The sequence below is a fragment of the Ruegeria sp. BHSB064 genome, from assembly GCF_059613205.1.
In genome coordinates, this window is the sequence record NZ_JBXWSB010000028.1 from 1 (window position 1) to 46,593 (window position 46,593).

The following is a 46,593-nucleotide window of genomic DNA, read 5'->3' on the forward strand; positions in this document are numbered from 1 at the left end:
CCCACAGTGCACTGGGCTATCGCGCGCCAGCACCCGAAACCATCATCCCGATGGATCAAAGGCCGATGATGCACTAACAATCAAATTGGACCAGTCAGATGAGGCCGTTCATTACGGTTACGTCCAATCTGCCCCGTTCCGAGTGGGACGCCCAGGTCGCAAAGATGCTCCCTGCCCTTCGTCATGAGGCGCAGGTCCTGCACCTGCTTGCGCTCGACGTGATTGATACGGTTTTCAACTTTCCTACGGATGCGCTGTCTAACCAAGAGATGGATGTGTTGAAGATGCTCGCCTCGGGGCTGGTCCCATCCGTTATTGCCCGCCAGACAGGGCTCTCCTCCAGAATGGTGCATACTTTGACATCGTCGATCGTCACCAAGCTCAAGTGCAGGACAACAGAACAGGCGGTGGCGCGAGCTGTCAGCACAGGTATTCTCAAATGGACCGACTTCTTTGCCGACCCGGTTGCCGAACTTGCGGATGCTGAAAGACAGACCCTTTGCGGCGGGATCGTGCGTTGGTCCGGAAAATCACACGAGTTGATCACCTTCGAAGAAGGTCGGACGGTGCGGAATCATGATAGCTTTCAGGCGGTTCAGGTGCAAGAATTTGCCAAGGACTTCAATTTGGATGCCGAAAGGATCCTCGAAGAACTTGGGCTCAACCGGGATCAAAGCGTGCGGATCAGATACCTTTGAACGACGTTGGCGTGCAATATTGACAACAGCTCACTTCACTTTTATACTACTCAGTAGTACATATGAGGCATGATATGAGTGTCAAAGCATCAATATCCCTGACTGAGTCACAAGACGCCTACGCGCGGAATCTGGTCGCCCAGGGTCACTACGCTAGCCTGTCCGCCGTGCTTCAACATGGGCTTGAACTAATGCGTGAACAATCGCAAAACACTGACGCACTGCGAGAGCTACTGGATCAGCGTCGTAACGGCACTTTCGTTACTCTCGAAGAAGGTAAAAAGCGCTCCGAAGACATGATCGCACGTAAGCGGGCCGCGCGTGGTTTATAAAGTCGTTCGCGCCGAAGAAGTCACCGCAGATCTTGATCTCATATTTGACTATCTTGTCGAAACCGGTGAGCACTTTGGCGAAGACCTGGAGACCGCATTTCTGCGCGCTGAGAAACGCGTTATCGAGGTTCAGGAGAGCCTCGAGAGCCTAGTTAAAGTTCCACACCAAGGCACGCTACGACCGCATCTCGGCAATGGCATTCGGAACGTAACCAAGAACAAAGCGATTATCTATTTTGAAGTCGACGATGACGAACAGGTCGTTCGGGTGCTCGCCGTCTTCTATAGTGGTCAAAACCACGATGCACACATTCTGCTGAGACTACTGTCCTAACCCCAACGCGCCCATTGGCGCGCAGCAGGATCACACGTTGGGCCGGTAGTCCTCATGAGTTGATTACCTTTGAAGAAGGTCGGATTGTCCGGAACTCGGGAGATTTCGAGTGGTTCAGGCATTTGACTTGGCAATTGAGTTCGACATGGACGGCAATGAGATCGTCGAGACATGCGGTGACAACTGCGATCAGCACGTGTGCATCAGATATCATCAAAGGATGAACTGTCTGCACCCGTCGCACTTGCGTTCCCCACCAATCCACTTATGAACGTGCTGTAAATTGACCTAAGGGAAAGCTTGCGATGCGCATGCGCGACACGTTCATCAAACCGATGCATCCCGAAGGCATTCGGTTTGTCGCGATCTTTGCTGCCATAACGGTCGGTCTGTTTCTACTGTCCGACATTCTGGGCTGGATTGGCATCGGCCTCACGATCTGGTGTTACTATTTCTTTCGCGACCCGGAACGCGTACCACCGACAGGAGAAGGCCTGATCGTCAGCCCGGCGGATGGGGTGGTTTCGCTGATCGAAGCAGCGGTACCTCCGAACGAGCTTGGGATGCCCGACACGCCTCTTACCCGTGTCAGTGTGTTCATGAGTGTCTTCAACTGTCATGTGAACCGAACGCCTATTGAAGGTGAGATTACCGCTGTTGCCTACCGCCCCGGCAAGTTTTTCAATGCTTCTCTGGACAAGGCCAGTGCCGATAACGAGCGCAACAGCCTGTGTATTCGGATGGGGAATGGTCAGGACCTGGCCGTTGTCCAAATTGCCGGCCTGGTGGCCAGACGGATCGTCTGCTTCGTGAAACCGGGCGACGCGCTGCAAACCGGAGAGCGATTTGGATTGATCCGTTTCGGGTCTCGGCTGGATTTATATCTTCCTGATGGCGTGGACCCGCAGGTGCGTGTCGGGCAAACGATGATTGCGGGCGAAACCGTCCTTGCCAGTTTGCACAGACCCGAAGAAAAGTAGGTGGCTGGATCAGTGGCAGAACCATCCGAACAGGAAGAGACCGGGTTTGCGCTAATCCATTTGCTGCCAAATGCGCTGACCATAACAGCCATTTGCGCGGGCCTGTCTGCAATCAGATTTGGCGTTCAGGGCAACTACGTGCTCGCGGTGCAGCTCATTATTGCCGCCTGTGTGCTGGATGGGCTGGATGGCCGCATTGCCCGCCTTCTCAGCAGTGACAGCAAACTGGGGGCGGAGCTGGACTCACTTGCAGATTTCCTGAACTTCGGGGTCGCGCCACCGCTCGTTCTCTATTTCTGGGCCTTGCAGGATATACGCAGCGCGGCGTGGATTGCCGTTCTGTTTTTTGCAGTGTGCTGTGTCATGCGCCTGGCGCGGTTTAACGTGGGTGGCAAATCCGAGACCTGCGATCAGGACAACGCCTATTTCGAAGGGGTTCCGGCTCCCGCAGGGGCACTGCTGGTCATGTTGCCAATGTATCTGTCCTTTGCTTTCGCGGATGCCCCATTGCTACCCAGCATATTGATATGCCTCTACATGGTGATCATTGGCCTTTTGCTCATCAGCCGCATTCCGACCTGGTCTTTCAAAACCACAAGGGTCTCCCGTGAGAACGTTAAGTATTTTCTCATCGGTGTCGCTGTTGTGGGGACCGCTCTGCTGACCTTTGCCTGGGTCACGCTGATCGCGCTTTGTGGCGGGTATGTGGGAATGGTCGCCTGGGCCTGGCTGGACAAGAAAGTACCTTCTAACCATTAAGGACTCGAAATGGATCTCAAAGCCGTTCAAACTTCTTATGCTCGCTGGGCGCCCATCTATGACAAGACGTTTGGGGCGGTTACCAATGTCGGGCGGCAGCACGCTGTTGATTATATCAATAGACACCCAGGTAAGTTGCTGGAGGTTGGCGTGGGAACCGGGTTGTCACTGGAACACTACGGGCCAGAGACGCAGGTAACAGGAATCGATTTCAGCGAAGAAATGCTGCAAAAGGCGCGCGACAAAGTGAAAGATCTATCGCTGGAACATGTTGCCGAGCTACGGCAAATGGATGCTCGCATGCTTGATTTTCCAGATAACCATTTCGATACGGTCGCAGCGATGCATGTGCTGTCGGTCGTTCCGGAACCGGAAAGGGTGATGGCGGAAATAGCGCGGGTTTGCAAGCCGGGTGGAAGGGTGGTGATTATCAACCATTTCCAACGAGAGCGGGGTTTGCTTGCATCTCTGGAAAGCGTTTTTGCCCCACTGGCAAATACAATCGGTTGGCATTCTGATTTCAAAATCGAAACGGTTCTGCAAGAGAAAGCCCTTGCTGTTGATGAGCAAAGACCTCTTCCGCCGATGGGTATGATGACTTTTCTGGTTTTGAGGAAATCAGCGGTCGCGCAATGGTCTTGTAAATGAGCTTGAAGCGCCCCCAGACGACGTGCTTAACAACGTCATTTCTAATTTAACATAGTTTCGCTTACAAGGGTTTGCGGTGTGTTTGGAATCGTAATCCTAGAAGTGCAACTACTGTTTGAAAAACTCACAAACGGATAACTCGCTTCTTTCTATTTCGATCAAGAATGGTAGAAAGCAGCGAGACGTCAGACAGTAAGTCTCTTTGGTTTTTTATGAGCCAAGCGATACCATCGTTAAAAGTAATTGCAAACTTCGCAATCGTAGTTTTGACGAGTTATCGGCAATAATGCTCGCTATCTCGCAAGATCATGAACATCACAGCAAACTTAAAGACGCAGTGGCTTGGAGGGATGTGGTCTAGTAGGCTTATCTGCTCCCGGTTAACAGCGCCCAACCAGGGTTAAACTAAGCGCTACTGTGTCTCGCGAATTGTGGATTGTTGAGGTGCCTTTTGGTCCGGGTTTACTCAAACTTGGCACGTGCAAGGAGATCGGTTTGAACCGCACGACTGAAAAGGAATTTGTAGAAAAGCCGACCGAGCTACAAGTATGGGAAATCATCTCAATCCCAACTGTAAACTCAAGTCGGATTGCGCGCGCAAGAAATTTGACCGATACAAAAAAACATAAGTCTTCCGGCTCTAGTTTTCCGCAGTTTCAATGGCCATCCTCAAATGTTTTTAACTTTACAGACAAACCGAAAAAAACCGCACCAGTAAGAAACACTTGGCGGTTCGAGACACGGAACAGTCCGATAAAGACTGGCATTTCAGCTTTGCGGACAGTAGCTAGTGCCACAGTTTTCGCTTCTGACGGAGCACGCGAAGTTGCTCATGAAATCTATACAGTTGCTCAAGCAACTTGTGCAGGTCCACCTCATAATTCTGAGCAATACCGAAAATGATCTTGATGCCGACTAACCAGTCTGGCTGCGCGTATCTCCCTTTCGCTCTGAACCGAGGTGACCGACCATGCTAACTCAGATTGACCGCCGCCAGCTCTTGGCGGGAACCGCTACCCTTGTTGCCGCACCTCTTTCTGCAGCCGCCCAGACTCAAACGGCCGATCTGGTTTTGGTTAACGGCAAAATCACTACGATGGCACCGGCCAGACCAGAAGCCTCGGCTCTGGCTTCAAAAGATGGTAAGTTCGTCGCCGTTGGCAGTGACGAAGAAATCCGCCCTCTGATCGGTCCGTTCACCCAAGTCATTAACGCTCGAGGTCAGCGGGTGATCCCCGGTTTAAATGACAGCCACACCCACGCGATCCGCGGGGCGGTGAACTACAATCTTGAGGTTCGCTGGGACGGTGTCGACAGCCTGGAAGAGGCACTACATCTGTTGCGGCTGCAGGCGGAACGTACGCCTGAAGGTCAGTTCATTCGTGTCGCTGGAGGATTCAGCGAGTTCCAGTTCAAGGAAAAACGCCTGCCCACAGTCGCCGAACTGGACGCGGTGGCACCCAATCATCCCGTTCTGATCCACTACCTATACAAGCTCACCCTGCTGAATACGAAAGCTGTGGAATGGTACGGGTATGACAAAACCGGCCACCCAGAATATCCCGGTGGTATCATCGAAAAGGACGTGGACGGGACCGCGACGGGTCGTTTGCTTGCGGCGCCCTCGGGTCTGGTCATGTATCGCACGCTGGCATCGGCGCCCAAACTGTCGATCCGCGATCAGATCAACAGCTCGCAGCAGTATTTCGACACACTAAACGGCCTCGGCATCACGTCGGTTTCGGATGCGGGCGGCGGCGGGATGGAGTTCCCGGATGCCGACCCTTATCGCGTCATTGGCTGGATGCATGATGCGGGTCTGCAAAGCGTCCGTATTGGCTACCACTCCTTCCCGCAGCACAAAGGGCAGGAGCTGTCGGACTATCAAAAATGGACCGCCAGCACACAGGCGGGAACCGGCAACGATCTGCTGAAGTTCGTCGGAGCCGGTGAGAACTTGGCCTGGGCGTCTTATGACTATGAGATATTCGCGGATGCGCGCCCGGACATCGATGCGGGTGCGGAAGATTATCAGCGCGAGATCATGACCGTATTGGGTGAAAACGGCTGGCCGTTCCGTCAGCACATCACCTATGAGGAAACAGGGGACCGTTTGCTGCCGGTCTATGAGGACGTCGCGAAAGGCGCGGGTCTGACCCCGGGGTGGTTCATCGAACATGTAGAGACCTTCAGCCAACGCAATCTGGAACGCATCGCGGCGCTTGGCGGCGGCATTACGCTGCAAAACCGCATTCAGTTCCAGGCCGAGGACTTTGTGGCGAACTACGGGGTGGAAAAGCTGAAAACCACGCCCAATTTCCGCGCCATCCTTGATCTCGGTGTACCTGTGGGCGGCGGCACGGATGCGACGCGTGTGACCTCGTTCAACCCGTGGTTCTCGATCCAGTGGATGACCACCGGCCTCTCGCGCGGGGGGATGCCGATGTACGACGATGCCAACCTGCTGAGCCGCGAAGAAGCCCTGCGCCTGTGGACCAACGGGTCCGCCTGGTTCACTGGCGACGCAGGCCGCAAGGGCGCGATCACGCCGGGTCAGTTGGCGGACTTCGCCGTGCTCGACCGGGATTACTTTACCGTGACGGATGCCGAGATTGCCAAGCTGAAATCCGACCTGACGGTGATGGGTGGCGAGGTCGTCTATGGCGCGGGTGCCTTTGCGCATCAGGATCTGCGGCATATCCCGCCGATCAGCCCGGACTGGTCGCCTGTGATCCTGCAACAGACGCAACCGCTGACGGTTTTCTGAAACGAGACGGGCACCGGCCCCGGGGCCCCACCCAACCCTTTGACGGAGACGCAGGATGGCTGATCTTTTTCTTTATAACGGGCGCATCACGACCTTCGATCCTGATCGACCAGAAGCGAGCGCCATCGCGATCACGGGCGACACGATCGAGGCAATTGGCAGCGACTCGGACATCATGGCGGATGCCGATGGAGTCGAAGCGATTGATCTTCAGGGTCGTCGCGTGATCCCTGGTCTGATCGACAGCCACACGCATATAATCCGGCAGGGCAACAACTTTGCCATGGAACTGCGCTGGGATCACGTGCCCTCGCTGGCGGACGGTCTGGCCATGCTCAAGGCGCAGGCGCAGCGCACGCCCGCCGGTCAGTGGATCCGCGTGGTGGGCGGCTGGTCGGCGGATCAGTTCGCCGAAAAACGGCTTCCAACAATCGACGAAATCAATGCTGTCGCGCCCGACGTGCCGGTTTACGTCCTGCACCTTTATGATCGGGCCTGGCTGAACAAGGCGGCGTTGCGCGCACTTGGGATTGACGGCCACTATTACGAACCTTTCGTTTCGGGCCGCCTAGAGCGTGACGATAACGGCAATCCGACCGGCTTGGCCCTGGCACGCCCCAATGCCCAGCCCCTCTATGCGCTGCTCGACATGGCCCCCAAGCTGGATTTTGAACAGCAGTTGCTGTCGACCAAACACTATTTCCGGGCGCTGAATGGGCTGGGCCTGACCTCGGCGCTGGATTGCGCGGGTGGGTTTCTGAATTACCCGGACGATTACGGTGTGATCAGTGAACTGAACCGCCGTGGCGAACAGACCGTTCGGATCGGGTATCAGCTGTTCGCGCAACGCCCGACGCTGGAGCTCGATGACTTCAAGCGCTGGAATGACATCGTAAAGCCGGATCAGGGCGACGATTTCCTGAAATGCGTCGGTGCGGGCGAGATGCTGGTCGCCTCGGCCTATGATTTCGAGGACTTCTCCTACCCCCGCCCCGAACTCCCGAAACGTATGGAAAGCGATCTGAAACCGGTGCTGGAGTTCCTGTTCGAAAACCGCTGGCCGATCCGCTTCCACTGCACCTACGAAGAAAGCGCCCATCGTCTTTTGTCACTGGTCGAGGAAGTAGGCCGCGACAAGGGCATTGAAGAGCTCAACTGGATTTTCGACCACGGCGAGACTGTGTCTGAGAAAACCATGGAATGGGTCGCGCGGCTTGGTGGCGGCATCTCCTACCAGAACCGTATCGCCTTTCAGACCACCGCCTACCGCGATCGGTACGGAGAGGCGGCGCTGCGTGAGGTTGCACCGGTGAAAAAGATGATGGCATCGGGCGTACCGCTGGCCGCCGGAACCGACGCCACGCGCGTGTCGTCTTATAACCCTTGGCTTGCGATCCACTGGGCGGTTTCGGGCAAAGGGCGTGGCGGCGATATGATCTGGTCCCCCGAAAACAGGATCAGCCGCGAGGATGCGTTGCGCCACTGGACCGCGGCGGGGGCCTGGTTTAGCCGTGAACAGGGCAAGAAAGGCCAGTTGAAATCGGGCCAGTTCGCCGACCTTGCCGTGTTGGACCGGGATTACTTTACCGTGGCCGAAGATGAAATCGCCGACATCTCGTCCGACCTTACCCTCACCGGCGGAAAGATTGTACATGCCAAAGATGCATTCGCGGCCTTTGGCCCCGAACCGCTTGCGGAACTTCCCGATTGGTCTCCAGTCATTGCCTACGGCGCGCCCGGTGTGCCAACGCCTTGAAGTTGGCGGTGCTGACTTTGAAAACGCCGGAACTGCCAGCTAGCGGTGTCTGGCCTTGGATTTCAAACTCCGTGCGCCGTATCGACCGGGAACCATCTATGTATTTTTTTTCGGATTCAACTCGGACATTGCCTTCAAGCGAATGACGAACCTTTCGCATATTTATAGCGGCGGTCTACAGCGCTTAACATTTTCAGTATCCTGCTTCTAGGGGACCAATAGGAGTTTTCCACGATGACTGGCCGCTTCCATTGCAGCATGAGCATTTCGTGCTTCGGACAGCGGTATTTTTCTATGCGTGACAACCTTTAGAGATCCGGAGGCAAATGCAGGCCAGATTTGTTTTTCAAGGTCGCGTGCAACGGCAGCTTTGAATGCGTTGGGTCTTGATCGCAGAGTTGAGCCGGTCATTGACAGGCGTTTCAACATCATCGGCATTAGGTCGATATGAACTTTAGATCCAGCATTAAAGGCAATCGACACAATACGCGCATCGTGTCGGCAAGCTTTTATATGTTTTGACACATAATCTCCGCCAATTATGTCCAATACGATGTCCGCGCCACCTGCGTCCCTGAGAATTGAAACGAAGTCTTCGCTTCGGAAATCGATTGCGCGATCCGCCCCAATGCTTTCGCAATACATGCAGTCATCTTGGCCATCAGCGGTTGCGAACACGGTCAGCCCCATGACCTTCCCAAGCTGCAAGGCTGTAGAACCGATGCCCCCTGCCCCGCCTTGAACAAGAAAGTTGGCGCCCTGAGCAAAGTGAGAGTTGAAGAAGATGTTGCTCCAGACTGTGAAGTATGTCTCTGGTAAACCTGCTGCGTCTTCCAGTGGCACCCCATTGGGAATGGGCAGGCAATGGTCATCGATGACGGCGACATACTCGGCATAGCCACCGCCATTTGTAAGTGCACAGACTTTATCCCCAACCGACCAACGGGTTACTTTGGAACCGCACTCCGCAATCTGGCCCGACACTTCCAGCCCTAGTAGGTCACTTGCGCCCTTGGGCGGCGGGTAATGCCCGCGGCGTTGTACCAAGTCAGGACCATTTACACCGGCCGCCGCAACCTGAATCAGAACTTCGTTTTCAAGTGGAACAGGAACCGTTCGTTCCTTTTGGACGAGAACATCCGGACCACCTGCCGTTTCCATTTCAACAACGCGCATTTTGGGTTTAGGCATTACATCTCCTATCGTAGTTGTTATTGCTACTACTATTTTTTAGAGATACAGTAAAGCTGCGCTGCATAGGAGAAGAGCATGGCCGTAGTGGACGTCCTTACAGAAATTACCGGGAACGTATGGAAGATCATCGTAGCAGTTGGTGACGAAATCGAAGAAGACGAGCCGATAATGATCCTTGAGTCGATGAAGATGGAAATACCTGTGGCAGCACCAGAAACAGGACGTGTTTTAGAGATACTAACCGAACCTGATGCGGTCGTTAAGCAGGGTGAAGTTGTGGCACGGATCGAGGTCTCTGATTGATGACCCAGAAAGTGCTTGTAGCCAACAGAGGCGAGATCGCGCGGCGCGTCATCCGTTCGTGTCGCAGATTGGGCCTTGCCTCGGTTGCTGTATATTCGGACGCCGACGCCGATCTGAGTTTTGTTAAGGAAGCTGACGAAGCGATCCGTATCGGTGAAGCATCACCCAAAGCCAGCTACCTAAATCACCCGGCTCTGCTTGCAGCATTGAAGCAAACACAGGCGACAGCAGTTCATCCAGGCTATGGCTTTTTGGCAGAGAACGCGGAGTTTGCCGAAGCGGTCGCCGACACCGGTGCAAGATGGGTCGGACCGGCACCTGACACGATCCGGGCGATGGGGGACAAACAACGCGCTCGCAACATCGCTATCGACGCCGGTGTTCCGGTCGTCCCCGGCAGCGATCGTTTCGCCGATGGCGAACTAGACGGCATCGTTCAAGCAGGTGACTCTGTCGGATACCCGTTGTTGGTTAAGGCGTCCGCCGGTGGCGGCGGCATTGGCATGCAGAAGGTAAGCGCGGCCAGCGATCTTGAGAAAACCGCTGCCGCCACCCAGTCAATGGCCGCAAATGCCTTTGGTGACGGTTCCATCTTTCTGGAACGTTTTATCCCAAAGGCACGTCATGTTGAAATTCAGATCTTCGGCTATGGAAACGGAACGGGTATCCATTTGTTCGAGCGCGATTGCTCGCTTCAGCGGAGATACCAGAAAGTCATTGAAGAAAGCCCGGCACCGAAACTCAGTGAAACGACGCGAAAGGCGATGACGGGTGCAGCCGTTTCCCTTGTGGAACATACAAAATACGCAGGCGCCGGTACTATTGAGTTCATTGTCGACGCGGAGACCGAAGAATTCTACTTCCTTGAAATGAACACTCGAATTCAGGTGGAACACCCGGTTACTGAGATGGTCACGGGCCTTGATCTGGTCGCGATGCAGCTGGAACTCGCGCTGGGTACGCATACAGCGCTTAAGCAAACCGATGTCGAAACGGCTGGTGCCGCGATCGAATGTCGACTGTACGCCGAAAGCCCACGCATGCGCTTCTTTCCGTCGCCCGGAGTTCTCGAGCAATTCTCGGTCCCCGAAGAACGCCAGAATTTGCGCATCGACGCAGCCTATGTGGAAGGGGATGATGTAACACCAAACTATGACCCGATGATCGCCAAGATAATTGCATCAGGTGCAACCCGGGATGAGGCCATAGCCAATTCAATCGACGCGCTGACGCAGGTGAACATCGCCGGAATTCAGACAAACCGAGACTTTTTGATTGAGGCGCTTTCACATCCGGCCTTCGCGGCGGGTGATGTGCATACAGGGTTCATCGAAGAGTATGCCTCAGACTTAATTCCATCGAAGAAAGGATAACAGGTCATGACACGCACCGTCACAGATCCCATTTTGTCGATCACCCGGCCAGACACGTTCACCAAGGGACTAATTCTGGCGTTCGTCGGCGCGGCGATGATCGCGTTGTCGGCCAGAGTGCAGGTTCCAATGTGGCCGGTGCCTATGACGCTGCAAACGCTTGCGGTGATGATCGTCGGCCTTGCTTATGGCGCGCGGTTGGCAACGGCGACCCTGCTGCTTTATCTGTTGCAAGGCGCGTTGGGGCTGCCGGTCTTCGCGTCAGGGGGTGGCCTTGCTTACTTTGCCGGTCCGACCACAGGGTATTTGATTGGCTTTGTGCTCGCGGCCGGGTTCCTTGGATACGCGGCGGACAGTGGGCACACCAAGACCACAGGTGGCATGCTCGGTGCGATTACACTCGCAACCGTTTTGGTGTTTTTGCCCGGATTTATTTGGCTCGCATGGTTTGTGGGCACAAACGCCGCCTGGACCAGCGGAGTGCTTCCGTTCCTGCCTGGCGCAGTCGTAAAAGGCGCACTGGTCGCACTGATTGTCAGAGGCGGGAGTAGTTTTCTGAGCAAGGCCTGATCAATCGGTTCAATACCGAAAGGGCCGACTTTAACTCGGCCCTTACATTCGTTACCGTCGCCTCACAAACAAGGAGCACGGTTTGACGATCTCAAAGAACGATGGGTTGCTGAATGACATGCGGCAGCTCGGCCTGACCGAATACGAAGCCAGAGTTTTCCTTGCTCTGGTCAGCTCGCAACCTTCGACCGCATATGAATTGGCCAAAAAGTCCGGAGTGCCCAGGCCCAATACATACACGGCGTTGGAGGCTTTGACAGATCGTGGCGCGGTTATGCCGATCAGTGAGAAACCGGCGCGTTATGTCGCGAAAGAACCAGATACCTTCTTTGGAAAGATCGCAAGCGAAACCCAGCTTCTTTGTGACGACGTGGTGGACAAGCTGTCCAACCTCAGCGCTCCGCATGCCGAGAGTTACGTCTGGATGCTTGAAGGCACCAAAAACGTTGATCAGCGGGTAAGCGACATGATCGATGCGGCGGAACAAAGCATTTGGATCAAAGGTGACACAGACCTGATGGAGGCACATAAAAGTGCTTTGCGCAAAGCCACCGAAAAGCGTGGCGTCGAGTTGATGGTCATTCTTTTTGGGACGAATGTGCACGACTATCGGTTCACTGACAAATGCAGCATCCTGGTTCACGAAGCGAGCGGCGTTCGAATGGGATCCGCCGACAACCTGTTCACTGTTGTTGTAGACCACAACGAAATGCTGACGGCGAACGAACAGGATCAGGTGCGCGCGGCCCATACACAAAACCAGGCGGTCGTAAAAATGGCGCTGTCACTTATCCGGCACGACTATTACATGGCTGAAATTTTCGCCAAGTATAAGAGCGAACTCGACACGTCGTTCGGGCCCCATTTGCAAAGCCTGAGGCAAAACAGCTTTACGCCCGATCAGATCACCTCGTTTCAGGAGAAGACAGGGCTAAAGGAATAGGCCGGCTGTCATTCTCCCATAGCGCGGAAACGACGTTCAAGATGGGCAACCGCCGCGAGAGCTGCAGCCATTTGTGGTATTTCTGAAAACACCGGTACGCTGGCGGCCCGTGCGCGCTCCATATACTCACGCTTTTTGACTTCCAGCGCTTCGGACTCGTCGCTTCTGAGAGCTAACGCGAAATGCGCGTGTCCCGGTCTGTCCGACTGAAGTTTTTCAATCACTGAGATCAGGTTCCCGATCGGGTCCACGTCACCTCGGCCGACAAATGCGGCAAGATTCAGGTGCATGGCCACAGCATCAATCGAGGCATGGTCGTAGATAATGTTCAGAATATCTCCGGCGACCCATCCATCCTTCTCTTGCAAGGTACGGACCGGTGCATCCACCGGATTTGCGACGCTTGTGCCCGGCGGCAGCCCGAGCGCGTCCAGCTCATGCCTGACTGTGCCGGTGAACGGCGTTACGTTGAGGCCCACATCCGAAAACGCATCCGTACCCAGAACGCTGCTACCGCCACCGTTTCCAAACAGGACTATTTCCCTAGTCGGTCGCTCTGGACGCAGTTCCATGCATTGAAGCGCAAGCAGGACGTCCAGAAATTTGTTCAAGTTGGGCACCAGAACGGATCGCGTCTGCTGTGCCAGCGCATCCCATGCTTTTTCGTCCCCCGCCAAAGCACCAGTGTGGGACGCCGCGGCAAGACGACCTTGCGACGATCGCCCCCCTTTGAGGATTACAACCGGTTTTTTTGCGTCTTTGGACCGCAACGCTTCAAAGAAGCTTCGACCATCCTTTATGTCTTCAATGTATAGGCCAATCGCTCGGGTGGCCGGGTCTTGCAGATAGAATTCAAGCAGATCAACAGGCTTCAAATCACAGCTGTTGCCCATTGTCACAAGCCCGCTGAACCGCAGCCCCCTGTGCTGACCCCTTTTGATAATGTCGGTTGACAGACCGCCAGACTGGGCGACGATCCCGATTGAGCCCGCTTCCTTCGGGGCACCGACAGGAAAGGTCAACCGACCGCGGGGCGAATAAGTACCCAGGCAGTTTGGCCCCAACACGCGCACACCGGCATTGCGCGCTTTTTCCACAAGTTCGTCTTGCAGATCGCGGCCCTCTTCGACTTCGGCAAAACCCGATGAAATCACTTGCGCAACTTTGCAATTGCCATTAGCGGCGGCCAGTGAATTTGGGATGCGCTCAGCCGCTATCGCCACATAGGCGTAATCTACCGGCGCAGGGGTCGACGCCAGATCTGGATAGGCTTTGAAGCCTTCAATCTCTGCAGCCTTCGGATGAATTGGATAAACCCCACCATTGTAGCCGAAGTCTACCATTCGCCGGATAAAGGTGTTCGCGATTGCCGTTTCGCGGGTCGACGCGCCAAGGACCGCGATGTTCTTGGGTTCAAACAGCGCGTTGATCGCTGCTATCGCTTCGTTTTTTGTTCTCTTTTCTGTCGTTTGGGCGTCCGTTGTGGTATCGATTATGAACCTGGCGTCCACTGCAATCGCTTCGCGCTCGCTTACGATAACGGGGTTCAGGTCCAGCTCAACAACCTCGTCAGCCGCAGTCATCAGCAAACCATCGGCTCCACCGATTTTGAGTATCAGCTCAACAAGTGCCCCGAAATCTGCCCGAAGCCCTCCGCGTGCGCCTTTCAGAATTGCGGCTCCCTTAAGCTCATCCAGCATCGCCTGTGCGTCATCTAAGGAAATGGGACAGATCCGAAAGCTCACGTCCTGCAGCACTTCGACAAAAACACCCCCCAAGCCGACCATGATCATTGGCCCGAACTGTGGGTCGCGAAAGCCGCCGACGACGACCTCGTGGCCTTTGGGAACCATCTGCTCAACAAGCCAACCATCGACATTCGCTTCGGCAATACCGGGCCGCGCAGACATGGACCTGATTGCATCTGCCACGGCGGCAGCGTCTGCCAAATTCAAAGCAACGCCCCCGGCGTCGGATTTATGCAATATGTCGGGTGACACGACTTTGGCGACAAACGGGCCGTCAAAAGCCGCAAGTTCGCGGGATGCATCGTCTGCAGACTTCAAAACCACAGATTTAGGAACCCTGATCCCGATGGAAGCCAAAAGGTCCTTGCCTTCCGCTTCACTTAATGAGGACCGTCCGGCTTTAATCGCCGCGTCGATAGCAGAATAGGTCATCCGGACGCCTCAGTAACTTGTGGGCCAGGTGCGCATCAGATGTTCTCCGATACCGCCCGATCGCCGCCGACGATGAACATCTAGCATTCTGATGAGGTAAGCCCGTGTTTCCTGAGGCTTGATCACATCCTGAGCAGAAAAGATTTGCGCCATGTCCCAGACCTCCAGGTCCTTTTGGATGTCAGCCAGCGCTTCTTCGAAACCGCCTTCGCCCGCGGTTTTGTTGTGAACGATGTTCGTTGCAAAAACGGGATCCATGAAGCTTATCTCGGCTGTGGGCCAGGCAACCATGCTGTCGTTATGAGCACCGCCTCCCATGGCGACATAGGCCCGCCCATAACCCTTTCGGCACAGAACCGTGATCGACGGTACCGTGGTAAGGCAGGTTGCGTTCATGAAATTCATGATCCAACCCGGCGCGCCGCGCCTTTCGGCTTCTGTCCCGACGACAAAGCCCGGTGTGTCCATCAACCGGATCAGCGGTATGTTGAAACTGTCACAAAGAACCGTAAAGTCGACCGCCTTGCGGCACGCTTCCACTGACAAGGCCCCGCCGCCGACAATCGGGTTGTTGGCAACAATACCAACAACTTTACCGTCCAGACGCGCTAGCCCGACGACCAGGGACTTTCCAAAGCGCGCCTTCATCTCGAAAAAGCTGCCATCATCGACGATCGTCGAGATGATCTTTTTCATGTTGTAAACCTGCGTACGCTTTTCCGGCAGAACGTCCAGGATCGCGTCTTGGTTAAGGCCGGACCCTTCGGGAACCTCTGCCTGCGCGGGCAATTCACCATTATGGTTCGGCATGTAAGACAGAAACGTCTTCATCGCCTCCATGGCTTCTTCGTCAGTGTTGACAAAATGGTCGATCAGCCCGGTTTGTTCCGCATGCAAACGCCAACCGCCTAGTTCCTCGAGGTCCACTTTTTCCCCGATGGCCATCGATACCAGTCGGGGGCTGGAGACCGACATGATTGAGCCCTTCTTCATTACAGAAAAGTCGGCCATGCAGCACATCCAGGCCGATGAACCGAAGGACGTGTTCAGCGCGGCCGAAAGAAACGGAACCTCGCGCATTCTTCGAAATTGCGACGTGTCGTTGCCAAGCAACTGACCCATTCCCTTAGAGCCCATTGCGTCCGGCAAACGCGCCCCAGTGCTTTCACCCAAATGCAGGAAAGGCATGCCCCGTTCTACGCAGGTCTTGCGAATGTAGCCCATCTTTTTTGAGTTGGTGGCTCCGGTCGACGCGCCCTTGGTCGTAAAGTCATTCACGACAACGCCGACATCCCTGCCCGAAATCCGGCCAAACCCGGTTAACTTGCCGTCACGCGGGGTGTTTTCCGCGTCTTTTGGCGAAAACGAAGACGCCCCGAGCAGGCCCAATTCGATGAAACTTCCGTCATCGACAAGCTTTGCCAGACGTTCCTCTGCATTGAGATTGCCGCTGGCCGCGCGTTTTGCCAGCTTGGCCTCGCCACCCATGCGGGAGGCTGCCGCGCGCCGACGATCCAGTTCCTGAATTAGCTCTTCATGCGCCATCTGACCCACTCCCTTTTGATCAGCGAAATTCAACGACCTCTTTGGTCGCGTTTGTTAGGGCTTTGGAATTGAGAACCGGAACCGAGCCCGCTGCCAACTGCAGCTGTCCACGCTCGACCAAAAGCGGTTCGGCAAAAAGCTCGCCCTGCATCTTGATGAAACCGTTGAACTCACCGGCGTTGTTGATGCAGCGCGAGGCTACGGCGGCCTCGTACCAACCGTGCAGATCGCTCCCCAAACCGTCGCCGAGCACGGCCTGCATTCCGTTTTCAACGATGGCCCGAATGCCATCGCGAAGATGCCGAAGCCCGCCGAACCTTTTGAGTTTGACTTTACAAAATTGAACGCCCTCGATATCAGCTGCCCGTTCAATATCGGCGAGCGTGCAAATAGGTTCATCCAGCATGATCGGAACCGCCGACGCTGCTGCGACGTCTGCGTTGTCTTCCCATGCGTCTGCTTCACAGGGTTGTTCGAACAACGATATTCCGTCCGGGTCCAGGTCTCGTACAAACGCCAACGCATCTTCTTTCGAATAGGCGCGGTTGGCGTCGACCCTTAATTTCGCCCTGCCCGCCGCAGCCGACTGAATGACGGACAGCCGTTTCAGATCAGAGTCGACATCCTTCCCGACCTTGACTTTAAGGGTCGAGTATCCCGCTGAAACCGCCGCTTCGATTTCCCTTTCGATTTCTTCCGGGTCGCTTGCTCCGATCGGTACGAGCAAGTCTAAAGAGTTCGGTGTATCGACGCGCGCCAACGGGTCGTCTATCAGGCTCTCGATGGCGACTGTGGCGGCGGTCGTCGCCACTTTGCTTTGAGCGAAATCTGATCGCAAAAACGCAATGGCGTCTTCGGATTGTCGCCCGATGAGTTTCGGAAGGCGCTCTCTTAAGTGTTTCCATGCCCCTTCGCGGGTCTCGGTACTTGAACCCGGCGACACATGCGCGTCCGCATAGCCAACGCGGCCTTCGGAGTCTTCCACCTCGACAAAAAACGGCTCGAATTCAGTGAAAGTGCGATAGGATAAGCGATAGGGTCGTCGCAGCGGTAGAAGCAGCCTTCTAAGTGTTACTCTTTCGATCATCAAACCGCCGCCTTTAGATCACTGGCGAGGTCAGTTTGCTCCCATGAGAACCCACCATCCTCTTCAGGTTGGCGTCCGAAATGGCCGAAAACCGAAGTGCGTCGATAAATTGGTCGGTCAAGTGTCAACCGTTCAATGATTCCGCGTGGCGTAAGATCAACCAGTTTTATCAAGGTTTGTGAAATATCACTCTCTGGTACCTGAGAGGTTCCATGGGTGTTCACCAGCACCGAGACGGGCTCTGGCACTCCGATAGCGTAAGCGATCTGTATTTCACACCGCTTCGCCAACCCTGCGGCCACGACATTTTTTGCAAGATAGCGTGTAGCATATGCTCCTGAGCGGTCCACCTTAGTTGGGTCTTTTCCGGAAAATGCCCCTCCTCCGTGAAGTGCGGCTCCACCATATGTGTCGACGATGATCTTTCTGCCTGTCAGACCTGTATCACTTTCAGGTCCCCCAACGACAAAGCGTCCCGTTGGATTGACGAGAATTTTGGTCCGGTCGTCAACCAACCCTTCACCCAAGGCAGTTCGGACTTCAGGTTCTATAATTGATCGGACGTGCTCGACGCTAAGGTAAGGGTCATGGTGCGAAGACACCAGCACTGTCGCGCATCGGATTGGTTCGTCGTCGCCGTATTCTATTGTGACTTGGGCCTTTGAATCCGGCTTCAGACCTGGCAAAACGCCCTCTAAACGACGCTGCTTCAAACGCCTTAAGATCTTGTGCGAGTACTCGATAGGTGCGGGCATCAATGCTTCTGTTTCATCGCACGCGTAGCCGAACATCATTCCCTGATCGCCCGCGCCTTCACTTCGTCGGGACGCACGATCAACTCCTGCCGCAATATCGGGAGATTGTGGTTGGATACGAACGTCTATTTTGATGTCATTCGAGTTGAAGCCATCAAAGTCGTAACCAATTTCGGAAATTACCTTTCTTGCGGTTTCTTCAATTGCTTCGCGGCCATGTGAGACATGGCTGCGAACCTCTCCGGCGATGACCAAAAAATTCTTAGCGCAAAGGCACTCGATCCCTGCCCGCGCCTCTGCGTCAGAAGCGATGTGCAGATCTAATAGGGCATCGGATATCTGATCGCATACCTTGTCCGGATGTCCATCAGACACAGACTCACTCGTGAATAGTTTCGATGCCATGGGTTTCCCATTTGTTAGTGTAGATGATGCAATAACGTAGTTGCTTTTACTACTACTGCCAAATATGATTGCAAGAGACAAGGGAGGAAAAGATGTTCACATCAAACACGCTTAGGATTTCAGGCGTTGCTGTTGCGCTGTCCGTCGCGACAATTGCCATTGATGCATCGGCGCAGAGTTACCCGGTAGACAGGCTTGACTACATCCTGCACGTCAAACCCGGCGGTGCGACAGATGTACTGGCAAGAAAGCTCGCAACCGCGCTCGAACAGGATCTGGGCGCAACAATCGTCGTAGAGAACCGGAACGGAGGCAGCGGTGCCAAACAAATGGCAATGCTGACCCGCAAGGACGGTGACGGCGCGACATTTGGCTCAGTAACAGCTTCCCACCTCGGGATGTTCCTTCGGACCGGCAACTACACCACAGACGACGTCGCATTTGCGTGTCGAATGGTTGTTGACCCGTACCTGCTGGTTGTTCCGGGGGATAGCGAGATTGATAACCTCAGCGAGCTGGCCGAGGCCGCCAAGGCAGATCCAGGTTCGATTTCCATAGCCGGTTTTGGCGAAGGGTCAGGCGGGCAAATAGGCTGGAAAATCATGGAGCAAGCAGCTGGACTGAATGAAGGCGATGTAAAGTGGATACCCTACGACAGCGTTCGCGACGGAATTGTTGCGGCGCTCGGCGGACACAATGACGTTGCGATTGGATATGTCGGGCTTACGCGGCAACATGTTGAAACCGGTGATCTGAAAGTGATCGGGATCATGGCTGAAGAAGCGCCGGCCTTGATGCCGGATGCGGTGCCTTTTTCCGCACAAGGCTTCGACGTTGACAATAACTGGCAGCAGTTTCGCGGTGTCATAATGCCAAAAGATACACCTGTGGAAGTTCAGACCGCGCTCTGCGACGCAGTGGAACGCGTCATGGACAGCGACGACTTTCAAATATTCATGAACGATTCAGGCCTCAACTATGGATATCAGGGTCCCGAAGAATTCGGGGAATTCGTATCTTCTCAGGCCGAAGCAACAAAATCCTGGTTCGACCGTTTAGGTGCCGGCGGATAACTGTTTAGTCTGAACCGCATGGCTGACCCTGAACAAAAGAACCCGGCCTTGGCTGCGTCAGACGGCGACGAGTCAAATGCCTGAAATCTGTTGATGCCCGGCATCACGGTTCATGGCATTGTTCTGGCGTTGATAGCAAGTTTTGGCGTTTTCGTCCTGCTTACGTCACGCCAGATGATCGCGCAGAGCGGTGGAGGCCTTGGTCCCGGGACATTTCCAATGTTCTTGGCTTATGGGCTTCTTGGGTTGGTAGCGATTGCGTTCATCGCGCTATTGCGCAGCGGGCGGGACACAGTCGTAGAGGTAAAGCGCCCCGGTGCCCTTATCCTGTCGATGGCATTGATGGTTCTGTTTGTTCCACTTGTCGAGACGGTTGGCTATGCTTGGACAATTGTTCCATGGACACTAGCATTTGCGCTGTGCGCGCGGGTGCGTGCTCCGTTCCTGTTAGTAATTTCAGTCGCAACGGTTCTCTTTGTCGCATTCGTCGTGTTCAAAGTTATCTTAGGAACCCCTCTTCCTTGACGCATCATGATTGAAAACCTGCTTTTGGCCACCGCCACACTTGGCACACTAAATGTCATCCTAGCTTTGCTGGGCGGCATCATCGTCGGGTATTTTGTTGGTGCCTTGCCGGGCCTTACGTCAAGCATGGGAATGGCCCTTCTAATACCGGTGACATTCACTATGGAGCCGGTCCCTGCGATGGTCATGTTGGTCGCAATCTACATGGCCGCCGATTTCGCCGCAGCGATCCCGGCCATTCTGGTGAACGCCCCGGGACAACCGGCCGCTGCTGTCACAGCCTTTGACGGGTTCCCGATGCGTGAGCGAGGGGAAGCCGGTCTGGCGCTGACACTATCGGTGGTAAGCTCCGGCGTCGGCGCCACAATTTCCGTCATTTTCCTGATTGTCAGCGCCCAAGCCATGGCGGATGTTGCGCTAGCTTTCGGACCGGCCGAATACTTCGCTTTGGCCGTTGTCGGCCTTAGCCTGATTTCCGCATTATCCTCGGGCGGTATAATCAATGCACTGATCGGTCTGTTTCTTGGACTGCTCATCACCACGATCGGGATCGATCCGATTGAGGGAACTGATCGTTTTATTGTGACAGACAGCCTTATCGACGGCATCCCGTTCCTTCCAGCCCTGATCGGGCTGTTTGCCTTGTCTGAAGTTTTTGTTCTTGTTGAACAAAGCCGCGGAAGCCTGAAACTGCATTCGGTTTCCGAGCTTGTCCGTCCGCGCCTGTCATCCGTGTTCATCCACATCCGGACAATGGTTCAGGGATCGGTTATCGGATATGTTATCGGCGTGATCCCCGGCGCGGGGTCTTCCATTGCTTCGCTTGTATCCTATGGCTTTGCCCGCAATCTGTCCCGCACCAAGGACACCTACGGTCAAGGCAATCCCGAAGGTATCGTGGCGTCAGAGTCTGCCAACAACTCATCTGTTTGCGGCGCTCTTGCCCCCCTTTTCGCACTGGGCATACCAGGCTCGGCCAGCGCCGCAGTGCTGATCGGCGGGCTGACCATTCAAGGTTTGGAGCCCGGGCCCTTCCTCTTTGCAAACAACGCCGTCATTCCTTACACGATTTTCCTGTCGCTGCTTGTAGGCGCCCCGATCATGGCGGCTTTGGGCATCTTTGGTGCTAAGCTCTGGGTCAGGATTACTTTGATACCACGAGGTGTTATTGCCACGGTCGTTGCCGCAATTTGCCTTTTGGGAGCCTATGCGTCCTCCAACGACCTGTTTGCCGTATATGTAGTTGTTGCGTTCGGGATCCTTGGATACCTGTTTCGAAAGATCGGCATACATCCGGCTCCGGTCGTCCTGGCGTTAGTTCTCGGCAATTTGATCGAGGCCAATTTCCGCAGAGGTATGCGGATGTCCGACAACGATTTGACCTTCTTCATCGACAAACCTATTGCGGCGGCGCTGCTTGTTGCATCTGTCGTGATTGTCACGGCTCCGCTAATTGCAGGCCTGTTCAGGCAAGCAAGACAGCCTTGAGAAACGGGCCGCTTAAAATGCATGTCGAGACTTTGAACTGCGGCTCCAGCAAGGCCACCAAACATCTCTAAGTCAGAAAAAATCCTCCAATGTACCCGCTGAAGGCAGGGTCTCTGGCGAACAAAAAGTGCTCAGTAGAAAGGCACAAGCAGCCCGTCTCCTACCTGTTCAAAAGACCACGCAGAAACGACACTTCGTCTTCAACGATTCCATGACCCTGACCTTGGTAAATCTGCATGGTCACGGTTCCTCCCATGGTCTGAAATACGCACTCTGTCTCATGGACCCGCGCCAAAGGAATGTGAGGGTCACGTTCATGGCAGCCCAGAAAAACCTGCGTACCATCAACCCGACCATTGTAGTCGAAATCTTTACGCGCCTGCCCATAGAGTTCGGGCAGAGGCGGACCGTTGGTATCATTTGTGCCCACCAATCCGCCGGACAGGCCAGCGATACCCAAATAGGGCCGCCCTGCCCTCGCCCCGTGCTCCAAAGCGAGACAAGCGCCCTGGCTGAACCCAGTGACCACAATCCGTTCGGCGGGCACGCCCTCTTTCATTGCTGATCCAACCGCGGACTCAAAAGCCGCGAGGGCGGACCCTAGCCATGGTTCATTCTCCTCGAGAGGAGCTAGAAAAGAGTTCGGCCACCAGGAATGATATGCAGCGGCCGGAGCGACAAAAGCCACATCCGGCATGGCCAGATGCTGACCCAACTCAAGCATGTCAGACGGCGATCCGCCCCTTCCATGTGCCATGACGACCACGAGACGGGCTTTGGACACCGGAGCGCCCGCAGCCTCAATCTTTTGGTTATCATGGGGTCCAGGAGGTTGGCTCATTTCGGCATCTCCAGTGGTGGCAGGATTTCTTCAATACGTTGGCGCCGATCCTCATATTGAGATGGTAGCATCAGTTTTTCGCCCATGGTTTCAATTGGTTCGTCCCTGTCAAAACCCGGTGGATCGGTGGCGATCTCAAACAGAACTCCGCCCGGTTCGCGGAAATAGATGGCGTTGAAATACTGCCGGTCGATCACGGGCGTCACTTCAAATCCCGCAGCGCGCAACTTTTCCTGCCAATGCCGCTGGATCTCGTCGGTTTCGGCACGGAACGCCACGTGGTGGATCGATCCTGCGCCCTGACGACCGATCGAGGCGGCGTCTGACGTCAGCAGATCAACCACGGATCCGCGACCCTGACCCGGAGATTGAAAGCGCGTCCGCTCGCCATCCTTGGTCTTTTCGTGGCCGACCTGTTCATAGCCAAACTGATCGGTCAAAAGCCGGGCGGTGCGGTCAATGTTGTCAAGCCAAAGTGTCACCGAATGAAACCCGGTATCGTGATCTTCCGACGGCCCCGCGTCTTTGGGTTCGATCAAGTCGATGCGCAGCCCATGCGGATCGGTCAGCGTGATCACCCGTTCGCCGAGACGCTCGGACGGACCGCCAAAGTCGATGGCCGCGTCGGCCAATTGATCAATCCAGTGATCCAACCCGCCCAAAGGCACGCCGTAGGCTACTGCGCTGGCCATGCCGGGTCCCGCCCGGCCCGGCCCCGCGTCAACAAAAGGGAAAAACGTCAGGATCGTTCCTGGTGAACCGGTATTGTTTCCGTAGTAGAAGTGATACGTTCCGGGATCATCAAAATTGACGGTCTTCTTCACAAGCCGCTGACCAAGGGTCTTGACGTAAAAATCAACATTCTCCTGGGGCGAGCCGGAAATTGCTGTGACATGGTGAAGACCTGGAATGGTTGCCTTGGTCATTGCGTAGCTCCTCTACTTAATTCCGAACTTAAAGCTCTGGCGCGGGTTTATGGGTAGTACACGCCCCCAAGCGCCTTGCGCGGTTTTCCTGCGTCCGACGGCAACGGGATAAACTCACTTTCATCCCCCGGAACGGTCTCAAACCGGCCTTTTGACCACTCTTCCTTGGCCTGCTCGATACGCTCCAGTCTGGAAGAAACGAAATTCCACCAGATATAGCGCGGGCCTTCCATCGGCTCCCCGCCAAACACCATAAATCGCGAGGCTGTTTTTGCTGTAACCGTGATTGCATCCTTTGGGCGCAGGATAAGAAGCTGGCCGGGGCCGAACACATCGCCGGCAATCTCGATCTCGCCGGAAATCGTATAGATCGCCCTTTCTTCAACCGAAGGATCAACGGGCACCTTGCAGGCATCCGCCAGTTGAATATCGGCGTACAGCGTCTCAGAAGGTGCCGCGAGCGGTGACCTCTTGCCGAAAGCACCACCTGAGATCAACCGCGCCGTGACGCCGTCGCCTTCGATCACAGGAAGTGACGTCTTGGCGAAATGCGCAAAATCCGGTTGGCATTCTTCCTTGTCGCGCGGCAAAGCCATCCATGTTTGCAGGCCGAACAGCGTTTGCCCGGTTGCCTTGCGCTCTTGGCTGGTGCGCTCAGAATGAACGATGCCCTGTCCCGCGGTCATCCAGTTCACCGCGCCCGGCTCAATCGCAAGCTCGGTTCCAAGCGAGTCGCGATGCAGGATCTGCCCCTGAAACAAATAGGTCAGCGTAGACAGGTTGATATGCGGATGTGGGCGGACATCGATACCCTGATCGGTCAGAAACTCTGCGGGACCCATCTGATCCAAGAAGATAAACGGTCCGACCATCTGCCTTTCGGTGCTCGGCAAAGCGCGTCGGACGATCATTTCGCCCAGGTCGACAGCGCGCGGGACAATCACAGTCTCGACCGCATCGACGGTTGATTTGTCACCGAGTATTGGTTCAGGGCACTTGTTCCAACTCATGGTTTTGCCTTTCAAAAGCGATGGTTTCCAACTTTCTGTGCTGTATCCTAAAACTTAAACTGGGCCGTCAGTTCGAGGAAATCGACATCTTTCGACGGGCCGGTATCTTTCAAGAAGTCACCGGTGAAAAACCGTGTGTAGATGCCGGTCAACACGATCCGGTCCGTCAGCGCGTATTGAGCTGACAGCGATAGCGCAGAACCCACAAACCTTTCGTCGCTGCCGCCGGATGCGCGCAATAGTCGCGACGGTGGCGCGTAAACGCCGTCGTCAACGCTGTAGCGCCAGAAGAAATTCACATCCGCCTGAACCGAGAGTTTGTCGTTAGGATGCGCCGTTACGAAACCGTGGATGTTGTAGAAGTTGAGCGGGCCGAGAATTGCGGCCTCCGAGAAATAATTTCCGCGCGGAAACAGCGGGTTGAAGGTTCCAAGGTCATCGCTGTCTGGGTCGTCATCGCCGCTGGCTACATTCAGGCTCAACGCAAATCGTGGACGCCACGGATGATTTTGGATCGTGTAGCCGGTGTCGGTTGCAATCGTCCATGCACGAATGTCACCCGCGCCGAACTCTCCGAACTGGTAGACGGCTTCCCAATTCCAGCCCCAGTTTCCTGACGACCCAAAGTAACGCGCGCCGACAGAAATCCGGTCCTCCTCAGCCGTGCCTTTTTCAAAACTACCCGAGTCGTTGTGAAACCCAATCAGATAAAGGTCCAGCGCCCCGACCGGTACCAGCGATGTGCTGCCGGTCGCGTAAACGCCCCAAAGAAACACATCGTCATTGGTCCGGTCGTCGAAAACGCCCCGTCTTGACTCGCGCGGTCGGGCCGCAAAGCCATCAATCTGCCAGTCGCCTGTCAGCAGTGTGGCGCGACCTCCATCGAACGTGCGCCGGACGTTTGGCCCTTCCCGCACATCGATAAGCCGGCCGGAACCGAACTGGAGTTCCTGCCGGCCTAACCGGAACCGCAATTCAGCGTTGTCCGACTCCATCAGCGTGGCCTCGGCGAAGGCATTTTGAACCGTCAACTGGTTCTCATCCACGGGGCTTGGACCATCGGCCCGGCCCACGCCAAAAGTGCTTGTGAGTTGTCCGAAAAAGCGAAAACGCTCGTTCAAATGCCAGTCGGCGTGGAACGCGTATCGTTGCAGATAGGCGCCACGCTTGTCCTGTGGGTCCGCGCCAAACCCCGGATTATGCGTATACTCGTACCGCTGGCGGATCTCGCCGCCAAAGGACAAATAGCTGGTCCCTTCGGGATTGAGCGGCACGTATTTCATTCGGTCGAGGAATGTCTTGCGATTGGCCGGGTTCTGGTAGCAGCTTACATCGTCGTCAAATCTGAGTTTGGAAAAACTCGGGACGCAGCCATCCTGCGCCCAAAGAGGTTCGGGTTCTACGACGATCAACACTCCGGCTAAAAACACGATGGTCCACCGACTGATGCCGCATCGTATTTTTTCAGCGGCCCTCATCTCAGGCGGCGCTCCAGACTGTGGGCGTAGGCCAGCGCTGCGAGACCTCCGACAATTGCAAGATGTTCCAGCGCGGTTGTGATTTCGCGATTGAACGCATCGCCTTCTGCCCGCCAGAACTGATGGCCGAACAAAGTTGCGACAACGGTGAAACCAGCCAGCAAAACGCAGGCGGGGACAACAAACCGGTTCAACAACAAGGCAATCCCGGCACACAGTTGCACCACGATTGTGCCCACGGCACTGACAAATGGAAGCGGGATGCCCATGCCGGATACTTCGGCGACGGTCGTTTCGAAACCGATGAGTTTCGTGGCACCACTATACACAAACACCGCCGACATCATCACGCGCGCCGAGAGGGGTATCAAAGTGACCAAACTAGTCATCTTCTCCTCCTGGTGCCGGTCCTTCACTGGCCAGAAAGTGTTCAGCTTTTGGTGCTTCGTTCCCTTTGTGGAGCTTGTGAATACTCTCCTGCAGCGCCTGATCCGACACCGTCACGTGAGCATGGTGCCGCAGATGCTGTGTCCAGGAGGTCTCGTGCCAGGTTTCCACAAAACGTTCAGAATTGGTCGCGTCCTGCATCAGGATCCAACCGTAACCCCCCATACGACGCCGCGTGTCGCGCAAGGAAAGCATGAGTTCCTTGAACGCGTTGTGATCAGACCCTTCAATCTGATATGCAATTTGTATCGTCACCGCCCGATGCTCGTCAGGATCGCTGCGTTCTAACAAGGGCTGTGGCCAATGCATTGACGGTGTGAAATCCAGCTTTTCGCCCTGACCCAGCCGCGCCCGCCAGGTCAGCAATACGGCAAGCAACGCACCGACCGCCGCAATGAAAAGGGCCGTCGGGACGTCCGTCATCAGGGCAATCTGACCCCAGATCAAACTACCGACGGCCATCGAACCGGAAAAGGCCATCAGGAAAATCGACAGACCCCGGGCACGCACCCAATCGGGCAGCGCCGTTTGCGCCGATACGTTCAGGCTGGAAAGAACCGCTATCCATGCGACGCCGCCCAAAGCCGCAGCGATGGATGCAACAAACCCGTTCGGAGCAAAGGCAAACAACAAGAGGACCAGAGCGGTAACACCGGCACCGCATCTCACCGTCCAGTCCGCTCCAAGACGCGCGCGAATGGTGGGCATCACAAGTGCGCCAACCACAGCACCACCACCGACACAGCCCAGCAAGATGCCATACAAAGACGCCCCGCCGTTTAGCACATCACGCGCGATCAAAGGCAGCATAGCCCAATACGCGCTGGCAAAGAGAAAGAACCCGATCGCGCGAACGATAGTCTGCTTCAAAGGGCTGCTGTTAAGGGCATATTTCACGCCCGACCGAATTGCACCCAAGACGTGTTCTGGAGGCAGCGTTTGCTCGGGAGCAGGAGCCGGACGCCACCACAGCAACGCAGCAATGATGGCAAAGGTACAAACAACATTCACAAGGAAAGGCGAAGCTAGACCTACTGAGACGATTAAGACACCAGCGACCGCAGGACCGATGGCCCGGCTAACATTGATGCCCATCGAATTGAGCGAAACAGCCGAAGCCAATGCTTCGTGGGGAACCAGCTTCGGAACAATCGCCTGCCATGCCGGTGCTAAAAACGCAGCACCTGTGCCGAAGGCAAACGTAAAGGCCAAAAGAAGCACAGGGGTAACTGCATCAACCACAACCAAAATAGTCAGCAGTAACGCGGCAATAGCCATGGCAATATTGACGACCAAAAGCATCTTTCGCCGATCCAGAATGTCAGCGAGAGCTCCCGCGACTAAAGCGAACAAGAAAACAGGCAGGGTTGTCGAAGCTTGCACCATGGATACCACGGCCGGTGAAGGCGACAATTCCGTCATCAACCAGCCCGCACCCACGTCGTGCATCCAGGTGCCTGTGTTCGACACAACTGTCGCTATCCACAAAACCGTGAACCCCCTTTCACGAAAGGGGGCCCACGGCGACGCCTTGGGAAGGGGAGGAGCAGTATTTTTGGCGTCGTTTGCTGTTTCTGCAACCATCTTAATTTATCCAGGTTACGAGATTTAAACCGAACATCCTGACACTGCCCAGATGCTCAGGAAGTAGTAAGATGTCATAGGACGATTCCGCGAGTTTACATTTTGGTAGCGCCCTCTGGATTGCTCGATTTAGATCGCGACTTCTGATGCACTAATGACTGGCGACTGACTTTCGCACGGTTTGCCGGCTTTACTTCTACTTTGATGGATGGCGGTAGCGTTTGAAGATCTGTCGAGGTTGGAGAAACCCATGCAGATAAACGCATCCTTTGGAGCTAATACTTTTGACCGCTCGACTGCTGGCTTCATGTGGAAGTTTCCTTTCGTCGATCTTCAAGTTTTGTTCGACTCGGGAGCGGCCCAAGGACATGATGCCCACAGTCTTCCTTCAGGACGGACAAATTGATTATTTGGCCGTCAAGCAACCGCTTTACCAAGGTTGGAATCTGCTCTCCAGCGAGAATACCCAGCAACCCGACAAGTGCTATGATCGGTGGAGCGGGTGAGCGTACATTCAGAATGCCGTACGCAGCACCCACTGCGAGGCCAACAGAAAACGCTATTACATAGGCAGTCCAAGTCATGTGCACCTCGGGACTTCAATGGCAAGATGTTCTTAAACCGCAGTAAACGATTGCGAACTTTCGACCGTGCCTGTAATCGGTTACGTTGTCTTCGCCGCAGGCGCCACCACGTCACCATGTATTACGCGCTCATCTGCGCCATGAACCATCGTATAAGCGTAATCCACACCCATACCATACGCTCCAGAGTGTTCGCGGACGATAGTCATAACCGGATCGTATGTATCGCGGTGCGCCCAGTCTCGCTGCCATTCAAGCATCACCTGTTGCCACGTGACCGGATGTACGCCAGCCTGCACCATGCGCTGCATCGAGTAGTTGTGGGCATCGACAGACGTCCCGCCCGACGCGTCAGCAACCATGTAAATCTCATACCCGCCTTCGCGCATGGCGTCGAACGAGAACGAGTTGTTGCAAACCTCGGTCCAAAGGCCAGCTACGACGACCTTTTTCTGACCATTCCGGGCCAATGCGTCGCGAACATTCTGTTCGTCCCAGGAATTCATCGACGTCCGCTCATAGATCGGGTGGTCGGGGAACACGGCCAGCAACTCCGGATAAGTGTGCCCGGAAAAGCTCTCGGTCTCAACAGTTGTCAGCGTGGTCGGCACTTCAAACAGTTTCGCCGCCTTTGCAAGGGCGACCACGTTGTTTTTCAGTGTCTGACGGTCGATCGATTGCACGCCGAACGCCATTTGGGGTTGGTGATCAATGATGATCATCTGGCAATTGTCTGGTTTCAGCAATTCGGGGCCTGAAGCCATTTCGCGTCTCCGTTTTGTGGGTCGGCCCTGACACGTTTTGAGCTCCCTGATGCAGAGAGCATCTATCGCGGACCTGTGCCCTAAATGACCACGAATCGTCCGGTCACAGCGTCTTTGGGTTTGCTGTTATGTTCATGATCTTGCGGAATTGGCATGTTTCTTCAGTGATCATATCCCTTAAACGATCTCCTAACTCCAGATGATCCGAGAAACCAGTTTCGATAGGTGGCACAGAAGAAACTGAACCGCCCATTACACAACCGTGTTGATGTTAAACAATCGGGATATCGCAGAGCCAGAATGGAATTGATCCGCGTTCTTCACTGCTATTGTGTTGGCGGTGCAATGCGCAACACACCAACACCTATTAGAAAGGGTGACTTCGAATAGTCAGTCCAAGACGGCGTTTCTGTAGGCCGTAGGTGTTACACCCAGCGTCCGTCTGAAAACCGTGGCCATGTGTTGCGATGAGGAGAACCCGCAAGCGTAGGCAATATGCGTGACGCTTGCGTCATTCTCGGCCAGCATTTCGCAGGCCAGTTTGACACGCCGCTGCATGACATAGGTTGCCGGGGTCACGCCAATCGCAGCCTTAAAGCACCTTGCAAAATGCCACGGCGACAAGCCGGCGACAGCGGCGAGTTCAGCAAGGCCCAGATCCTCGGCCAGCCCTTCCGCAATCCTCTCCTCCACCCGGGCGAAAACACGGGCTGACAAGCCGCCGTTTGAGCTGTGCGCTTTCAGCTCGCCATGCTCTTTACGTATCAATGTCGCAATGATCGTTTGAATCGCACTATCCGCAAAGAGACGCGACGGACCATCCGCAATCTGCGCCTCGTTCCAGAGATTGCGCAGCAAGAGGCAGATCAGCGGATCATCAAAGATCTTATGGTGCAGGCCGCCGAAATCACACAGAAACGGAACATTTGCCTCAAGCGCGCTGTCATGCACGATTTCAGTCGGCAAGCTGAGTATCAGAAAACGCGAAGATTGACGGGCATCATAGGTGCACGGGGTACCAACTGGTGAAAGAGCAAGACGTCCTGCCTCCGCTCCACCGAAAAATCGCCGCTCACCATGATCTAAACATATTTTGTCCGACTTGCTTAATGACAATTGCAAGACGAACTCTTTCGGATCGGGCCGCTCGTAATAACCTGCCGCTTGCTCTAAACGGGCTATATCCAACGCGCTGCGGCCAATTGCTTTGACGTCGCTTTGATATTCGGACCGGCTGAGAAGCCACCTTACGTATTCAGAACTTGGTTGAGATGTGCCAACGCTCACGATCTTCGCTCCTGTCGGTAGGCAGTCGGGGTCGTGCCCAAAACCCTGCGGAACACAGTAGCCATATGCTGTGAGGATGAAAACCCGCAGCCAAAGGCAATCTGGGTCACGCTGTCGCTGCTGTTCGCCAGCATATCGCGGGCGCGTTCCACGCGGCGGTGCATGACGTAAGATGCCGGGGTCATGCCCGTCTCGGCCTTGAAGCAACGCGCGAAGTGCCAGGGCGACAGCCCGGCGACCGAGGCCAGTTGCGCCAGATCGAGTTCCTCTGCCAGCGCGTCTTCGATCCAGTCGAGCACGCGGCACAAAGCGGTCGCGGACAGGCCGCCTACAGAGGTTTCGGACCCAGTAGAATCGGCAGTGGAAATTACCGAATGGATTGACTCGCTGCGCCCTTGCAGGGCCAGCCGGGTATCAATCGACAAAGTCATATGAACTGCACTCGCAAAGCCTGTGACCAGTGCGATTTCCCCAGGGCTCTGAAGACCAAATAACAGCATCTCTTGCGCGCGTTCGCACCGTCGGCGCAGAACATAATCCCAGACCGGCTCACCGGTCGTTGCTTTGAAACATCGCGCGAAATGACCAGCGCTCATCCCTGCAACCGTGGCGAGTTCAGAAAGCGACAGAGGGGTGCACAAACGATCTTCGATAAACTCGATGACCTTGACAATGCGCGCATCGGCCCGACCCTCGAGTGTCGGAGACAAAGACGGACTGCTGCAAACCTGCGCCAGCAATTGCAGCGTCAGCGCGTCGACCTTTAGCCCATCTACTGGCCTAGTGCTGGCGGTTTGCGACCAAAGCGCTTTGATTGTGCTCGCGATATCACTGCGCGGCGCCATATCGCCGACATACCTGGCCCAGCATTCCGGTTCCAGACCATGCACATCCAGTACTTCGGCGAGGCGTTTGGCGTGCAAAGCTGTTACAGTTATACTGTGCGGATCACTCAACATGAACCGTTCTTCCACCATGGCGGGAACAACACTGACCGTGTCGACTGGAATGTCTTTGTGCAATCGAAACCCGTCGCCCGCATCCAGCCCGACTTCGCGTTGCGAACTGCGTGTCAGGACGATCAGCAATTCGGGGACTGCGGCATCGATCATGTCAATTGGATCCTGATCCACGGAAACCATGTCGATACCGAAACTTCCGCCCGATCGGTGTTCTTGGGGAAACTGGTTGTAGGCGGAGTTCATGTAGAACTCTGCAAAACTGTCAAACATTGCGTCCGGAGAGGCCGCATATCTCGGATCGCTCATGACTTGCGCTCCTGCCGATAGGCGGTCGGGGTTGTTCCCAGCAACCGGCGGAAAGCGGTCGCCATATGCTGGGACGACGAGAACCCGCAGGCAAAGGCGATCTGGGTCACGCTGTCGCTGCCGTTCGCCAGCATATCGCGGGCGCGTTCCACACGGCGGTACATGACGTAAGAGGCCGGGGTCATGCCTGTCTCGGCCTTGAAACAACGCGCGAAGTGCCAGGGCGACAGCCCCGCGACAGAGGCCAGCTGCGCCAGATCAAGCTCCTCTGCCAGCGCGTCTTCGATCCAGTCGAGCACGCGGCACAACGCAGTCGCGGCCAGGCCGCCTACGGAGGTGTCGGACCCTGCAGAGTTAGCAGCGGAAGTTATTGACCCGTTGCGCCCTTGGAGTGCCAATCGAGCGTCAATTGAAAGTGTCATATGCTCTGTGCTGGCAAAACCTGTGCGTAGAGCGATTTCGCCAGAACTCGCATAGCCGTTCAGAAGCAACTCCTGTGCCCGTTCGCAGCGACGGCGCTGGACGTAGTCCCAGACTGTCTCGCCCATCGTGGCCCTGAAGCAGCGGGCAAAATGACCCGCGCTCATGCCGGCGATGGCAGCCAGCTCAGAAATGGAAAGTGGGTCGCATAGCTGGTCTTCGATATACTCGATTACCGCCTGAATGCGTGTGTCTTGAACAGCATTCTCACTGGGCAACAGGTCAGAGGCAGAAGCAAGGTGGCCCAGGATTTGAAGTGTCAGCCCGTCTGCCATCAGGCTGTTCATCGCTCCGTTTGAACCCAGAGTTGACCAAAGCCGTTGAAATGCGCCGGAGATCGAGTCATCCCAAAAATGCGTTCCTAACCCTCTGGTTAAAGCATCCAATGAGGTGCCATGTTGATCCAAAAGTTTGTTTGCGCGATCGGCGTCGATCACAAGGAAGCTGGTTTCATGAGGGACTGGAATGCGAAACCGTTCTTCGGTGTTCGCAGGAACAAGTGTAAACGCGCCTGGTCGCACTCGGTCAAAGTGCTTGGGGCCGTCACCAACATCCAGAGCCACATTTCTGCATTCGCTGTGAACTTTGATGAGAACCAAGTCCGGAACAGCGGCGTCGATTAGATCAATCGGTTCCTGCTTGGCGTTGAACATTCGCACACCGAGACCGCCCCCTTCCCGATGCGTCTGCGTGAAGTCAGCATATGCTGAGTTTTGATAGAAATCTGCGTAACAATCAAAACTGCGGCCCGGGGCCGCATGGCGTACCCGAGTCATGTGATCCTTTCCCGCCTGCGGCGACGAACATAGGCCCAAACCGTTTCTCCGGTTGTAGCTTTAAAAGTGCGCGACAGTCGTGCTGCACTCATTTCAGCGATGGCAGCCAGTTCCAGCAATGCGATATCACCGTGCAGATTAGCCTCGACATATTCTATCACACGCATCACACGCGTATCCGCGCGACCGTTTTGCATAGGTGACAGTGTCGGATTTGAAGCAAGCGCTGACAAAAGCTCCAGCGTCAAACCGTCCATGAAGAGATCGTTGGCAAGGCTATCGACCGCCGCACAGCGCCACATCGAGCCGATCAAATCCGACACGTGCTGATGAAACGTGACATGCCCGACATACTGCTCCCAAACTGAGCTGCCTATCGCATGCCGATCAAGCATGTCCGAAACGAGTTTACCGTTGATGATCACCGTCTGCACCGTGTGTCGATTGTGCACGGCAAAGCGCCCTTCAGAATGCGGTGGTGTAATCGTAATCGAGTTGGCTCTCACAGACTTATCGACATGCAGCCCATCGCCGAAATCGATACCCATTTCGGCAATGTCAGAATGCGTAACAGCCACGACAAGATCCGGCGTGCCCGCGTCGATCATATCGATCGGCTCCTGCTTTACGGACATCATCCGCACTGACATACTGCCCGATGCACGATGTTCCTGCGGAAAAAGATTGTAATCGGAGTTTTGGTAGAAATCCGCGTAGTCGTCAAAACTCCGACCCGGTGCGGCATGGCGAGGAGTGCTCATCGCAAAGGGTCCTTTCTACAGGGATAAAATTGTACCATTACTCTCACGAGGATTTCCATATTTGGCTGTAGGGAGTTCGAGCATAACGGCTCTTGTTGTCTATCCGTCATGACTTTCTCTCCTGCCGATAAGCGGACGGGGTTGTTCCCAGCAATCGGCGTAAGGCGGTGGCCATGTGCTGGGACGAGGAGAACCCGCAGGCAAAGGCGATCTGGGTCACGCTGTCGTTGCTGTTCGCGAGCATGTCGCACGCGCGTTCCGCGCGGCGGTTCATGACAAAAGATGCCGGGGTCTGGCCGGTTTCAACCTTGAAACATCTGGCAAAATGCCAGGGCGACAGACCGGCTTCGTCGGCGAGGTCGTTGATAGTCAGATTTTCGTCTAACCCCGCCTCGATCCGTTGGATCACACGATCCATGCGAAACGGATCAAGCGCATTGGAATTCTCATTTTCGGCAACTGTCCTGTCGCGGAATTCGAGCAGCATTGCGATAAGTTGAAGCATCAAACCGTCCGCACCGAGCGCACCGTAAGGATCGCCCATCGCACTTTCGGACCAGATTCGATTGAATTGGGCGACCAGTCTAAGGTTTTGCTGCATGCCAGTGTGCAACCGGCCAAAATCACCGTCTGCGGGCAAACCTCGTTCCGGTCCGACAAAGTCAAGCAGTTTGCCGTAAGGTATGGCCAGAAACCGGACTGAATGCGCATCGTCGCAAACTATTTCAGTCGGTGTATTTGGCGGCACGACAATGAAATCGTTTTGCCGGGTATTGGCGCGAAAACGACCGGCTCCTAAGTCTAGACTTGCCCGCACATTGTTTTGCTCAACTACAGTGATCACCAAATCAGGAACCGGTGCATCCGACCAGTCGCCAGCCGTTTGCTCCCCACGCATCATAACTGCTCCGGTTTGACCGGCCGGGCGTGTTTCCCGAAGCGCATGACCGTAAACCTCAGAATAGAATGCGTAAGCGCTTTTATGCGGAGGATAACGATGTAAAGACATTTGATATGCCCCTGTTTATCGTCGTTGCTCTTACTACGTCTATTTCGGATGAATCGTAATTCGTAAAACAAAGTTGGCAACCTTTTTCGTTGCTTCAACTTTGGGGGGAGTGAAACCCCGACCAATCAGCCCAGTTTGAAAAACAGAAGGCCAAGTTTTTCGCACGCCGAAAAATGCACAGATGACCTATGTGAATTGAAAGCGGTAAGTTGGCAGTATGCGGTTTCAGCTCATTGTCAAAACACATTCGTTGCAACAAAGATGAGAAAAACAATCATCATTTAGCAAGCTGAAAAACACATCAGCAATTCGATGAACGTGCGACTCAGGCACTTGTGTTTCCTTACATGCACGCTTTGCACCGATCCGCTGATGATTGGCTGAACGTTCATCGAAATGCAGATCTTCAACAGTATTCGTCGCAAAGCCTCCCGTACGTATAGCAGTTAACAGAAAGGATGGTCCGTCGAATCTTACTGCTTTTCATCCCTGTGTCGAGAGTCGCAGTGACTTTACCCGCTCTGCCCTGCTCCCCCAGCCTCTCGGCTTAACTAGCGGGCTCGCATTGCCCCTGTGAGCCCGCGTTTTAGCCTAAGAAAGTCATGTTTGGGTTCGTATATGTCTTCCCCCGACTTTACGTAGAAAGTTTTCTAAATGCGCTGAAAATGACCCCATATATCTTTGCCGGTGGCCGCGAAACGTTTGAAGCAATCAACGAAGCTGAACACCATGGCCGAATTAAAGGAACTGGGCGATCCCGACCCCAAACCTGAGCCATTGAATAAGTCTTAGGAGCTAACGCAATGACTGATGCGGATCGTAAATCACTCGTATTAAGATACCTTAAGGCCTTCGATGCAGGAGGACTTACACCTGATGGAAAACCAATTGTCGACCTCTTTACAGATCAAGCCCAAGTGTATTTCCCTAAATGGGGTTTGGCCCGAGGAAAAGTTGAGATTTCTCAGCTATTTTCAGATGTTGGTGAAACGATTTCGCGAATTCGGCATCGGTACGATGAAATCAATTGGATTATGACATCAACACCCTTGTTCGCCTGCGAAGGCATGAGCGACGGCGTGCACAGGGATGGAGAATGGCGTGCTGGTGACCCTGAGTGTTTGGCCGGAAGGTGGTGCGACGTTTTTGAAATCGATCATGGACTCATACACAGATGCTTTATCTATCTTGATCCGGACTACTCCGGAAGTGACGTAACACGATATCCTTGGCTGAACCTTAAATAGTTAAAATTTTGCAAAACAAACAGCTACAAACAATCACATTCGCGGAACCAAGGTTGTGCTCGGCCTTTGTAAGATGATCCCACGATACCATCGAGTTGAACCAAAACTGCAGTCGACCGCATGGGCCAACCTCAAATGCTCTCTATTGAAGTATAGTAGTTAAAAACCAGGCTAAACGCCAAAATAGCGCAAGGTTTTATGCTTTACTGGCTGGTGACTCAAAGCCTAATTGACATATTTACGACAATTTAGTCAAATGTCGAAAATGAAAAAGGGCTTACAAGATGCTTGCCGCTATGCCTGAAGCCGCAGTACCACGCCTGAGCGCGGTTGGTATTAGAAAATCGTTCGGAACCCTGGAGGTTCTTAAAGGAATTTCCCTGTCGGCTAGCGAAGGCGACGTGGTGTCTATCCTCGGCGCATCGGGGTCGGGCAAAAGCACTTTTTTGCGCTGCCTGAATTTTCTGGAACGTGCAGATGCCGGGCAGATCACCATCAACACTCAGACCATCGATTTGGATCAGGGACCGTCCAAAGTACCTGAGGCCGAAGTGCGCGAACTACGCAAACACACTGGCTTTGTGTTCCAGAGCTTCAATCTGTGGACGCACCTGACTGTTCTGGAAAACGTTATGCAGGGCCCAGTGCATGTACTGGGGCAATCCAAAGCCGCGGCGCGGGAACATGCGGAAGAGGTCTTGCAGCGCGTTGGCATGTTCGAACGTAAGGATTACTATCCTGCACAGATCTCGGGCGGTCAGCAGCAGCGCGTTGCGATCGCACGAGCGCTGGCGATGGATCCCGATGTTCTTTTGTTTGACGAACCGACCTCAGCACTGGACCCAGAGCTTGTGGGCGAAGTGTTGAAAGTCATGCGCTCGCTTGCGGATGAGGGGCGCACTATGCTGGTTGTAACGCACGAAATGAGCTTTGCGCGCGATGTGTCCTCCAAGGTGGTTTTCCTGCACAAGGGTGAGGTCGAACTGGACGGCCCCCCCAACGATGTCTTCATAGAAGGCTCGTCCGAACATTTCGACAAGTTTCTGGCCAATACCCGAAACTGACAGGCGCTCAGGAAGCATCGATGGTCTTGACCATCCAGACAACGGTGGGGCTATTGTCCAGATCGAAATCCTCGCGCGCCACTTCGCGATACCCGAAAGCCGAATAGATATCGAGGTTTCGTTGCATCTTGTCGCTGGTGCACAGACGTAACCGGCTGTGCCCGTTGATGCGCGCATGCGCATCGGCATAGTGCAGCAGGCGCTGACCAAACCCCAGCCCTTGACACTGCGGATCGACGACAACGCTGTAAACCAGCGTTTCGTCGCCATGGTCTTCAAGAACGATGACGCCGCCGACCTGCTTGCCCCGCACCAGAACGAACACTTCGCCTTTGTCGATCCGGGCTTCATGATCCTGTTGCATCGGGGTTGGCTCACGTCCTAGCATCGGGATATATCCGTTGTAGGCGTCATACGTCACGCGTTTGACCTGGGCCAGATCGCCCGGAACTGCCCGGAGGATAGTGACCTTTACTTCTGCCTCCCGAACCGTCGTCAAAGCGTTACCCTGGCAGGCCGGTCACGGCAGGCTTTACCAGCGTCGCGTTTCCCATATGTTTCATCAGGTGACGCTCGATGCGGTTCAGCACGCGAGTCAGTAGGAAGATAAGGATCATGTACATGATCGTCGCCGTGATGAACCCTTCATAAGCCAGATAATACCGCGCGTTAAGCTGACGCCCAGCACCAAGGATGTCGATGACCGTGATTGTCGAGGCGATGGCGGTTCCGTGCAGCAGGAAAATAGTTTCATTGCCCCACATCGGAAAGCAACGCCGCAGAGCGGATGGCAGGATGATGTGGCGCAGAGCCCCCCAACGCGAAAATCCGATGGCCTTTGTGGCCTCAATTTCACCGCGCGGAACGGCGTCGATGCCGCCGCGATAAATCTCGACCTGATATGCCGCGCTGTTGATCGAAAAGGCGATCAGGGCGCACCACCATGGCTCGCGCAGATAGGGCCAGAAGATGCTGTCGCGGACCGCCTCGAATTGGGCGAGACCATAGTAGATGATATAGGCCTGCACCAGCAGGGGCGTGCCCCGGAAGATGTAAACGAAGGCCGTCACCAGTTGCGAGCCGACCGGCGTTTTCTGCGATTTGACGATGGCCATCGGCAATGCCAGGCACATGCCGATCACCAATGCCAGTGTAACCAGTGACAATGTGTTGAGAAGCCCGTTGTAGAACAGCTCCCAGTTCTGGAAGATCAGCACAAAATCCAGCGGAGCCTTGGATTCGCTGAATTCCGCGATGGCCGTGAAGAAATCGGCGACGGGGTCGGTCGGGTCGGTATCAGTGTCAGTTTCACTCATGCGCCCGCTGGCCTCCGCCCTACGGTGTAGCGCCGCTCTAGCCAGCGCAGGATCAATTCCGAGATAAAGGTCAGCACCAGATAGATCGCCATAACGGCCAGAAAGAACGTGAACGGATTGCGCGTTGTGCGCCCGGCAGACAGGGCGTACCAAACGACATCCTGCAGCCCAATGATCGATACCAACGCCGTGGTCTTGAGAAGGACCATCCAGTTTACGCCGAGGCTGGGAATGGCGTAGCCCATAAGCTGGGGGAGGGTGATGTAGCGAAAGCACTGCATCTGCGACATGCCGATGGCGGTCGCGGCTTCGAATTGTCCCTTGGGAATAGATTGAAAGGCCCCGCGAAAGGTCTCGGTCATGTAGGCACCGAAAATGATGCCTATCGTTATAGTCCCGGCCAGGAACTGGTTGATTTCAATGTATTCCCACAAACCTGTTGCCTGCCCGATCTGGTTTAGCAGGGTCTGACCCCCGAAGTACAGCAGCAACATCATGCAGATATCGGGAATCGACCGAACGATCGTGGTATAGGCGTTGGCCGCGCGAAACCCGACGCGCGACCCACTCAGTTTTCCCCAGGCGCCCAGCAGGCCCAGCACCATGGCAACCACAAGGCCCGACAAGGCCAGCGTCACTGTTGTCATGGTCCCCTGCAGCAGAAGGCCCCGATATTCCCAGAGGTCTTCCATTCGCCTGCCTCCTTTCGGGTTCTCAGGAATCCGGTCCGTAGATATCGCGGCCGAAATAGCTCATGCTGACCTTCTGGTACTCGCCGGACTCGCGGATCGCCTTGATCGCGGCGTTCAGGTTTTCTCGCAGTTCGTCATCGTCCTGACGCACGGCGATGCCGATGCCTTCGCCAAAACAGTCAAAGTCGTAGAGATCAGCGGCGACGGGTGCAAAATCGGCGTTTTTGGGATCAGATTTGATCCATTCCTCACCGGGGATGGTGTCGACCAGAACCGCGTCGATCCGACCCGATTGCAGGTCCAGATAGGCCTCTTCCGAGGTCTGGTACTGGCGCATATCCGCGTCGGGGAACAGCTTTTGCACGTAGCATTCATGCGATGTGGCACGTTGCACGCCGACGGTCTTGCCAGCCGTTCCAGCCGCATCCGCCGACGCAATCGAGGTGTCTTTTGGTGCGATCAGGGCCGAGGCCGAGTAGTAGTAACGATCGGTGAAATCCACCTGCTTCATGCGGTCTTCGGTGATGCCCATCGATGAGATGATAGCGTCGAATTTGCGGGCCTTTAAACCAGGTATGATGCCATCCCAGTCAATGTCCACAAATTCGCAAGTCATGTTCATTTCAGCGCAAAGCAAGTTGGCGATATCGATATCGAAACCGGATAGAGTTCCATCCGGCTCAAGAACGTCAAAAGGCGGGTAGCCTGACGACACACCCACCCGCAGCACTTCTTGCGGGACTGCTGACGATGCAAAAAAACAGATGGTGGCACCAGCAACGGCTCCACGGAATATCGAAAGTATGCTCATTACTTAGTTCCTTTCTGATGGGCAGTTGGTATTCATGAGCGCATGCGTAATCCATCGGGATCAAAGGGCGCACGCGACAACACGTTGACAGGGGAAGGTTTGCCAAGAATATCCACCGTGAGGCCAGTTGCCTCGTTCTCATATTCTCCAAGCAAATAGCCGATGGCGCAGACTTGATTGGTGCGAAATCCATATGCAACTGAACTTATGAAGCCGACAACCTTGCCATCTTTTTCGATCGGCTCGCCTCCCCATGGGTCGGGTCCAAGCGTATCTATTGTGAAACAACGGATTGAATATTTTTTTGCTTTATCTCTCTGTGCCGACGCGGCTGAACGGCCGACAAAGTCACCTTTGCCGAGTCGGACAAGACGATCCATGCCGCTTTCCCACGGTGTATAGTCTGGCGAGTATTCGAGTCCCCAAGCACCAAAACCCTTTTCGATTCTAAGTGAATTCAACGCGCGAACGCCGGCGAGTGTGAAACCAAGATCTTTGCCAGTATCACAGAGCGTTTCCACCAGCGGCAAGTGATCGTCAGTGGGGACCCAGATCTCGAAGCCTTGCTCGCCAGTGTAGGCAACACGGATCAATAAAGCGTCTTTACAAGGGCCAAGATCGACGCGACCAGCCCAAGCATACTTCCACGTTTCAGGTGACAAATCCGTGTTCGTCAACCTTTGCAAAAGTATCCTTGCATTCGGACCCGAGATTGACAAACCGCTGAAGGAGCTTGTAAGGCTTTTGACTTCCACCTCATTTATGGGTAGGAATTTTTGCCAGTATCTGTGTATGTATCTGTCCGCCGCACCTGACCCAATCAGCAGGTAGTTTTCTTCCTCAAGACGAAGCACCGAAAACTCTGCTTCCACACGTCCCTTTTCATTGAGCATTGCTGAAAGTGACAAACGCATATCTTCGGTTGGAATTCGACCTGCAAGTATATGGTTAAGCCAATTGTGGGCCCCTGCCCCTCGGACCGAGTGCATTCCATAAGTGGTTATGTCGATAAGTCCTACGCCCGTGTGCAACGCTCGGCATTCATTGCCCACATGTTCAAACCAGTTCGGCCGATTATAAGTTAGACTATCGGCTGGCTCGACACCTTCCGGCGCGAACCACAATGGGAACTCGACACCGTCGGAAGCACCGAAAACAGCGCCTTTGGACTTGTAAAACTCATAGGCTGGAGTGGTAATAACTGGTCGGCCAGCCGGTCTTTCTTCGTATGGGTATAGTGTTTTGAAGCGCGTTGCGTACATATCTCCGGTACGCGCCTTTACATAATCCCTATCTGCCCAAAGCCCAAAACGTGCGACGTCCCACGTTCCAACATCGAGGGGCGGTTCACCTTCAGTTATCCAATGCGCAAGAACTAACCCTATTCCAGCCGCTTGTGAAAAACCAGTCATGACTCCATTGGCGCACCAGTAATTCTGCTTGCCTGGATATGGCCCGACAAGTGGAGCCAGATCCGGAGAAAACATGATCGGCCCATTTATAACGCGCTTTATACCAGCCGTACTCAGACACGGCACCGCTTCGACAGCCTGAGACAAGTTGCGCTCAATTCGCTCCAAGGCATCGGGCAACAATTCGTGCCCAAAATCTGAAGGCGTACCTTTCTCTGCCCAGTGTGTGCAAGTATCCTCATAAACCCCAAGTAGAAGACCGTCTCGCTCCTGACGCAGATAGTATTCGGCATCCGCATCTCCGATCAGTGGCAACTCGTTTGAAAGGTTCGCGACCTCTTCAATCCGATCTGTCACAAAGTAGTGATGCTCTACAGGCATCATCGGCAGGTATACCCCGGCCAAAGCAGCGACTTCGCGTCCCCATAGCCCAGCGGCATTTACAACATGGTTTGCATGAATCGACCCAGCCGGAGTTACGATATCCCAAGAGCCATCACGTCGATGTATCGTCTCAATTACCGGCGTGTGGCGATGGACTTCAGCTCCGCATTTGCGCGCAGCAGCAATCCACGCATTGGTAGTACTCGCTGGGTCAACATGACCGTAACTTGGCTCGAAAAGCGCGCCCAGAATAGTTGCCGAATCCATTACAGGCGCTACTGCTGATAGCTCTTTCGTTGATAACCAATACGTATCCACACCGTTTCGACGTTGCAGCACTTGGTGCCTTCGCATTTCGTCTAGCCGCGCGTCGGTCCGAGCAATGGTCACCTCACCTACATGGTGAAAGCCGGTGGACATACCTGTTTCTTCTTCGAGCTTTTTATACATCTCGAAGCCGTATTTATGGAGCCAAGCCTCATTGGCGCTCCCACCAAAAGTGCCAACCCCACCTGCAGCATGCCAAGTAGAGCCTGCTGTAAGCTCGGATCGCTCCAACAAAATACAATCCGAGATACCTACCTTGGTTAGGTGGTACAGAATGGCTGCACCAACGACGCCCCCGCCTATAACAACTGCCTGCGTTTCCGACTTCATTAGCCCGGCTCCACTACAGAGTTCCGCAGGAGGCCAAGGCCTTCGATCTCTACTTCCACAACATCGCCAGGGTTGAGGAAACGGGCCGGAAAATGCGACGCTGCGACACCGGCGGGTGTGCCTGTGGCTATGATGTCTCCGGGGCGCAAGGTCATAATGCGGGATAAGAAAGCGATACAGTCCGCAACGCCGAAAATCATGTTTCGGGTGTTCCCATCCTGAAGCGTTTCGCCGTTGACCCGCGTTTGGACGCGCAGGTTCATGATATCCCCCGCATCCTCCGCTAGCGTGATCGCGGGACCGCAGGGTGCAAACGTATCAATGGCCTTGCCGCCGGTCCAAAGCTGGTTGGCGAGTTGCAGATCACGAGCACTTACGTCGTTAAGCACCATTGCACCGGCCACGTGGTCCAGCGCGTCGGCGGCATCGATGTACCGGCCCGTTTTGCCTATGACCACGGCCAGTTCAGCCTCGTAGTCCACCTTGCTGGTGTCGCGGGGTGGGACGATTGTGTCTGACGGCCCGACAAGCGAATTTGCGAACTTGGCGAAAAAGATCGGAGCATCAGGCGGGGTCGCTCCCACCTCTTCGGCGTGATCGTGATAGTTCAACCCGATGCATATGATCTTTTCCGGATCTGGGATCGGTGGTCCTAGGCGCACTTCTGCGAGCCGAGCCACGTGACCATTGCCACGCGACTCGCTCATCACTGCCCTTATTCTTTCCGCGAGGTCCTTGGGAAGCCCGGCCTCAAGCGCGGCACGCACGGTCACTATGTCGCCCCAGCCGGTTTTTGCGGAAAACACCTGCAATGATATCACTTCATCGTCGAGTAAAAGCCCACCTTGCCAGTTACCGGGCTTACCGAAGCTAACCAATTTTACGCCACTGCCCATATCACGTAAACTCTATGTCGATAGTTCCAAATGGGCCGAAAGTGGCGAACAGCCGGCTCCCAGGTGTAACGGCCACTGATTTGACTGGCGCGCCAGTGATAACGATGTCGCCGGGCTTTAACGCGCCGCCGAGGCCATCCAGTTCAGGCAGCTTGTTTGCGAGCCAGGCCAAAGGTTCGCCCGGATGCCCCATCACATCGCCCGCAGGCGCCGTTTCAGCCCCTCCATCGACCTCCATGGTAAGAGGGATCGCGGCGAGATCCACCTCGTCAGGAGACAACGAGACCGACCCCAGTACCACGTATCCTGCCCCAGCATTGTCGGCTAATGAGTCATTGGCCGCCGCGCGCATCGCGCCGACACGGCTGTCGATCACTTCGATTGCCGCCATCACCCGTGACGACGCTGACAGCGCGTCGGCCAGTGTAACGCCCGGGCCTTCGAGCGGCTTTGCAAGTTCAAAGGCCAGTTCCGGTTCGGCCCGTGTGTCGCTCAGATGGCCAATAGGCACGGTCTGACCTGCGGGAATGAACATGTGTTTCAGCAGAATGCCAAAATCCGGCCCGGTCATGCCGTACATCTTCTGCATGGCCTTGGACGTAAAGCCGATCTTGTGACCTGCGGGTTCGCCCCCATCGGCGATCAGATGATCGACAAGTTTGCGCCGGATACGATAGGCATCTTCGAATGTGTAATCAATCGTCTCGGACGGCGGATCGATTCCCTGGCCCGATTTGATGGCCTTGTGCAAACGAGCAGCGATTTCAGTGTGTTGCGCCTCAGAGAGTTTCATGCGACCTCCACCCAATCGGCGTAACGTGCATCTTCGCCCCGCACCGCTTTAGAAAACACCGCCTGAATCTCGGCACCGATTGGACCGGGGAACGCAAGCTCTCGACCATCAACTGACTGGACTGAGGAGACCTCGGAGGCGGTACCACAGACGAAAATTTCATCGGCAATGTAAAGATCTGACCGCGACAGCTGCGACGCCCGGACCTCGTATCCCAGATCCTGCGCAATGCGTTGGATCGAGTCCTGCGTGATCCCTTCAAGTCCACCCGCTGACAGTGGGGGTGTATGGATCACACCGTCGCGGACGACGAATATGTTTTCGGCCGAGCATTCCGCGACCATTCCCGCTGTGTTCAGCATAATGCTGTCGTCATAGCCGGCGCGGTGCGCTTCGGCCTTGGCCAATGAAGAGTTCACGTAGTTTCCAACCGTTTTGGCCATCGGCGGCATGATGTTGTGATCGTGACGCCTCCACGAGGACACCATCATCCGAACGCCGCGCGTATTGGTCGCCTCGCCCCGGACACTGGCCCAGGGCCATGCCATGATCGCGATGTCGACATCGCATGGGCCGGTATCCAGACCCATATGGCCGTAGCCGTAATAGGCTAGTGGCCGGACATAACAACTGCTGAGACCGGTCGAGCGTGTAACCTCAAGGCAGGCTTCGACGATTTCCGGAACTGAATAGGGGATGGGCATCGCCAGGATCTTGGCCGAACGATAAAAGCGCTCGATATGCGGTGTTAGGCGGAAAAGACCCGGGCCATTCGTAGTCTCATAAGCGCGTAGACCTTCGTAAATCCCGGTGCCGTAATGCAGGGTGTGGGTACCGATATGGACGGTGGCGTCGTCCCAATCGACCATCTTTCCGTTCATCCAGACTTTTGGCGTTGGTGTAAGTGGCATTTATCCCCGATCCTTTCGCGCGCCCTGATATTGAGCATGATCAGCATTTTCGAGTTGTCAATATATTTTCGACATTTTAAAGTATGTCGAAAATAGAGCTTGGAAATCCGCCCTTCTTTGCGGCATGATCGCCCAGAGACAGTGCGAGATACGGAAAGAACAATGGCGGCAGGAATCGAAACGCAAACTGACCGGGCCTATGCGAGTCTGAGGCAGGACATCCTGAGTGGCCGGTTGTCGGCAGGTGCGACGTTGCAGTTCGCGCATCTGCGGGAAACATACGGGCACAGCATGGGTGTGCTCCGAGAGGCTCTGACACGTCTGGCCGCCGAAGGGCTGGCCGTCAAACGTGCGCAGCATGGGTTCCGCGTGGTGGAACTGACGCTCAAGGATCTCAACGACCTGACGGAGTCGCGGATTCTGGTCGAGACCGCTGTTTTGAGAGACGCAATCGAACATGGCGATCTGGAGTGGGAAAGCAGCATTGTGTCCGCGTTGCACAAGCTGGAGCGGACCGAGAAACATATCGGCGACGATCCGCACTCGGTCACGGACGCTTGGTCCGACGCACATCAGGCATTTCACGTCTCGCTGCTGGGGATGGCGCAGAACGAAAGGCTGAAGTCCTATGCCGAAAGCTTGCGCGCCGCAGCCGAGTTGTATCGGCGGTGGTCGATCCCGTACGAAGAACAGCCGCGCGATGTGGATGCCGAGCATCGTGATCTACGCGATCTGACCCTTGCTCGTGACGCAGACGCGGCTTGCGCCGCTCTTGCGCAGCACTTGTCTTTCACACGCGATCTGATCGTTCGCGGTATTCAAGGTGTTAACAGCTGATGACATTTCGCATGCCCGCAGAATGGGATCCGCACTCCCGCACCCTGATCGGATGGCCCTGCCGCGAATGGTCCTGGGGCGAAACGCTGGAACAAGGGCGGGACGAATTCGCCAGCGTGGCCAATGCGATTGCGAATTTTGAACCGGTGACCATGGTTTGCGCAACGGATGGCCAAGCGGCGAATGCGAGGTCGCGTCTGTCTGACGCGGTGGACGTGGTGACGCACCCTATGGACGGCTCGTGGCTGCGCGACAACGGGCCGATCTTTGTGACAGACGGCACAACGCTCAAGGCGCGGCACTTCCGATTCAACGCTTGGGGCGAGCGGCACGCGGACCGCGACCGCGACGCGCGTCTGGGTGCCGCGTTGGCGCAAGATATGAACGTCCCTGTGACCCCGGTGGACATTGTGTTGGAAGGCGGAGCAGTCACGGTCGACGGCGCGGGCACGATGATCGCGCCCGAGGGCTGTGTGATGCATCGGACGCGAAACTGGTATCTGACGAAAGAAGATGTCGAGGCCGGGCTGAAGGACGCCCTTGGTTTGAACCGGATCATCTGGATTCAGGAAGGATTGTCTGAGGATCAGACCCGCGATCCGGAACGGATGTATTACGGCACGGACGGCCACATCGATCTGTT

46 protein-coding genes are annotated in these 46,593 nt (G+C 55.1%); 20 read left to right on the top strand and 26 right to left on the bottom strand.

Features of this window, described 5'->3' with window-relative positions:
- The first annotated feature begins 164 nt into the window (after positions 1-164).
- The 9 genes from AC2FNU_RS09045 (at position 165) to AC2FNU_RS09085 (ending at position 8,274) form a co-directional block, all read left to right on the top strand.
- Complete coding sequence (locus tag AC2FNU_RS09045) at positions 165-698, top strand: response regulator transcription factor (protein ID WP_496787400.1); 534 nt, start codon at positions 165-167, stop codon at positions 696-698.
- A 74-nt stretch (positions 699-772) separates the two neighbouring features.
- The gene (locus AC2FNU_RS09050; RefSeq protein ID WP_170574733.1) at positions 773-1,030 is read left to right on the top strand and encodes a ribbon-helix-helix domain-containing protein; all 258 of its coding nucleotides are present in this window, start codon (positions 773-775) and stop codon (positions 1,028-1,030) included.
- The gene (locus tag AC2FNU_RS09055; protein ID WP_496787402.1) at positions 1,020-1,364 is read left to right on the top strand and encodes a type II toxin-antitoxin system RelE/ParE family toxin; all 345 of its coding nucleotides are present in this window, start codon (positions 1,020-1,022) and stop codon (positions 1,362-1,364) included. Before AC2FNU_RS09050 ends, AC2FNU_RS09055 begins: the two co-directional genes overlap by 11 nt.
- Positions 1,365-1,669: 305 nt before the next feature.
- Positions 1,670-2,344, top strand: a complete 675-nt coding sequence (locus AC2FNU_RS09060) for a phosphatidylserine decarboxylase (protein ID WP_170574729.1) — start codon at positions 1,670-1,672, stop codon at positions 2,342-2,344.
- 12 nt (positions 2,345-2,356) lie between these two features.
- Complete coding sequence (pssA, locus tag AC2FNU_RS09065; protein WP_170574727.1) at positions 2,357-3,103, top strand: CDP-diacylglycerol--serine O-phosphatidyltransferase; 747 nt, start codon at positions 2,357-2,359, stop codon at positions 3,101-3,103.
- A gap of 9 nt (positions 3,104-3,112) precedes the next feature.
- The gene (locus AC2FNU_RS09070) at positions 3,113-3,751 is read left to right on the top strand and encodes a class I SAM-dependent methyltransferase (protein ID WP_170574725.1); all 639 of its coding nucleotides are present in this window, start codon (positions 3,113-3,115) and stop codon (positions 3,749-3,751) included.
- A gap of 495 nt (positions 3,752-4,246) precedes the next feature.
- Complete coding sequence (locus AC2FNU_RS09075) at positions 4,247-4,654, top strand: hypothetical protein (protein WP_496787404.1); 408 nt, start codon at positions 4,247-4,249, stop codon at positions 4,652-4,654.
- Positions 4,655-4,721: 67 nt separating this feature from the next.
- The gene (locus AC2FNU_RS09080; protein ID WP_496787406.1) at positions 4,722-6,518 is read left to right on the top strand and encodes an amidohydrolase; all 1,797 of its coding nucleotides are present in this window, start codon (positions 4,722-4,724) and stop codon (positions 6,516-6,518) included.
- Positions 6,519-6,573: 55 nt separating this feature from the next.
- On the top strand, positions 6,574-8,274 hold the full coding sequence (locus AC2FNU_RS09085) for an amidohydrolase (protein ID WP_496787408.1): 1,701 nt from the start codon (positions 6,574-6,576) through the stop codon (positions 8,272-8,274).
- A gap of 207 nt (positions 8,275-8,481) precedes the next feature.
- Here the strand turns inward: AC2FNU_RS09085 and AC2FNU_RS09090 are convergent, their stop codons facing one another.
- Complete coding sequence (locus tag AC2FNU_RS09090) at positions 8,482-9,465, bottom strand: NAD(P)H-quinone oxidoreductase (RefSeq protein ID WP_496787410.1); 984 nt, start codon at positions 9,463-9,465, stop codon at positions 8,482-8,484.
- A 78-nt stretch (positions 9,466-9,543) separates the two neighbouring features.
- Here AC2FNU_RS09090 and AC2FNU_RS09095 point away from each other — a divergent pair, with 78 nt between their 5' ends.
- From AC2FNU_RS09095 to AC2FNU_RS09110, 4 genes are all read left to right on the top strand, one after another.
- On the top strand, positions 9,544-9,771 hold the full coding sequence (locus AC2FNU_RS09095; protein WP_496787412.1) for an acyl-CoA carboxylase biotin carboxyl carrier protein subunit: 228 nt from the start codon (positions 9,544-9,546) through the stop codon (positions 9,769-9,771).
- A complete protein-coding gene (locus AC2FNU_RS09100) occupies positions 9,771-11,144 on the top strand; it encodes an acetyl-CoA carboxylase biotin carboxylase subunit (protein ID WP_496787414.1) in 1,374 nt (457 codons plus the stop codon). Before AC2FNU_RS09095 ends, AC2FNU_RS09100 begins: the two co-directional genes overlap by 1 nt.
- 6 nt (positions 11,145-11,150) lie before the next feature.
- The gene (locus AC2FNU_RS09105) at positions 11,151-11,714 is read left to right on the top strand and encodes a biotin transporter BioY (protein WP_496787415.1); all 564 of its coding nucleotides are present in this window, start codon (positions 11,151-11,153) and stop codon (positions 11,712-11,714) included.
- 82 nt (positions 11,715-11,796) lie between these two features.
- Positions 11,797-12,657 carry a TrmB family transcriptional regulator gene (locus tag AC2FNU_RS09110; RefSeq protein WP_496787417.1) on the top strand — a complete coding sequence of 287 codons (861 nt, stop codon included), beginning with the start codon at positions 11,797-11,799 and terminating at the stop codon, positions 12,655-12,657.
- A gap of 8 nt (positions 12,658-12,665) precedes the next feature.
- Here the strand turns inward: AC2FNU_RS09110 and AC2FNU_RS09115 are convergent, their stop codons facing one another.
- The 4 genes from AC2FNU_RS09115 to metK are packed head-to-tail and all read right to left on the bottom strand — an operon-like array spanning position 12,666 to position 18,629.
- Positions 12,666-14,837, bottom strand: a complete 2,172-nt coding sequence (locus tag AC2FNU_RS09115; RefSeq protein ID WP_496787419.1) for an acetate--CoA ligase family protein — start codon at positions 14,835-14,837, stop codon at positions 12,666-12,668.
- Positions 14,838-14,846: 9 nt separating this feature from the next.
- Positions 14,847-16,382: an acyl-CoA carboxylase subunit beta gene (locus AC2FNU_RS09120; RefSeq protein ID WP_496787421.1), complete on the bottom strand. Its 1,536-nt coding sequence runs from the start codon at positions 16,380-16,382 to the stop codon at positions 14,847-14,849.
- A gap of 19 nt (positions 16,383-16,401) precedes the next feature.
- Complete coding sequence (locus AC2FNU_RS09125) at positions 16,402-17,469, bottom strand: mandelate racemase/muconate lactonizing enzyme family protein (protein WP_496787423.1); 1,068 nt, start codon at positions 17,467-17,469, stop codon at positions 16,402-16,404.
- The gene (metK, locus tag AC2FNU_RS09130; RefSeq protein WP_496787425.1) at positions 17,469-18,629 is read right to left on the bottom strand and encodes a methionine adenosyltransferase; all 1,161 of its coding nucleotides are present in this window, start codon (positions 18,627-18,629) and stop codon (positions 17,469-17,471) included. The genes AC2FNU_RS09125 and metK overlap by 1 nt, the downstream gene beginning before the upstream one ends.
- 92 nt (positions 18,630-18,721) lie before the next feature.
- Here metK and AC2FNU_RS09135 point away from each other — a divergent pair, with 92 nt between their 5' ends.
- The 3 genes from AC2FNU_RS09135 (at position 18,722) to AC2FNU_RS09145 (ending at position 21,715) form a co-directional block, all read left to right on the top strand.
- Entirely contained in the window at positions 18,722-19,702 is a 981-nt protein-coding gene (locus tag AC2FNU_RS09135; RefSeq protein WP_496787427.1) for a tripartite tricarboxylate transporter substrate binding protein, read from the top strand.
- Between the two features lie 93 nt (positions 19,703-19,795).
- Positions 19,796-20,227, top strand: a complete 432-nt coding sequence (locus AC2FNU_RS09140) for a tripartite tricarboxylate transporter TctB family protein (protein ID WP_496787429.1) — start codon at positions 19,796-19,798, stop codon at positions 20,225-20,227.
- A 6-nt stretch (positions 20,228-20,233) separates the two neighbouring features.
- Positions 20,234-21,715: a tripartite tricarboxylate transporter permease gene (locus AC2FNU_RS09145; RefSeq protein WP_496787431.1), complete on the top strand. Its 1,482-nt coding sequence runs from the start codon at positions 20,234-20,236 to the stop codon at positions 21,713-21,715.
- A 160-nt stretch (positions 21,716-21,875) separates the two neighbouring features.
- On the opposite strand, the gene AC2FNU_RS09150 is transcribed toward AC2FNU_RS09145, so the two are convergent.
- From AC2FNU_RS09150 to AC2FNU_RS09210, 13 genes are all read right to left on the bottom strand, one after another.
- Entirely contained in the window at positions 21,876-22,556 is a 681-nt protein-coding gene (locus AC2FNU_RS09150) for an alpha/beta hydrolase (RefSeq protein ID WP_496787432.1), read from the bottom strand.
- Positions 22,553-23,482, bottom strand: coding sequence for a ring-cleaving dioxygenase (locus AC2FNU_RS09155; RefSeq protein ID WP_496787433.1), 930 nt, complete (start codon positions 23,480-23,482; stop codon positions 22,553-22,555). Before AC2FNU_RS09155 ends, AC2FNU_RS09150 begins: the two co-directional genes overlap by 4 nt.
- Before the next feature lie 47 nt (positions 23,483-23,529).
- Positions 23,530-24,492, bottom strand: coding sequence for a pirin family protein (locus AC2FNU_RS09160; RefSeq protein ID WP_496787435.1), 963 nt, complete (start codon positions 24,490-24,492; stop codon positions 23,530-23,532).
- A 47-nt stretch (positions 24,493-24,539) separates the two neighbouring features.
- Positions 24,540-25,922, bottom strand: a complete 1,383-nt coding sequence (locus AC2FNU_RS09165; protein WP_496787437.1) for an alginate export family protein — start codon at positions 25,920-25,922, stop codon at positions 24,540-24,542.
- Positions 25,923-25,966: 44 nt separating this feature from the next.
- Complete coding sequence (locus AC2FNU_RS09170) at positions 25,967-26,359, bottom strand: DoxX family protein (protein WP_496787438.1); 393 nt, start codon at positions 26,357-26,359, stop codon at positions 25,967-25,969.
- Positions 26,352-28,001 carry an MFS transporter gene (locus AC2FNU_RS09175; protein ID WP_496787441.1) on the bottom strand — a complete coding sequence of 550 codons (1,650 nt, stop codon included), beginning with the start codon at positions 27,999-28,001 and terminating at the stop codon, positions 26,352-26,354. The genes AC2FNU_RS09170 and AC2FNU_RS09175 overlap by 8 nt, the downstream gene beginning before the upstream one ends.
- 305 nt (positions 28,002-28,306) lie before the next feature.
- Positions 28,307-28,585, bottom strand: a complete 279-nt coding sequence (locus AC2FNU_RS09180) for a XapX domain-containing protein (protein WP_496787443.1) — start codon at positions 28,583-28,585, stop codon at positions 28,307-28,309.
- A gap of 80 nt (positions 28,586-28,665) precedes the next feature.
- Positions 28,666-29,349 carry a hydrolase gene (locus tag AC2FNU_RS09185; RefSeq protein WP_496787445.1) on the bottom strand — a complete coding sequence of 228 codons (684 nt, stop codon included), beginning with the start codon at positions 29,347-29,349 and terminating at the stop codon, positions 28,666-28,668.
- Between the two features lie 390 nt (positions 29,350-29,739).
- Positions 29,740-30,315 carry a helix-turn-helix domain-containing protein gene (locus AC2FNU_RS09190; RefSeq protein ID WP_496787447.1) on the bottom strand — a complete coding sequence of 192 codons (576 nt, stop codon included), beginning with the start codon at positions 30,313-30,315 and terminating at the stop codon, positions 29,740-29,742.
- Positions 30,316-30,632: 317 nt separating this feature from the next.
- Positions 30,633-31,904 carry a helix-turn-helix domain-containing protein gene (locus AC2FNU_RS09195; protein ID WP_496787448.1) on the bottom strand — a complete coding sequence of 424 codons (1,272 nt, stop codon included), beginning with the start codon at positions 31,902-31,904 and terminating at the stop codon, positions 30,633-30,635.
- A complete protein-coding gene (locus AC2FNU_RS09200; RefSeq protein ID WP_496787451.1) occupies positions 31,901-33,160 on the bottom strand; it encodes a helix-turn-helix domain-containing protein in 1,260 nt (419 codons plus the stop codon). Before AC2FNU_RS09200 ends, AC2FNU_RS09195 begins: the two co-directional genes overlap by 4 nt.
- Positions 33,157-33,921, bottom strand: a complete 765-nt coding sequence (locus AC2FNU_RS09205; protein WP_496787453.1) for a hypothetical protein — start codon at positions 33,919-33,921, stop codon at positions 33,157-33,159. The genes AC2FNU_RS09200 and AC2FNU_RS09205 overlap by 4 nt, the downstream gene beginning before the upstream one ends.
- Before the next feature lie 106 nt (positions 33,922-34,027).
- On the bottom strand, positions 34,028-34,930 hold the full coding sequence (locus AC2FNU_RS09210) for an AraC family transcriptional regulator (protein WP_496787458.1): 903 nt from the start codon (positions 34,928-34,930) through the stop codon (positions 34,028-34,030).
- Positions 34,931-35,733: 803 nt separating this feature from the next.
- On the opposite strand from AC2FNU_RS09210, the gene AC2FNU_RS09215 reads away from it, so the two are divergent.
- Positions 35,734-36,177, top strand: coding sequence for a nuclear transport factor 2 family protein (locus AC2FNU_RS09215; protein WP_496787461.1), 444 nt, complete (start codon positions 35,734-35,736; stop codon positions 36,175-36,177).
- 296 nt (positions 36,178-36,473) lie between these two features.
- Positions 36,474-37,241: an ABC transporter ATP-binding protein gene (locus AC2FNU_RS09220; RefSeq protein ID WP_496787464.1), complete on the top strand. Its 768-nt coding sequence runs from the start codon at positions 36,474-36,476 to the stop codon at positions 37,239-37,241.
- Between the two features lie 7 nt (positions 37,242-37,248).
- Here the strand turns inward: AC2FNU_RS09220 and AC2FNU_RS09225 are convergent, their stop codons facing one another.
- The 8 genes from AC2FNU_RS09225 to AC2FNU_RS09260 are packed head-to-tail and all read right to left on the bottom strand — an operon-like array spanning position 37,249 to position 45,113.
- The gene (locus AC2FNU_RS09225) at positions 37,249-37,740 is read right to left on the bottom strand and encodes a GNAT family N-acetyltransferase (RefSeq protein ID WP_496787467.1); all 492 of its coding nucleotides are present in this window, start codon (positions 37,738-37,740) and stop codon (positions 37,249-37,251) included.
- Between the two features lie 4 nt (positions 37,741-37,744).
- Positions 37,745-38,557 (bottom strand): ABC transporter permease, encoded by an 813-nt coding sequence (locus AC2FNU_RS09230; protein WP_496787473.1) that lies wholly within the window; start codon positions 38,555-38,557, stop codon positions 37,745-37,747.
- Entirely contained in the window at positions 38,554-39,249 is a 696-nt protein-coding gene (locus AC2FNU_RS09235; RefSeq protein ID WP_496787478.1) for an ABC transporter permease, read from the bottom strand. Before AC2FNU_RS09235 ends, AC2FNU_RS09230 begins: the two co-directional genes overlap by 4 nt.
- A gap of 22 nt (positions 39,250-39,271) precedes the next feature.
- Positions 39,272-40,060 (bottom strand): transporter substrate-binding domain-containing protein, encoded by a 789-nt coding sequence (locus tag AC2FNU_RS09240; RefSeq protein WP_496787480.1) that lies wholly within the window; start codon positions 40,058-40,060, stop codon positions 39,272-39,274.
- Between the two features lie 32 nt (positions 40,061-40,092).
- On the bottom strand, positions 40,093-42,513 hold the full coding sequence (locus tag AC2FNU_RS09245) for a GcvT family protein (RefSeq protein ID WP_496787481.1): 2,421 nt from the start codon (positions 42,511-42,513) through the stop codon (positions 40,093-40,095).
- On the bottom strand, positions 42,513-43,409 hold the full coding sequence (locus tag AC2FNU_RS09250) for a fumarylacetoacetate hydrolase family protein (RefSeq protein WP_496787485.1): 897 nt from the start codon (positions 43,407-43,409) through the stop codon (positions 42,513-42,515). The genes AC2FNU_RS09245 and AC2FNU_RS09250 overlap by 1 nt, the downstream gene beginning before the upstream one ends.
- Before the next feature lies 1 nt (position 43,410).
- The gene (locus AC2FNU_RS09255) at positions 43,411-44,202 is read right to left on the bottom strand and encodes a 2-keto-4-pentenoate hydratase (RefSeq protein WP_496787487.1); all 792 of its coding nucleotides are present in this window, start codon (positions 44,200-44,202) and stop codon (positions 43,411-43,413) included.
- Positions 44,199-45,113 (bottom strand): branched-chain amino acid transaminase, encoded by a 915-nt coding sequence (locus tag AC2FNU_RS09260; protein ID WP_496787491.1) that lies wholly within the window; start codon positions 45,111-45,113, stop codon positions 44,199-44,201. Before AC2FNU_RS09260 ends, AC2FNU_RS09255 begins: the two co-directional genes overlap by 4 nt.
- A gap of 162 nt (positions 45,114-45,275) precedes the next feature.
- Here AC2FNU_RS09260 and AC2FNU_RS09265 point away from each other — a divergent pair, with 162 nt between their 5' ends.
- Both AC2FNU_RS09265 and AC2FNU_RS09270 read left to right on the top strand, forming a co-directional pair.
- Positions 45,276-45,950, top strand: coding sequence for a GntR family transcriptional regulator (locus tag AC2FNU_RS09265; protein WP_496787497.1), 675 nt, complete (start codon positions 45,276-45,278; stop codon positions 45,948-45,950).
- A partial coding sequence (locus tag AC2FNU_RS09270) for an agmatine deiminase family protein (protein ID WP_496787502.1) occupies positions 45,950-46,593 on the top strand: 644 nt, incomplete at its 3' end. The genes AC2FNU_RS09265 and AC2FNU_RS09270, both read left to right, overlap by 1 nt.

Coding starts and splice junctions, on each gene's coding strand:
- AC2FNU_RS09185 (WP_496787445.1), bottom strand. CDS start 29,349: ATGGCTTCAGGCCCCGAATTGCTGAAACCAGACAATTGCCAGATGATC.
- AC2FNU_RS09100 (WP_496787414.1), top strand. CDS start 9,771: ATGACCCAGAAAGTGCTTGTAGCCAACAGAGGCGAGATCGCGCGGCGC.
- AC2FNU_RS09235 (WP_496787478.1), bottom strand. CDS start 39,249: ATGGAAGACCTCTGGGAATATCGGGGCCTTCTGCTGCAGGGGACCATG.
- AC2FNU_RS09045 (WP_496787400.1), top strand. CDS start 165: ATGCTCCCTGCCCTTCGTCATGAGGCGCAGGTCCTGCACCTGCTTGCG.
- AC2FNU_RS09155 (WP_496787433.1), bottom strand. CDS start 23,482: ATGACCAAGGCAACCATTCCAGGTCTTCACCATGTCACAGCAATTTCC.
- AC2FNU_RS09145 (WP_496787431.1), top strand. CDS start 20,234: ATGATTGAAAACCTGCTTTTGGCCACCGCCACACTTGGCACACTAAAT.
- AC2FNU_RS09125 (WP_496787423.1), bottom strand. CDS start 17,469: ATGATCGAAAGAGTAACACTTAGAAGGCTGCTTCTACCGCTGCGACGA.
- AC2FNU_RS09050 (WP_170574733.1), top strand. CDS start 773: ATGAGTGTCAAAGCATCAATATCCCTGACTGAGTCACAAGACGCCTAC.
- AC2FNU_RS09180 (WP_496787443.1), bottom strand. CDS start 28,585: ATGACTTGGACTGCCTATGTAATAGCGTTTTCTGTTGGCCTCGCAGTG.
- AC2FNU_RS09215 (WP_496787461.1), top strand. CDS start 35,734: ATGACTGATGCGGATCGTAAATCACTCGTATTAAGATACCTTAAGGCC.
- AC2FNU_RS09240 (WP_496787480.1), bottom strand. CDS start 40,060: ATGAGCATACTTTCGATATTCCGTGGAGCCGTTGCTGGTGCCACCATC.
- AC2FNU_RS09245 (WP_496787481.1), bottom strand. CDS start 42,513: ATGAAGTCGGAAACGCAGGCAGTTGTTATAGGCGGGGGCGTCGTTGGT.
- AC2FNU_RS09210 (WP_496787458.1), bottom strand. CDS start 34,930: ATGTCTTTACATCGTTATCCTCCGCATAAAAGCGCTTACGCATTCTAT.
- AC2FNU_RS09080 (WP_496787406.1), top strand. CDS start 4,722: ATGCTAACTCAGATTGACCGCCGCCAGCTCTTGGCGGGAACCGCTACC.
- AC2FNU_RS09095 (WP_496787412.1), top strand. CDS start 9,544: ATGGCCGTAGTGGACGTCCTTACAGAAATTACCGGGAACGTATGGAAG.
- AC2FNU_RS09170 (WP_496787438.1), bottom strand. CDS start 26,359: ATGACTAGTTTGGTCACTTTGATACCCCTCTCGGCGCGCGTGATGATG.
- AC2FNU_RS09230 (WP_496787473.1), bottom strand. CDS start 38,557: ATGAGTGAAACTGACACTGATACCGACCCGACCGACCCCGTCGCCGAT.
- AC2FNU_RS09120 (WP_496787421.1), bottom strand. CDS start 16,382: ATGGCGCATGAAGAGCTAATTCAGGAACTGGATCGTCGGCGCGCGGCA.
- AC2FNU_RS09140 (WP_496787429.1), top strand. CDS start 19,796: ATGCCCGGCATCACGGTTCATGGCATTGTTCTGGCGTTGATAGCAAGT.
- AC2FNU_RS09195 (WP_496787448.1), bottom strand. CDS start 31,904: ATGAGCGATCCGAGATATGCGGCCTCTCCGGACGCAATGTTTGACAGT.
- AC2FNU_RS09060 (WP_170574729.1), top strand. CDS start 1,670: ATGCGCATGCGCGACACGTTCATCAAACCGATGCATCCCGAAGGCATT.
- AC2FNU_RS09250 (WP_496787485.1), bottom strand. CDS start 43,409: ATGGGCAGTGGCGTAAAATTGGTTAGCTTCGGTAAGCCCGGTAACTGG.
- AC2FNU_RS09200 (WP_496787451.1), bottom strand. CDS start 33,160: ATGACTCGGGTACGCCATGCGGCCCCGGGCCGCAGTTTTGATTGTTAC.
- AC2FNU_RS09105 (WP_496787415.1), top strand. CDS start 11,151: ATGACACGCACCGTCACAGATCCCATTTTGTCGATCACCCGGCCAGAC.
- AC2FNU_RS09255 (WP_496787487.1), bottom strand. CDS start 44,202: ATGAAACTCTCTGAGGCGCAACACACTGAAATCGCTGCTCGTTTGCAC.
- AC2FNU_RS09160 (WP_496787435.1), bottom strand. CDS start 24,492: ATGAGTTGGAACAAGTGCCCTGAACCAATACTCGGTGACAAATCAACC.
- AC2FNU_RS09135 (WP_496787427.1), top strand. CDS start 18,722: ATGTTCACATCAAACACGCTTAGGATTTCAGGCGTTGCTGTTGCGCTG.
- AC2FNU_RS09260 (WP_496787491.1), bottom strand. CDS start 45,113: ATGCCACTTACACCAACGCCAAAAGTCTGGATGAACGGAAAGATGGTC.
- AC2FNU_RS09205 (WP_496787453.1), bottom strand. CDS start 33,921: ATGAGCACTCCTCGCCATGCCGCACCGGGTCGGAGTTTTGACGACTAC.
- AC2FNU_RS09175 (WP_496787441.1), bottom strand. CDS start 28,001: ATGGTTGCAGAAACAGCAAACGACGCCAAAAATACTGCTCCTCCCCTT.
- AC2FNU_RS09115 (WP_496787419.1), bottom strand. CDS start 14,837: ATGACCTATTCTGCTATCGACGCGGCGATTAAAGCCGGACGGTCCTCA.
- AC2FNU_RS09265 (WP_496787497.1), top strand. CDS start 45,276: ATGGCGGCAGGAATCGAAACGCAAACTGACCGGGCCTATGCGAGTCTG.
- AC2FNU_RS09220 (WP_496787464.1), top strand. CDS start 36,474: ATGCCTGAAGCCGCAGTACCACGCCTGAGCGCGGTTGGTATTAGAAAA.
- metK (WP_496787425.1), bottom strand. CDS start 18,629: ATGGCATCGAAACTATTCACGAGTGAGTCTGTGTCTGATGGACATCCG.
- AC2FNU_RS09090 (WP_496787410.1), bottom strand. CDS start 9,465: ATGCCTAAACCCAAAATGCGCGTTGTTGAAATGGAAACGGCAGGTGGT.
- AC2FNU_RS09150 (WP_496787432.1), bottom strand. CDS start 22,556: ATGAGCCAACCTCCTGGACCCCATGATAACCAAAAGATTGAGGCTGCG.
- AC2FNU_RS09085 (WP_496787408.1), top strand. CDS start 6,574: ATGGCTGATCTTTTTCTTTATAACGGGCGCATCACGACCTTCGATCCT.
- AC2FNU_RS09070 (WP_170574725.1), top strand. CDS start 3,113: ATGGATCTCAAAGCCGTTCAAACTTCTTATGCTCGCTGGGCGCCCATC.